Source organism: Pseudomonas sp. ANT_H12B (assembly GCF_008369325.1).
GTDB lineage: Bacteria > Pseudomonadota > Gammaproteobacteria > Pseudomonadales > Pseudomonadaceae > Aquipseudomonas.
This window is the reverse complement of the sequence record NZ_VOBI01000011.1, coordinates 1-54,600: the sequence shown is the minus strand read 5'-3', so window position 1 is coordinate 54,600 and position 54,600 is coordinate 1. Positions and strand designations below refer to the sequence as shown.

The following is a 54,600-nucleotide window of genomic DNA, read 5'->3' as shown; positions in this document are numbered from 1 at the left end:
CACATCACCGATTCCGAGCAGCGCCAGTGGTTCCAGCAACGTCTGGAAAGCGTACGCGGCCGTCCGACGTACTCCGCCGACATCAAGAGCCACCTGCTTGAGCGCGTGACTGCCGGCGAGGGCCTGGAAAAATACCTGGGCACCAAATACCCGGGCACCAAGCGTTTCGGTCTGGAAGGCGGCGAGAGCCTGATTCCGATGCTCGACGAGTTGATCCAGCGTTCCGGTTCCTACGGCACCAAGGAAATCGTCATCGGCATGGCCCACCGTGGTCGTCTGAACGTGCTGGTCAACACCTTCGGCAAGAACCCGCGCGAGCTGTTTGACGAGTTCGAAGGCAAGAAGAAGGTCGAGCTGGGTTCCGGTGACGTTAAATACCACCAGGGCTTCTCGTCCAACGTCATGACCACCGGCGGTGAAGTTCACCTGGCCATGGCGTTCAACCCGTCCCACCTGGAAATCGTTTCTCCAGTGGTCGAAGGTTCGGTGCGTGCCCGTCAGGATCGTCGTAACGACCCTACCGGTGAAAAGGTTCTGCCGATATCCATCCACGGTGACGCGGCATTCGCCGGTCAGGGCGTGGTCATGGAAACCTTCCAGATGTCGCAGACCCGCGGTTTCAAAACCGGCGGCACTGTGCACATCGTGATCAACAACCAGGTTGGTTTCACCATCAGCAACCCGCTGGATGCGCGCTCCACCGAGTACGCGACCGACGTTGCGAAAATGATCCAGGCGCCGATCCTCCATGTGAATGGTGATGATCCGGAAGCCGTATTGTTCGTGACCCAGCTGGCCATCGATTACCGCATGCAGTTCAAGCGTGACGTGGTGATCGACATGTTCTGCTACCGTCGTCGCGGCCACAACGAGGCCGACGAGCCAAGCGGCACCCAGCCTCTGATGTATCAGCAGATCGCCAAGCAGCGCACGACCCGTGAGCTGTACGCCGATCGTCTGACCCAGGGCGGTGTGCTGGATGCCGAGCGTGTTCAGGCCAAGATCGATGAATACCGCAACGCGCTGGACAACGGTCTGCACGTAGTGAAAAGCCTGGTCAAAGAGCCGAACAAAGAGTTGTTCGTGGACTGGCGTCCGTATCTGGGCCACGCCTGGACTGCACGTCACGACACTCGTTTCGATCTGAAAACCTTGCAGGAACTGTCCGCCAAGCTGCTGGAAATTCCGGAAGGCTTCGTGGTTCAGCGCCAGGTCTCGAAAATCTACGAAGACCGTCAGAAAATGCAAGCCGGCGGCCTGCCGATCAACTGGGGTTACGCCGAAACCATGGCGTACGCGACCCTGGCGTTCGAAGGTCACCCGATTCGCATGACTGGCCAGGACATCGGTCGCGGTACGTTCTCGCACCGTCACGCTGTCTTGCACAACCAGAAAGATGCGGGCACCTACATCCCGCTGCAGAACCTTTACGACGGTCAGCCACGTTTTGACCTGTACGACTCGTTCCTGTCGGAAGAAGCCGTACTGGCGTTTGAATATGGTTACTCGACCACCACGCCTGAGGCGTTGGTGATCTGGGAAGCCCAGTTCGGCGACTTCGCCAACGGTGCCCAGGTGGTTATCGACCAGTTCATCACCAGTGGCGAGCACAAGTGGGGCCGTCTGTGCGGTCTGACCATGCTGCTGCCGCACGGTTATGAAGGTCAGGGGCCGGAGCACTCCTCGGCTCGTCTTGAGCGTTACCTGCAGCTGTGCGCCGAGCACAACATTCAGGTGTGCTTGCCGACGACGCCAGCCCAGATCTACCACTTGCTGCGCCGTCAGGTGATTCGCCCGTTGCGCAAACCATTGGTAGTCCTGACTCCGAAGTCGCTGCTGCGTCACAAGCTGGCCATCTCGACCCTGGAAGATCTGGCCGAAGGTTCTTTCCAGACCGTTATCCCGGAAATCGATGCCCAAGACCCGAAAAAGGTCGAGCGCATTGTTCTGTGTAGCGGCAAGGTCTACTACGACCTGCTGGAAAAACGCCGTGCCGAAGGTCGTGACGACATCGCCGTCGTGCGTATCGAGCAGCTGTACCCATTCCCTGAGGACGACTTGAACGAAGTCCTGGCTCCGTACACCAACCTCAAACATATCGTTTGGTGTCAGGAAGAGCCGATGAACCAGGGTGCGTGGTACTGCAGCCAACACCACATGCGTCGCATCGTGGGCAATCACAACAAAGCGCTCTTTCTCGAGTACGCCGGTCGTGATGCTTCCGCTGCACCTGCTTGTGGTTACGCATCGATGCACGCTGAGCAGCAGGAAAAACTGCTGCAAGACGCCTTTACTGTTTAACGCCTTCGCGCACCTGAAACCGAATTTAAGGACCCACAGATAATGGCTATCGAAATCAAAGCCCCCACTTTCCCGGAATCGGTTGCCGATGGCACCGTTGCCACCTGGCACAAAAAGCCGGGCGAGGCCGTCAAGCGCGATGACCTGATCGTCGACATCGAAACTGACAAAGTCGTACTGGAAGTGTTGGCCACCGCTGACGGCGTGCTGGGCGCTATCGTCAAGAACGAAGGCGACACCGTTCTGTCCGACGAAGTTCTGGGCTCGATCGAAGCGGGCAGCGCTGCTGCCGCTCCAGCCGCCGCTGCTGCTCCGGCCGCTGCACAGGCCGCTGCTCCAGCCGCCGAAGGCGAAGACGATCCTGTTGCTGCACCGGCTGCTCGCAAGCTGGCTGAAGAAAACGGTATCAACATCGCTTCCGTTGCCGGCACTGGCAAAGGCGGTCGTGTGACCAAGGAAGACGTGGTAGCGGCTGTTGCTGCCAAGAAATCCGCTCCGGCTGCCGCGCCTGCCAAGACTGCTGCACCTGCTGCTGCCGCTCCAGTGTTCGCTGCCGGTGACCGCGTTGAAAAACGCGTTCCAATGACCCGTCTGCGCGCCAAGGTTGCCGAGCGTCTGGTTGAAGCTCAATCGAACATGGCGATGCTGACCACTTTCAACGAAGTCGACATGACCGAAGTCATGGCACTGCGTTCGAAGTACAAGGACCTGTTCGAGAAGTCCCACAACGGCGTGCGCCTGGGCTTCATGTCGTTCTTCGTCAAGGCTGCTACCGAAGCGCTGAAACGCTACCCGGCGGTCAACGCGTCGATCGACGGTGCCGACATCGTTTACCACGGCTACGCCGACGTCGGTGTTGCTGTTTCCAGCGACCGTGGCCTGGTTGTACCGGTTCTGCGTAACGCCGAACTGATGAGCCTTGCTGAAATCGAAGGCGGCATCGCCACCTTCGGCAAGAAGGCTCGTGACGGCAAACTGTCGATGGACGAGATGACCGGTGGTACGTTCACCATCACCAACGGTGGTACCTTCGGTTCGATGATGTCGACCCCGATCGTCAACCCGCCGCAAGCGGCAATCCTGGGCATGCACAACATTCTGCAGCGTCCTATGGCGATCAACGGTCAGGTCGTTATCCGTCCGATGATGTACCTGGCTCTGTCCTACGATCACCGTCTGATCGATGGCAAAGAAGCTGTGACCTTCCTGGTTACCATCAAGAACCTGCTGGAAGACCCGGCTCGTTTGCTGCTGGATATCTGATAGAAGCAGCTGCGGGTTTCAAGCTACAAGCTGCAGGAAATGGCAGCTTGGCTTGAAGCTTGCGGCTTCAAGCTTGCCGCAAAAAAGAGGATTTTTTGAATGTCGCAGAAATTTGACGTAGTAGTGATCGGTGCGGGCCCTGGCGGCTACGTGGCTGCCATTAAAGCAGCACAACTGGGCCTCACCACTGCCTGCATCGAGAAGTACACCGACAAGGAAGGCAAACTGGCTCTGGGCGGAACTTGCCTGAACGTCGGCTGCATTCCATCCAAGGCGCTGCTGGACAGCTCCTGGAAATACAAGGAAGCCAAAGAGGGCTTCGCGATCCACGGTATCAATCACGCTGGCGTGACCATGGACGTGGCGGCAATGGTTGGCCGTAAAGCCACCATCGTCAAAGGCCTGACCTCTGGTGTTGCAACCCTGTTCAAGGCGAACGGCGTTATTTCCCTGCAAGGCCACGGCAAGCTGCTGGCCGGCAAGAAAGTCGAACTGACCAAGGCAGACGGCACCGTCGAAATCATCGAAGCCGAGAACGTGATCCTGGCTTCGGGCTCGCGTCCGATCGACATTCCACCGGCTCCGGTTGACCAGAACGTGATCGTCGATTCGACCGGCGCTCTGGAATTCCAATCGGTACCCAAGCGTCTGGGCGTGATCGGCGCTGGCGTAATCGGTCTGGAGTTGGGTTCGGTATGGTCCCGCCTGGGTTCCGAAGTCGTTGTTCTGGAAGCGCTGGAGAAATTCCTGCCGGCCGCTGACGACGCGGTTTCCAAGGAAGCCTACAAGACCCTGACCAAACAAGGTCTGGACATCAAGCTGGGCGCTCGCGTCACCGGCTCCAAAGTGAACGGCGACGAAGTCGTTGTGAGCTACACCGATGCCAATGGCGAACAGAGCATCACCTTCGACAAGCTGATCGTTGCCGTTGGTCGCCGTCCAGTGACCACCGAGCTGCTGGCAGCTGACAGCGGTGTGAACATCGACGAACGTGGTTTCGTTTTCGTTGACGACCAGTGCGCGACCAGCGTTCCGGGCGTTTTCGCAATCGGCGACGTGGTTCGCGGCATGATGCTGGCGCACAAGGCGTCCGAAGAAGGCATCATGGTGGTTGAGCGCATCAAGGGCCACAAAGCCCAAATCAACTATGACCTGATCCCGTCTGTTATTTATACTCACCCGGAAATCGCGTGGGTCGGCAAAACCGAGCAGGTCTTGAAGGCTGAAGGCGTTGAAGTTAACGTTGGCACCTTCCCGTTCGCAGCCAGTGGCCGTGCCATGGCAGCCAACGACACCGGCGGTTTCGTGAAAGTCATCGCTGATGCCAAGACTGACCGCGTACTGGGCGTCCACGTGATTGGCCCGAGCGCTGCAGAACTGGTTCAGCAGGGCGCGATCGGTATGGAATTCGGCACCAGTGCCGAAGACCTGGGCATGATGGTTTTCTCCCATCCGACCCTGTCCGAAGCCTTGCACGAAGCTGCTCTGGCAGTGAATGGCGGCGCCATTCACATCGCCAACCGCAAGAAGCGTTAAGAAAAGACAATAAGAAACCACGGCGGAAGGCCCGTCGTGAGCCTTGCGTGCAAGACTCACCGCGGAATGTCCGCCGGACGCAGCCTTGCGTAGTTTCACCGGTTATCCGGAACACCTACGCAAGCAGCAGTCACAGGTGGTGCGGCACTGAACAAGTGCAGCACCGAATGCGCAGTACCTAACGAAGACGGTAATAAGCATGAATCTTCACGAGTATCAGGGTAAGCAGCTGTTCGCTGAATACGGCCTGCCAGTATCCCAGGGTTTCGCCGTAGACACCCCGGAAGCAGCAGCAGAAGCGTGCGACAAAATCGGCGGGACCGAATGGGTTGTCAAAGCCCAGGTTCACGCAGGTGGTCGCGGTAAAGCGGGCGGCGTTAAGCTGGTTCGCAGCAAAGAAGACGCCAAAGCATTCGCTCAACAGTGGTTGGGCAAGCGTCTGGTGACTTACCAGACTGATGCCAATGGTCAGCCAGTCACCAAGATCCTGGTTGAATCGTGCACTGATATCGCTAAAGAGCTGTACCTGGGCGCTGTCGTTGACCGTTCGAGCCGTCGCATCGTGTTCATGGCTTCCACCGAAGGTGGCGTGGACATCGAGAAGATCGCTCACGACACCCCTGAGAAAATCCTCAAGGCCACTATCGATCCACTGGTTGGCGCTCAGCCATTCCAGGGTCGCGAGCTGGCGTTCCAGCTGGGCCTGGAAGGCAAGCAAGTTGCTCAGTTCGCCAAGATCTTCGTAGGTCTGGCCAAGCTGTTCAAGGATCACGACCTGGCTCTGCTGGAAGTGAACCCGCTGGTGATCAAGGCTGACGGCGATCTGCATTGCCTCGACGCCAAGATCAACATCGACGCCAACGCCATGTACCGTCAGCCTAAGCTGAAGACTTTCCACGATCCGTCGCAAGACGATCCGCGCGAAGCGCACGCTGCCAAGTTCGAACTGAACTACGTAGCGCTGGAAGGCAACATCGGTTGCATGGTCAACGGTGCTGGCCTGGCCATGGGTACCATGGACATCGTCAACCTGCATGGCGGCAAACCAGCCAACTTCCTCGACGTGGGCGGCGGTGCTACCAAAGAGCGCGTTACCGAAGCGTTCAAGATCATCCTGTCCGACACTAACGTCGCTGCAGTATTGGTCAACATCTTCGGCGGCATCGTTCGTTGCGACATGATTGCCGAAGGCATCATCGGTGCTGTGAAAGAAGTCGGCGTGAAAATCCCGGTTGTTGTTCGCCTTGAAGGCAACAACGCTGAGCTGGGCGCTAAAGTATTGGCAGAAAGCGGTTTGAACATCATCGCTGCTACCAGCCTGACCGACGCTGCTCAACAAGTTGTCAAAGCTGCGGAGGGCAAATAATGAGCGTCCTGATCAATAAAGACACCAAAGTTATCTGCCAGGGTATTACCGGTTCGCAAGGTAGTTTCCACACCCAGCAAGCCATCGAATACGGCACCAAGATGGTCGGTGGCGTAACTCCTGGTAAAGGCGGCACCGAGCACCTGGGTCTGCCAGTGTTCAACACCGTGAAAGATGCTGTAGCTGCCACCGGCGCCACCGCCAGCGTGATCTACGTTCCGGCTCCTTTCTGCAAGGACTCCATCCTGGAAGCAGCATTCGGCGGCATCAAGCTGATCGTTTGCATCACTGAAGGCATTCCTACCCTGGACATGCTGGATGCCAAGGTCAAGTGCGACGAACTGGGCGTAGTCCTGATCGGTCCTAACTGCCCAGGCGTGATCACTCCAGGCGAATGCAAGATCGGCATCATGCCAGGTCACATTCACTTGCCAGGCAAGGTCGGTATCGTTTCCCGTTCCGGCACCCTGACCTACGAAGCTGTGAAGCAGACTACTGACGCCGGTTTCGGTCAGTCGACTTGCGTCGGCATCGGTGGTGACCCGATCCCGGGTTCGAACTTCATCGACATCCTGAAGCTGTTCCAGGAAGACCCGAAGACCGAAGCGATCGTCATGATCGGTGAGATCGGCGGTTCGGCTGAAGAAGAAGCGGCTGCCTACATCAAGGCACACGTGACCAAGCCGGTTGTTTCCTACATCGCCGGTGTGACTGCCCCTGCGGGCAAGCGCATGGGCCATGCTGGCGCAATCATCTCTGGCGGCAAGGGCACTGCAGACGAGAAGTTTGCTGCCCTGGAAGACGCAGGCGTTAAAACCGTGCGTTCGCTGGCAGACATCGGCAAGGCTTTGTCCGAGCTGACCGGTTGGGCGATCAAGTAAGCCTCGCGCTTAGCTGACGCTTCACCAAACAAAGGCCACCTTCGGGTGGCCTTTGTCGTTTCCGGGTGATCGTTCCCACGCTCTGCGTGGGAATGCCGCCAGGGACGCTCCGCGTTCCGCCTTTGAATGCGACGCAGAGCGTCCCGGGATACATTCCTACGCTGCGCGTGGGAACGATCTGTCCTGAGGTAGGAAATTTAGATATGTAAACGCGACACGGAAATGTCGTGTATCGGATAGTTCGCACCCTAACAGTGCGTTTGTTGGGCAAATTCGTTAGGCTAGCCGCCATTTTTGCGTTTGCGTCCCACAAGGAAGCGTCGCGCTAAACGGGTCGGTCCTACACGCACCGACAGCATTTCCCTCACCCATATGGGAAATCCCTCTCTAAATTCCGATTCAGTAGTGTGGTATTTCCGTAATGAAAGTGTTGAAAGGCCAGGACATCCTGGCGCTTGGTTTTATGACGTTTGCCCTGTTCGTCGGGGCTGGCAACATCATTTTCCCGCCTATCGTCGGTTTGCAGTCCGGGCCTCACGTCTGGATGGCGGCGCTGGGTTTCCTGATCACTGCGGTCGGTCTGCCAGTGATCACCGTGGTTGCCCTGGCCAAGGTCGGTGGTGCAATGGATGCGTTGAGCAGCCCGATCGGTAAAATCGCCGGTGGCATACTCGCCGCTGCGTGCTACCTCGCCGTTGGCCCGTTGTTCGCGACGCCGCGCACCGCGACCGTATCGTTCGAAGTGGGCCTGGCGCCGCTGACCGGCGAGAGCCCGCTGGCGCTGTTCCTCTACAGCTCGGTGTACTTTCTGCTGGTGTTCTTCATATCGCTCTATCCGGGGCGTCTGCTGGATACCGTCGGACGTTTCCTCGCACCGCTGAAGATCATCGCCCTGGCCGTTCTCGGCATCGCAGCGTTCGCATTGCCAGCCGGTGATGTCGGTGTGGCAACCCCTGAATATGTGGCGGCGCCGTTTTCCCAAGGGTTCATCAATGGTTACCTGACCATGGATACCCTGGGCGCGCTGGTGTTCGGCATCGTCATCGTCAACGCGATCCGCTCCCGTGGCGTCGAGTCGCCAGCATTGATCACTCGTTACGCGATCATTGCCGGGTTGATTGCCGGCGTCGGTCTGGCACTGGTGTATGTCAGCCTGTTCCGCCTCGGTTCGGGCAGCCATGAAGTAGCCGCCGGTGCCGCGAACGGCGCGGCAGTCCTGCACGCTTACGTGCAGCACACCTTCGGTTCGCTGGGCAGCGGTTTCCTCGCCGTGTTGATCTCCCTGGCCTGCCTGGTGACGGCGGTTGGTCTGACCTGTGCCTGCGCCGAATACTTTAGCCGTGTGTTGCCGCTGTCCTACAAGACGCTGGTCATTATCCTGGCCGTGTTCTCCCTGTTTGTGTCCAACCTGGGCCTCACCAAGCTGATTGCGTTCTCTATCCCGGTGCTGACCGCGATCTACCCGCCGTGCATCGCCCTGGTTGCCCTGAGCTTCTGCAAGGACTTCTGGCATGAGCAGGGCCGCATCGTCGGCCCGGTAATGTTGGTCTCGTTCATTTTCGGTCTGATCGACGCCCTCAAGGGCGCGGGCCTGGCGGACTGGATGCCGACTCAACTGGCTCACCTGCCGCTGAGCGAGCAAGGCCTGGCGTGGCTGGTGCCGTCGGTCATGACCCTGGTGGTCGCGGTGGTCTGCGATCGTCTGCTAGGCAAGCGCGAAGAAGCCCTGGCTTAAGCTTCTTTGCCCCGCCAAAAGCGGGCTTGAGCGCAAATGGAAATGCCCCGTATCAATCGATACGGGGCATTTTTTATGGGCGTGATGCGGTGTCTTTTTTTGTGAGCTAACGTCGAAGCACTACAGGTTTCACGTTCGCCAACGTCTCACAGGGAATTGCATGTCGTTCATCCACGCCAATCTGATCCACATCCTCGCCGCGGTCTGGTTCGCCATCTGCTGGGGCGGTTACACCCGCTATGCAACATGGAAGGGCCGCGACACCGCATGCCTGGCCAGTGTTCTGCATCTTTATCGCGAAGACTGGATGCGCCGTATGTTGCTACGCGACAACCGTATCGCCGACGCCAGCGTGGTCGGCAACCTGGAACGCAACGCCTCGTTTTTCGCTTCCAGCACACTGATTATCCTGGCCGGCATTCTTACGGTACTGGGTGCTTCGGAAAGGGCCGTGTCGCTACTGGCGGATATCCCGATGGTGCAACAGGCGTCCCAAGGGATGTCGGAGATCAAGTTGCTGTGCCTGGCAATGGTGTTTGTTTATGCGTTCTTTACGTTCAGCTGGTGCATGCGTCAGTACAACTTCGCGGCGATTCTGATTGGCTCGGCGCCGATGGTCGGTGAACGCCACGTTTCCGAGCAAGAGCGTAAAGCGTTTGCAGCCCGTGCGGCCAGAGTCATCTCCATGGCGGCCAACCAGTTCAACTTTGGTCTGCGTTCCTATTATTTCGGCATGACCATGCTGGCCTGGTTCGTCAGCCCGTGGTTGTTCATGTTGATGAGTACCGGTGTAGTGCTGGTGCTGTATCGCCGGGAGTTTCATTCCGACGTTCTCGACGTGATGGTCTATACCCCTACAGAGGCGCCATTGCCCGAAGCGAACAAAGAGGCTGCTTGATGAGTATTCCGTTCTGGTGTGTGTTTATCAGTGCCTTGTTGATTTACGTGGCCAAGATCCCTGTGGCCAAAGCCATGAACGAGCAGGGTGGTTACGACAATCACCTGCCGCGTCAGCAACAGGCACAACTCACCGGTTTCGGCGCGCGAGCAGTGGCGGCTCATCAGAACTGTTTCGAGGCGTTCATATTGTTTGCGGTGGGGGTGTTGATGGCGCACACCACACAAACAGCGGGATGGCTGGTTGACACGTTGGCCATCATCTTTGTGATCACGCGCGTCATTTACTTGTTGTGCTACTGGGGGGACTTGGCCTGGCAGCGCAGTCTGGTGTGGTTTGTGGGTTTAGTCTGTTCGCTGTTGCTGATGATTAGTCCGACTTTCAGGACGATTTTGCTGTAATGCCTCCAAACAAAATCGTCAGACAAAAGAAAACCCGCACTTGGCGGGTTTTCTTTTATCACACTAAAAACACTTAGTTTTTAGGTGCTGCTTCCGGAGCAGTTTCTTCTGTTGCAGCTTTGTTCGATTCAGCCTGATCTTTGGCTGCTTCGGCGTTTTCTTTCGCTGCGTCGTTCACTTTATCCTGAGCTTCGTTCATTTTTTCCTGGGCTTGCTCAGCATGTTGATTAGCATCTTGAGCTTTGTCCTCGGATTTTTTATCGCAGGCAGCGAGACCGAGGGAAGCGGCCAACATCAAGGCAATAGCTAAAGTCTTACGCATGGGGTGTTTCTCCTTATGGAAAATATCTACTGGCCTTTCGAGCACAGCCGATGGCTTTAAGTTCCTCAATTCGCTCAGATATATAAGTTTGGTTTACGGCGGAACTTTTACCCTTTCGCCTGCTGCCTTCACCGGACACTAAGAAGAGTTTTTATCAAATGGCCGAAAACCCTGTTTTTGAGCGTGCGACGCGATTTTTGTCGGCGCTGCGACATTGTCAGGTACTTGGGTTGCGGGTTCTCAGCGCCAGTAGCGAAGGGCTCACAGTGATTTTGCCGTACAGCCCGCAAATCGTCGGCAACCCGCAGTCCGGCGTGATCCACGGCGGTGCCCTGACTTCATTGATGGACACCGCGTGTGGCATGTCCACGCTTTGCGTGCTGCCCGAATTTGAAGTCTGCCCGACCCTCGATCTGCGTATCGACTACATGCACGCCGCCGAGCCCCACAAAGATGTCTACGGCTTCGCCCAGTGCTACCGGGTGACCACCGATGTGATCTTTGCTCGCGGTTTTGCCTATCAGGATGACCCTGAACAACCGATTGCCCATGTGGTCGGCACTTTTATGCGCATGGGCAAGGGCATCAAGGGCACCAAAGGCTTTGGCGGCGTCATCGCCGGAGGTGCGAAATGACCGATACTTTCAAGGAACAACTTCAACAGGCCCATGAACAGGGCGACTACGCCTCGCTGCTGCACCTGATTCCCTACGCCAAACTGATCGGCGTCGAGTGTTCCCGGGTCGGGGATGAGCTGTTGTTTCGCTTGCCGGCCAGCAAGGACAACATTGGTAACCCTTTATTGCCGGCGATTCATGGCGGTGTGATCGCCGGGTTTATGGAGCTGTCCGCAGCGCTGCACTTGCTGATTTTCACTGGCTCGCCGGGCGTTCCGAAAATTATCGACTTCTCCCTCGATTACCTGCGCGCGGGGCAGTTTCGCGATACCTGGGCCCGATGCCAGGTTTGCCGCCAGGGGCGTCGGGTCGCCAACGTCGCGGTTACGGCCTGGCAAAGCACCGAAGCCGAGCCGATTGCCACGGCCCGAGGTCATTTCAAAATAGAAGAGCCCTTGAAATCCTGAACTCAGCCCCCAACTTTGATGACAACCCGCCGCCGCCCCTCAAGGGTCGCGGCCACTGCCATCTGATTGGAGTTTGATGACCATGAGTGTGGAAACTCAAAAGGAAACCCTGGGCTTCCAGACCGAGGTGAAGCAGCTGCTGCACCTCATGATCCATTCGCTGTATTCCAACAAGGAAATTTTCCTTCGCGAATTGATCTCGAACGCCTCTGACGCTGTCGACAAATTACGTTTCGAAGCCCTGTCCAAGCCTGAACTGCTAGAAGGTGGCGCCGAGCTGAAAATCCGTGTGAGCTTCGACAAGGACGCTAAAACCGTCACCCTCGAAGACAACGGTATCGGCATGAGCCGTGAAGAGGCAATCACCCATCTGGGGACCATCGCCAAATCCGGTACTGCCGATTTCATGAAACATCTTTCCGGCGATCAGAAAAAAGACTCGCACCTGATCGGTCAGTTCGGTGTTGGTTTCTACTCGGCGTTCATCGTCGCCGATAAAGTCGACGTGTTCAGCCGTCGCGCCGGTGATGCAGCCAGCGAAGGCGTGCACTGGTCGTCCAAAGGCGAAGGTGACTTCGAAGTTGCCACCGTCGAGAAAGCCGAGCGCGGCACTCGCATTGTCCTGCACCTGAAGTCCGGTGAAGACGAGTTCGCCGATGGCTGGCGTCTGCGCAACATCATCAAGAAGTACTCCGATCACATCGCTTTGCCGATCGAGTTGCCGAAAGAAGTGGCAGCCGTTGAAGGCGAAGAGCAGCCAGCGCTTGAATGGGAAACCGTCAACCGCGCCAGTGCCCTGTGGACTCGCCCTCGCACTGAAGTGAAAGACGAGGAATACCAGGAGTTCTACAAACACGTTGCTCACGACTTCGAGAACCCGCTGAGCTGGAGCCACAACAAGGTCGAAGGCAAGCTCGAATACAGCTCGCTGCTCTACGTACCGGCCCGTGCTCCGTTCGATCTGTACCAGCGTGAAGCGCCGAAAGGCCTGAAGCTGTACGTGCAGCGCGTGTTCGTGATGGATCAGGCCGAGTCGTTCCTGCCGCTGTATCTGCGCTTCATCAAAGGCGTGGTCGATTCCAACGATCTGTCGCTGAACGTGTCGCGGGAAATCCTGCAGAAAGACCCGATCATCGACTCCATGAAGTCGGCGTTGACCAAGCGCGTTCTCGACATGCTGGAAAAACTGGCGAAGAACGAGCCTGAGCAATACAAAGGCTTCTGGAAAAACTTCGGCCAGGTCATGAAAGAAGGCCCGGCAGAAGACTTCGCCAACAAAGAGAAAATCGCTGGCCTGCTGCGTTTCGCATCGACTAGCGGTGATGAAGGCGAGCAAGTTGTGGGTCTGGCTGAATACCTGGCTCGCGCCAAGGAAGGTCAGGACAAGATCTATTACCTGACCGGCGACACCTACGCGCAAGTCAAAAACAGCCCGCACCTGGAAGTCTTCCGCAAGAAAGGCATCGAAGTGCTGCTGCTGACTGACCGCATCGATGAGTGGCTGATGAGCTACCTCAGCGATTTCGACGGCAAGAGCTTTGTCGATGTGGCTCGCGGTGACCTGGACCTGGGCAACCTGGACTCGGAAGAGGACAAGAAAGCCGCGGAAGAAGTCGCCAAGTCCAAAGAAGGTCTGGTTGAGCGTCTGAAAACTGCACTGGGCGACTCCGTTGCTGAAGTGCGGGTTTCCCACCGTTTGACCGATTCCCCGGCGATTCTGGCCATTGGCGAGCAGGACCTGGGCATGCAGATGCGTCAGATCCTGGAAGCCAGCGGTCAGAAGGTTCCGGAATCGAAGCCGATCTTCGAATTCAACCCGGCTCACCCGCTGATCGAGAAACTCGATAACGAGCAGAGTGAGGAACGCTTCGGCGACCTGTCGCACATTCTCTTCGATCAGGCGGCCCTCGCGGCCGGCGACAGCTTGAAAGACCCGGCTGCGTACGTGCGCCGTCTCAACAAGCTGCTGGTTGAACTGTCGGTTTAACTGCGTTGTACAAAAACCCGCTTCGGCGGGTTTTTTCGTTCTGGCGTCTTTTATTGGGAGTTAATCATGAGCCAAATCACTGTTCGTTCCGTCGCTTATCAGATTGATGGCCAGTCTTATGAAAGCCGTCTCGCCTTTGATGCCGACCATCAAGGCCCGCGCCCGGGGTTGTTGATGGCGCCGAACTGGATGGGTGTCAGCGCCGGAGCCGAGGAGATTGCCAAGTCGGTGGCGGCCAAGGGTTATGTGGTGTTGGTCGCTGACCTCTACGGTCAATCGGTTCGCCCGCAGAATGGCGACGAAGCAGGTGCGGCGATGATGCCGCTCAAGCATGACCGCCCGTTGCTGCGCAAACGCATGCAAGCGGCGTTCGAACAGCTGCAAATCCAGGACGAGGCGGCGGTTGATACGACGAAACTGGCAACTTTCGGTTTCTGCTTCGGCGGTTGCTGCGCTCTGGACCTGGCTCGCACCGGCGTGGCTGTAAAAGCCGCAGTGTCGTTCCACGGAACGCTGGATTCGCCGAACCCGGCGGATGCCAGAAACATCAAAGGTCCGGTGTTGGTGTTGCACGGCGCATCCGATCCATTGGTGCCGAAAGAGCAATTGCCGGCGTTTGAAGATGAAATGAACGCGGCGGGCGTGGATTGGCAGTTGTTGAGCTACGGCGGCGCGGTGCATTCGTTCACTGATCCGCATGCCAATGTGCCGGGCATGATGATGTACGACGCGAAAATCGCTGCCCGGGCGTTTGCGTCGATGCATAACTTGCTGGATGAAGTCTTTAAAGGTTAACCGTTGATCGTTCCCACGCAGAGCGTGGGAACGATCATTACAGCGGGGTTGGCTCGCTTCGTCCTTTTGGCAATTCGATCCGCTCACTTTCCCCTGGCACCGTTGGCCAATCCCCGGCCGCCCAGCGCCGACGTGCCTCGTCGATCAACGCCGGATCGCTGGCCACAAAATTCCAGTTGATCCGTCGTGGCCCGTCCAGTGGTGCGCCGCCAAACAGCACGGCATGACAGTCGCTCTGAGCAAACAGCGTCATCTCTTCCCCGACAGGTAGCACCACCAGCGAATGCGGTTCTATCAGCTCGCCATCAAGCTGTACCTCGCCATCCAGCACATACAATGCTCGTTCTTCATGCTCGGTCGGAATCCGCAAAGTCGTCGCTGTTTGCAGGTTCAACTCGACATACAGCGTAGGAGAGAGCACTGGCACCGGTGATTCCAGGCAAAAGCCTGAGCCGGCAATCATGCGGATTTTCACCCCAAGGTTATCGCTGACCGGTAGCGTGGCCGCCGGATGGTGGCTGTAGTGTCCGGGACCGTGCTCATGATCCTTGGGTGACGCCAGCCAGATCTGCAAGCCGTGCATCGTGAACCCGCTTTCCTTCAAGGCTTCAGGTGTACGTTCGACGTGGGCAATCGCGCTGCCCGCGGTCATCCAGCTGACATCACCGGCGCCCACCACTTGATCGGAGCCGAGGCTGTCCTTGTGCTGGATTTGCCCTTCGAACAAGTAGGTGAGGGTGGACAGACCGATGTGCGGATGCTGACGGATGTTCATGCCTTTGCCCGCCGGATAACCGGTTTCGAGCATGTGGTCAAAAAACACAAAAGGCCCGACGCTGCGGCATTTGGCTGACGGCAACGGGCGAAGAATCGGCTGGCCTTCGACATCTTCGGCGCGGGGGCGGATCACGAGCGGAGTGTTCATAGTGCATTCCAGACTGAGCGGGTGATGCGGTCGAGCATAACCCGCTTGCACAGCCCTTGCCGCTATTGGCTGAATGCGCCTTCGGAAAGATGCGTTTCGATGCTGACTTCGGTGGAGGTCATCAGCTTGTGTATCGGGCAGCGATCGGCTACACGGTGCAGTTCATCGCGCTGAGCGTCAGTGAGCACGCCCTTGAGCGTCAGTTTGACGTGCAGCGCATACTTGCCCTTCTGCTCATCGCTGTTGTCGCGTTTGACTTCAACCGTGACACCGGTGAGCGGGATGTCTTTTTTCTTGGCGTACAGCTTCAGGGTCAGGGCTTTGCAGGCGCCAAGGGCTGCGTCGAAGTAATCGTGTGGCTCAGGCGCCGTATCTTCGCCGCCGAGGGATGTGGGTAGATCGGCAAAGAGTTCGTGGTCATCAATCTGGACGCTGTGACGAAAACCTTCGGCGGAAACGGTGTTGACGGTAACTGTCATGGGAACCTCGCAGGAAAGGAGAAGTCGTTCGATCAAAAAAGACCCTGATGTTATAGAGCATTCCTACGGGCGCGCGTTCCACTTTTTTACCCCGGTGAACCCTGGTTCCCACGGCGGGGTCTACGCTATTCCTACCTTCCGGAGATCGCCCGTGCCTTTGTTTCGCTTTAGCGTTGCCTGCCTGTTGGCCTTTTCCTGTGCCGGTGCCAGCGCTCGCCAATACGCCTATAGCGATGCGCACCTGCATTACGTGGATTTTTTCCAGGAATCGGCGGGCATGCCGAAGTTGCTCAAGGCCATGGCGGAAAATCGCATCGAGCATGTGATGATTTCCGGCATCCCGGTGGCGAAGAAATGGCACGAAGACGAACCCAAACGTCCACGTTATTACGCGGGCGATGACGCCGATGCCTATTGGTACAGCGCGACAGACGTCATCGTTGCCGCCGCCGTGAACAAACTGGCTCCCGAACAGCGTCAGTACTTTCACCCGTTCCTGTCCGGCTTCAACCCCAACGACAAAAACTCCGCGGCTCATATCCAGCGCATGCTCGACCTCAATCCAGGCCTGTGGCAGGGCATCGGCGAAGTCTTTACCCGTCATGACGACCTGACTGCGCTGACGTCCGGCGACACACCGCGGGCCAACAACGAGGCCATGACGCGGATCTATCACCTCGCCGCCGAGAACGACTTGCCGGTGATGCTGCATTCCAACATCACCTCCAAGCGTGAGAAAAATCCGCTGTATCTGTCGGAGGTTGAACAGCCGCTGCGCAATCATCCGCATACACGGTTCATCTGGGCCCATGCCGGCACCAGCGCAGAAATTCATCGACACCAGACCCAGCTGGATTTTCTGCTGCCGACCCTGACGCGAATGCTTGAGGCCTACCCCAATCTATTCATCGATCTGTCCTGGAGCATGCTGACGCCCTATCTGCTGGATGAGCACGGCAAGCCTCGGGAGCAATGGTTGAAGTTGGTGGAGCGCTTTCCTGAGCGCTTCATGCTCGGGTCAGACGTGGTGGGACGTTTCAACAAGCTCGGTAAGGAGATGCACAGCTTCGATCCGTTTCTCGATGCGTTGCCAGAGGATGTTGCGAGAAAAGTCGCGCGGGATAACTTTCTCTCGATTCTGCCGCGTTCGTTGTAGGGACGGTTTACACAGGTGTCTATTCGCCAGACGAAAAAAAAGCCCCGCATTGGCGCAATGCTGTTCACTTAAGCGGAGCAGCGTTGCGATCCACTGGATATCGGGTCTTTGACATCTTCACCACCCCAGGGGGTGTGGTCAGTCAGCACCTCCAGCCTGACAACGGCTTTTCGGTGAACTCAAGAGCCGCACTCAAATCCTGCGCTACTGGCATAAAAAAATCCGGAATCCTTATCAGATTCCGGATTTTCCGGCTGTACGAGGATTAGTCAACAATCCTTAAGTGAACAGCATTGCCGCATTGGCGGGGCTTTTCGTGTCGATCCGGATCAGCTGCCTTTGACAGCCTTGCCGTTGACCGTACCGTCGAGGAGCATGATGTTGTACTCCTTGCCGTCGGTTTCAACCTGTTGCAGGCGGACCAGCAGGTAATCCCAATCCTTGGCGAACCACAGCACAGTGATGCGCTTGCTTTGTGTCGGGTCGCGCACGCGCTCGACCTTGATCGCATCGATCTGGCCAGCCTTGGTGTCGACTTTTTCCGAACCCAGCACACGGAAGTCATAGGTATCGACTTCGCCGTCATCGACGACTTGATAGCTCATGCTTTTCTTGCCGGCGGCAACGTCGTGCTGCAGGGCTAACTGATAAGTGGATTTGTCGACCATGCCGCGATTGAGCGGGATCTTGACCGGGTCACCGCGATCAGTGCCGGTGACCATTTTGTTGGTCCAGTCGAAATCCAGGTCAGCCTTCTTGGCTTTACCCAGGCCGCCACGTTCGAAGTGGTAGGACTGCGGCAGCAGCGTGTCCTTGTCCAGCGTCAGGGTGCTTTCTTCCGTCAGGCTGGCGATCATCATCGAGGCCTTGAAACTGAGTTTCCAGACGCCGTTGGCTTCCTTGGTCAGGCTGCGTTCAGCGGTGCCGCTCATGGGCAACTGCTTCCAGTCAGCGGTGTAGCTGGCGGAGAAAGGTTGAAGTTCTGCAGCCTGCGCAAAGGGCAGGGCGAGCAGTGCGCAAGCGAAGAGCAGGGCGCGACGCATAAAATCTCCTAGGTTCGAATCAAGTGGCCGCTGGCCGCGAGCAACATTCCATCCAGTAAAGCACCTTGCTCGCCGAGTGATAAACGACCTTCGGCAAACCAGCGTACAGCCAACGGGTAGATCAGGTGTTCCTGGGTATGGACTCGCTGCGCCAGACGCTGCGGCGAATCGTGCAACTCTACCGGTATTACTGCCTGTACGACCAGTGGTCCGCCATCGAGTTCCTCGGTGACGAAGTGCACGGAGCAGCCGTGCTCGGTGTCGCCGGCTTCCAGCGCGCGCTGATGAGTGTGTAACCCTTTGTATTTGGGTAGCAGCGAGGGATGGATGTTGAGCAGGCGACCCGTGTAGTGGCGCACGAAGTCAGCGCTGAGAATGCGCATGAACCCGGCCAGTACCACGAGTTTGGGATTGAACGCATCGATCAGTTCGATCAGCGCGGCATCGAAGGCCTCGCGGCCTTCGAAAGCCTTGTGATCCAGAGTGCGGGTGTCGATACCCGCGTCCCTGGCGCGTTGCAGGCCGTAGGCGTCGGCGCGGTTGGAAATCACCGCAGCGATGCGGGCCGGGCTGTCGCCGGTCCGCGTGCTGTCGATCAAGGCCTGCAAGTTACTGCCGGTGCCGGACAATAGCACCACCACATCACAGGTCTGGGACATCCGCTCTTGCATCAGTGTGCCTTGAGGTTCTTCAGTTCAACCGAGGCCGCGCCTTCGGCAGCGGTGGAGATCTGACCGATGACCCAAGGCTGCTCGCCCGCTTCACGCAGGACGTTCAGCGCGGTTTCTACGTGCTCTTGAGCAACGCAGATGACCATGCCCACGCCGCAGTTCAGCACGCGGTGCATTTCGTTTTCGTCAACGTTGCCTTTCTCTTGCAGCCAGTCGAACACCGCAGGACGGGTCCAGCTCGCGACGTCAACCACCGCTTGTGCGCCTTTCGGCAGAACGCGCGGGATGTTGTCCAGCAGGCCACCACCGGTGATGTGGGCCATGGCTTTGACCGCGCCGGTTTCCTTGATCAGCTTGAGCAGTGGCTTCACGTAGATGCGGGTCGGGGCCATCAGCAGGTCGGTCAGCGGTTTGCCGTCGAGCTGGATGTTTTCGATGTCGGCACCGGAGACTTCGATGATCTTGCGGATCAGCGAGTAGCCGTTGGAGTGCGGGCCGGAAGACGGCAGGGCGAGCAGGGCATCGCCGGCAGCGACTTTGGAACCGTCGATGATTTCGGATTTTTCCACGACGCCAACACAGAAACCGGCCAGGTCGTAGTCTTCGCCTTCGTACATGCCAGGCATTTCAGCGGTTTCGCCGCCGACCAGGGAGCAGCCGGACAATTCACAGCCAGCGCCAATGCCGGTCACGACCTGGGTCGCGGTTTCGACGTTGAGTTTGCCGGTGGCATAGTAGTCGAGGAAGAACAGTGGCTCGGCGCCGCAGACCACCAGGTCGTTTACGCACATGGCCACCAGGTCGATGCCGATGCTGTCGTGCTTGTTCAGGTTCAGCGCCAGACGCAGCTTGGTGCCGACGCCGTCGGTACCGGAAACCAGCACGGGCTGCTTGTAGCCGGCCGGGATTTCGCAGAGGGCGCCGAAACCGCCCAGGCCGCCCATGACTTCCGGGCGCGCAGTGCGCTTGGCGACGCTCTTGATGCGTTCGACCAATGCTTCACCGGCGTCGATGTCTACACCGGCGTCCTTGTAGCTCAGGGAGGGTTGCTTGCTCATGATCCAGGCCTTTAGGGGGGATTCAGGGGTAACGACCGAGTCCAGTGGGACCGCCGAAACAAACGAAGGCGAGTGCCATCCGCGAATTTCAGGGTGCCCGGCTGTTGCCGGTCTGCGAAGGCGCGCGATTTTATCAGGCTTGAGGGGCAGCGGCCATCCTCACGCCGACGGCAGGGGCATATAGGCTCAAAAAAACCGTTATTGCTCGTGTCAGTGGCATCCTTCATGGCTGTATAAAGTATCGCTATTAACCGTCTATCGTTAGGGCAGTGCGAAAACTTACCTGGATGGTGTGAATGTTTTGCGCAGGGGTGTGGTCACAGCCTTGCTCGAACATGTTCATGCGGTCTGTGCCAGCCGCTCTTGTCGTCAGGAATCTTCCATGCGTTTTTTTTCTAAATTCTTGTTTGTGGGCTGTTTGTCTTGGGTCAGCCTGGCAAGTCATGCCGAAACCGTCAAAAATCTGTACCAGGTGCGTCAGCCTGTCAGTGCGCAATCCCCGGAGGTGCGCGATCAAGCGACCCAGCAAGCGCTGGATACGCTGATATTGCGCCTGACCGGCGATCCCAAGGCTGTGCAAAATCCGGGCTTGGCAGCCGTGCGCAAAGATCCTCAGCAAATCATCAGTCAGTACGGTTTTGACGCAGGGCCACCGGAAGTGCTGAAAGTCGATTTCGACCCGGCCTCCACCGAACAGGCGTTGCGGCGTGCCGGCCTGTCTCTGTGGGGCGCCAATCGGCCATCGATTCTCGGTTGGTGGTTGAACGACTCCACCGACGGTTCGAGCCTTGTGGGCGATGGCCAGGCCAGCGCGGCGCCATTGCGTCGAGCGGCTCAACACCGTGGTTTGCCGTTGCGTCTGCCGCTGGCAGATCTGAATGAGCAGATCGTCGCTACCGCACCGAATCTGGAAGGCGCTGATCCGGCGCCGTTGCGCGGCGCATCGGAGCGTTACAATGCCGACGCCTTGCTGGCGGTGCATGCCCGTGAAGAAGGTGGCCAATGGCAGGCCAAGTGGCGTTTGTGGCTGGGCGATCAGAAAGAGGCTGGTAGCGTGCAGGGTGCCGATCAGGCTGCCCTGGCCGATGCGGTGCTGCTGGCAGTCACCGAGCGCCTGGCGCCACGGTTCGTGGTCAAGCCGGGTGCGTCGGGCGAACAATTGCTCGAAGTGCAGGGCATGAATCTGGAACGCTATGCGGCGCTTGGACGTTTGCTTGAGCCGTTTGGCGCGCGTCTGCAAAGTGTCGATGGCGATCGCATTCTTTACCGGGTCAATGGCAGTGCCGAGCAGTTGCGGTCACAGCTGTCGCTGGCGAAGTTGCAGGAGGTTCCCGCCGGTCAGGCACCAGCACCGACGGCGCCAGTGCAACCGGTGGCCGACGGTTCGGCGCCTGTCATAGCGCCATCCCCGGCCCCGGTGCCGCAGTTGCGATTCCGTTGGTAAGGTTTTCTTTCTTTATATAGAAGCATATGGAGCGGTACATGGCCGATACGCGGCGTTGGTTCTGGTTGGGTGGGGTGGTTCTGCTCTGCGTGTTTGTCTGGTTGTTACATCCGATTCTGACGCCGTTTCTGGTGGCGCTGCTGTTGGCCTATCTGTTCGACCCGCTGGTGGATCGGCTGGAGAAGGCCGGGTTGTCACGGACGTGGGGTGTGGTGGCGGTGTTTACACTGATTACCTTGATCTTCACGACGCTGCTGCTGGTGCTGGTACCGATGCTCGCCAAGCAGCTGTTTCGCTTGTACGAGCTGGCGCCGCAAATGCTCGACTGGTTGCAGAACACCGCACTGCCGTGGGCGCAATCGAAGTTCGGGTTGTCGGATGGCTTCTGGAAATTCGACAAACTCAAGGCGGCGATCAGCGAGCACATGGGCCAGACCACCGACATTGTCGGCGTGGTGCTGAGCCAGGCAACGGCTTCGGGCCTTGCATTGATTGGCTTGTTGGCCAATCTGGTGCTGATCCCGGTGGTGGCCTTCTATCTGTTGCGGGACTGGGACCTAATGATGGCCAAGATCCGCAGCATGTTGCCGCGTGATCGCGAAGAACGTGCTGTCGCCCTGGCCGGTGAATGCCACGAAGTGCTTGGGGCGTTCGTGCGCGGGCAGTTACTGGTGATGGTGGCGTTGGGCGTGATCTACGCTGCTGGCCTGATGCTGTTAGGCCTGGAGTTGGGGTTGTTGATCGGTTTGATTGCAGGCTTGGCGGCGATCGTGCCGTACATGGGGTTTGTCATCGGGATTGGCGCGGCGTTGATTGCCGGACTGTTCCAGTTCGGTGGCGATCTGTATCCGATGATCGGCATTGTCGCGGTGTTTATGGTGGGACAGGCTCTGGAAGGTATGGTGCTGACGCCGTTGCTGGTGGGGGACCGGATTGGTCTGCATCCTGTGGCGGTGATCTTTGCGATTCTGGCCGGTGGCGAACTGTTCGGTTTTACCGGCGTATTACTGGCATTGCCAGTGGCTGCCGTGATCATGGTGCTGGTGCGCCATGTACATGATTTGTATAAGGATTCTGATATGTACAGTGGCATCGACGAGCTTGAACTATAAGGTCCGTTGATGGCGCGTAGCGGGCGACCTGATTTCATGCCAGGTTGGCCCGCATTCCTCGCGCTGATGTCACATGCTCCGTCAAAGAAACTGTCATGAAACCAGTGCGTTAACGCAAACCGTTGATTTTGCTTGTGGTCTGTCGCATTGTGCGACCCGCTTCACGGGTATAAACTTCGCACACTTTACACAGAGGCCACTAACGGTTCCTTTTTGGAGCTGTTCAGTCAGCATGAAACCGATTCAGCTGCCCCTAGGTGTGCGTCTGCGTGATGACGCTACCTTTATCAATTACTACCCAGGCGCCAATGCCGCTGCACTCGGCTATGTCGAGCGGCTATGCGAAGCCGACGCCGGCTGGACCGAAAGCCTTATTTATCTCTGGGGCAAGGACGGGGTAGGGCGTACGCATTTGTTGCAGGCAGCCTGCCTGCGCTTCGAACAACTGGGGGAGCCCGCGGTATATTTGCCGTTGGCTGAACTGCTTGATCGCGGCATCGCCATTCTCGATAACCTCGAACAGTACGAACTGGTCTGCCTGGATGATTTGCAGGCGGTCGCCGGGCGGGCGGATTGGGAAGAGGCGCTGTTCCATCTGTTCAATCGTCTGCGAGACAGCGGTCGGCGCCTGCTGATTGCCGCATCGACCTCCCCACGTGAACTGCCGGTGAAGCTGGCGGACCTCAAATCCCGTCTGACCCTGGCGCTGATCTTTCAGATGCGTCCGCTCTCCGACGAAGACAAATTGCGTGCCTTGCAACTACGCGCATCTCGTCGTGGCCTGCACCTGACTGATGAAGTGGGGCATTTTATTTTGACCCGCGGTACTCGCAGCATGAGTGCACTTTTCGAGCTGCTGGAACGTCTTGATCAGGCCTCACTTCAAGCGCAACGCAAGTTGACGATTCCATTCCTGAAAGAAACGCTGGGCTGGTAAAACCGGTGCCTGGCGCGGGGTTTGGCATATTTCAGGCGCCAGAAAATCCGCTTTCCTGCAGGGTTGCAGGCTGCGCGAGTGTTTAAAATGGGCTTAAGCGCTTAGATGTAAACGAGAAACCGATAAGTCACATAAAGATCGATTGAATTTGCAAATGAGGTTGATAGCGGGCATAGTCTCGCCTTCTTTAAGACTATCAGCCACGGTCGTGCCCATGCTAAATCGCTTTGCACCCCTCGTGCCCCTCGCACTCGTCACCCTGTTGTTCGGTTGCGCTGCTCACTCCCCAGTGTCCCAGCAAGAGCCCCAACAGCAGGTTAAAAACTCTGCTACTGCCCAATCTTCCGTTCTTTATCAGCAAGCGTTGGACCAGGAAGAAGCGGCCACCGAAAAAGAACTGGCAGACTTCGCTGGCGGCAAGTCCTACCAGCTCCCAGTACTAGCCGATAGCATTCTCGAACGTGGCATGTCCCTGATCGGTACCCGTTACCGTTTCGGCGGCACCTCCGAGGCTGGTTTTGATTGCAGCGGCTTCATCGGATATCTGTTTCGCGAAGAGGCCGGTATGAACCTGCCGCGCTCCACTCGCGAAATGATCAACGTGGACGCTCCGCTGGTTTCCCGCAGCAAGCTGGAACCAGGCGACTTGCTGTTTTTCGCCACCAATGGCCGTCGCGGTCGCGTCAGTCACGCTGGTATCTACCTGGGTGACAACCAGTTCATCCATTCCAGCAGCCGCCGCAGTGGTGGTGTCCGAATCGATAGCCTGGGTGACAGCTACTGGAGCAAGACCTTCATCGAAGCCAAGCGCGCACTCGCGATGGCACCGAATGCGGCCACGCCTATCGTCACGGCGCGCAAATAAGCGGACAGTTTGTAAGGTGAACTTAAAGTCTTACTTGAAGTTTGCCGCATAGCCGCTAGAATCCAGATCTATTATTGATGGCAAACCGCCTGCGCTCTGCGTAGGCGGTTTTCTTTTCTGCGTCCCTTGCAGAAAAAGCCGCAGCCAGATCAGGATGTTCTGCCATGTCGACGTCGGCCCGCCTCGCAATCATGTTCTTCGCAGCGCTGCTCAGCGCCTGCGCCAGTCGCACACCGCCTCCCGTGCCGGTGGTTCGCGCTCCGATTATATTCAGCTCCTCCCAAGCATTCTCCCCTGAAGCAGAAGACGTGCTATTTCGCGCGCTCGGCCTGGTGGGCACGCCGTATCGCTGGGGCGGCAACACGCCAGATTCTGGATTCGATTGCAGTGGTCTGATCGGTTATGTTTATCGTGATGTCGCCGGCATCTCCCTGCCGCGCACCACGCGCGAGATGATCAGCATGCAGGCGGCCAGTGTGGGCAAGGAAGGTCTGCAAACCGGTGACCTGATCTTCTTCGCCACCAATGGCGGTTCCCAGGTCAGTCACGCCGGGATCTATGTTGGTGAAGGACGCTTCGTCCACGCGCCGGCGACCGGCGGTACGGTGAAGCTCGACAGCTTGTCCAAAGCCTATTGGCAGAAAGCCTATCTCAGCGCCAAGCGCGTTCTGCAGCCTGAGCATCTGGCACGCAATCCCTAGAGGTTGTCATGACCGCTCGCACACTCAATCTCGACGATTCCCTGTATCAATACCTGCTCGACGTTTCCCTGCGCGAAACGCCGTTGCTCAAGCGTTTGCGCGACGAAACCCAGGCGCTGCCCATGGCACGTTGGCAGGTAGCACCGGAGCAGGGGCAGTTTCTTGCGCTACTGGTGAAACTCATCGGCGCCAAGCGCCTGCTGGAAGTCGGCACCTTCACCGGTTGCAGCGCCTTATGCATGGCGGCGGCATTGCCGGAGGACGGTTCGTTGATTTGCTGTGATATCCCGGGCGACTACAACGTCACCGCCCGCCGTTACTGGCAGGAGGCGGGGCTATCCAAACGGATTGATCTGCGTCTGGCGCCCGCGCTGGAAACCCTCGCTCAGCTGGATCAGCATGAGCCGTTCGATCTGGTTTTCATCGATGCCGACAAGGCCAACTACCCTGCCTATCTGGAGCACGCATTACGTCTGCTGCGCGTCGGCGGTCTGGCGGTGTTCGATAACACGCTGTGGAGTGGGCGGGTGCTTGAGGAGAATCCCGAGAGCGAAGACACCCGAGCCATCCAGGCGCTCAATCGCGCCTTGAAAGATGACTCGCGTGTGGATCCGTCGCTGTTGCCGTTGGGGGATGGGCTCACACTCTGTCGCAAGCGCTATACGCGGTCTTGTCGGTAGCAGTTATTTGGTTGCAGACACTCGCCACACCGTGTTCCCCACGTCATCCGCCACCAACAAATCACCCTGCTGATCAATCACCACGCCCACCGGACGGCCCATGGCTTTTTCATCGTCATTGAGAAAGCCGGTGAGCACATCAACCGGCTGCCCGGTCGGTTTGCCTGCGCTGAACGGTACGAAAATCACTTTGTAGCCACTGTGCGGCTTGCGGTTCCACGAACCGTGCTGGCCGATGAATGCGCCTTCCTTGAACTGCGCTGGAAGTGTGTTGCCTTCAGCAAACGTCAGGCCCAGCGACGCGGTATGCGGGCCCACCGCATAATCCGGAGCAATGGCCTTGGCCACCAGGTCCGGGTCTTGCGGCTCGACGCGAATGTCGACGTGCTGGCCGTAATAGCTGTAAGGCCAGCCGTAGAACCCGCCGTCTTTGACTGACGTGATGTAGTCCGGCACCAGGTCGCTACCGATTTCGTCTCGCTCATTGACGGCTGTCCACAGTGCACCGCTCTGAGGCTCCCAGGCCAGGCCGTTCGGATTGCGAATCCCTGAAGCGAAGATCCGATGGTTGCCGGTGGCGCGATCCACTTCCCAGATCGCCGCGCGGCCTACTTCCTGGTCCATGCCGTTTTCAGCGACGTTGCTATTGGAGCCCACCGTGACGTACAGCTTGCTGCCGTCCTTGCTGGCGATGACGTTTTTGGTCCAGTGGTGATTCAGCGTACCGCCTGGCAAATCAATCACCTTCATCGGCTGCGACTTGATCGCCGTATCACCGTTTTCGTAGTGGAATCGCAACAAGCGGTCGGTGTCGGCGACGTACAAGTCATTACCGACCAGCGTCATGCCGAATGGCGAGTTGAGGTTTTCCAGGAACACCGTGCGGGTTTCGGCGATGCCGTCGTGGTCCTTGTCCCGCAGCAATGTAATGCGGTTCGGACTGGGTACGCCGGCACCGGCACGGCCCATGACTTTGCCCATGACCCAGCCACGAATGCCTTTGCCGTCATCGGGTTTTGGCGGCGCGTTGGTTTCGGCAACCAGCACATCGCCGTTAGGCAGCACGTAGAGCCAGCGCGGGTGGTCGAGACCTTCAGCAAACGCTGCCACTTGAGTCCCCGTCGCGGCGGTGGGTTTCGCGCCAGCGGGCCAACCGATCGCCGGGGCGATGTTCACCGTCGGGATCAGGGTCTTGTTGGGTTCTGGCAGCTTGGGGGAGGGACCGGTGCCGTCGGAGACTTGCAGGCGGGAGGTTTCACCACAGGCGGCAAGCCCTCCGGCGAGCACGATGACGAGAACGAGCTGGGGCTTGCGCATGCTGATCTTCCCTATGAATGCATTGACCTAATCATAGAGAAGTTTAGACACGAGATGGTTCAACCGGTCAGCCGCGGGCTTCCCTGAGCAGCACGGCGATGCCGGGGTGATAGTTGCCGGCTTCGTTGCGTAACTTGCGGTAGGCGTAAGGGAAGTACCAGGCCACGGCGCAGGAATGTTCCTTTTGCAGATCGTCGACCATGTCCTGCAGTTCTTCCGGGGTGGCGCTTTGCTGGGCCTTTTGCGGTGCGACGAACAGGCAACCGAGTTTCAGATCGCTGGCGTAACTGATTTTTTTTGCGTCGCTGGTGATGTCGACCAGGGCCTGAGTCAGTTTCAGGCCATTGACCCGGGGCCAGCGCTGCGTGACTTGAAGGTAGGCGCGCTCTTCGGCAGTTGCGATAAACAGATCGGCGCGGGCGTTGCGTTCACCTTCTTCGTTCTGCTTGCGCGTCGGCGTATGTTGCAGCGTGACCATTTCCGCCATCCAGGCAGCGGCGGAGAGCAGGCCCAGATTGGCTTTTTCGTCGAACCAGTAAGGTGTGTCATTATCGCCGCGCACAGCGTTGTAACGATCGATACAGTCAAACCAGCGTTCCAGCACCGGTCGCAGGAATTCCAGCTTCGGATTGCTGATGATCATGCCTTGCATGTGGCTCACCCTTGTTATTGTGTTGTGAGATTGTGGCTCTTTGATATCACCGCTGAGAGTGTGACACAAGATTGGCGTCAGTAAATTGATCGACGGCAGTTATTCGCTCGCAGCCCGCCCGTCTTCAATTGACGCTCCATCCCCAACCCTCTAACCTTCGCGGCTTGTTTCAGGTGCTCTGTGACCTAGGTCGACAGAGTGAAACAGGGAAGCCGGTGAGTGACCCCTTCAATTGATGAAGGCCCACAATCCCGGCGCTGCCCCCGCAACGGTAAATGAGTGAAGACTGCGCCTTGAGCCACTGTGTCGAATGTCGACATGGGAAGGCGCGCAGTCAGGCATCACGCCGCTCATGAGCCCGGAGACCGGCCTGATCCATCCAGCGGCATCACGGTGGGCGATGCCAGGCTTTTGCCGTCTATTCTTGTGCCTGCCCGCCGTTATCCAGCCTCAACGGAGAGCTCCCCATGACTGATACCCCCGATCGTGACGAACGCCATCTGGCACGCATGCAGCGCAAAAAAGCCGTGATCGACGAACGCATCGCCAACTCCCCGAATGAATGCGGCCTGCTACTGGTGCTGACCGGCAACGGCAAAGGCAAGAGCAGCTCGGCCTTCGGCATGCTCGCCCGGTCTATGGGCCACGGCATGCAGTGTGGTGTGGTGCAATTCATCAAGGGTCGCAACAGCACCGGCGAAGAGTTATTCTTCCGCCGCTTCCCCGAGCAGGTGCGTTTTCATGTGATGGGCGAGGGCTTCACCTGGGAAACCCAGGACCGTCAGCGTGACATCGCCGCCGCCGAAGCCGCCTGGGCCGTGTCCCGGGAACTGCTGAATGATCCGTCCATCGGTCTGGTTGTACTGGATGAATTGAACATCGCCCTCAAGCACGGTTACCTCGACCTCGATCAGGTGCTCAGCGATTTGCAGGCGCGTCCGCCGATGCAGCACGTGGTGGTCACCGGTCGCGGCGCCAAGCCGGAAATGATCGAACTGGCTGACACCGTTACCGAAATGGGCGTCATCAAGCACGCCTTTCAGGCCGGGATCAAAGCGCAAAAAGGCGTCGAGCTGTGAATCAACCACGTCATTGCCCGGCGGTATTGATTGCCGCGCCGGCCTCCGGTCAGGGCAAGACCACCGTGACCGCCGCGCTCGCCCGTTTGCATCGCAATCAAGGGCGCAAGGTTCGGGTGTTCAAATGCGGCCCGGACTTTCTCGACCCGATGATTCTCGAGCGCGCCAGCGGTGCGCCGGTCTATCAACTGGACATGTGGATGGTCGGCGAGCAGGAAAGTCGACGACTGTTGTGGGAAGCCGCTGGCGAAGCCGATTTGATCCTCATCGAAGGTGTCATGGGGCTGTTCGACGGTACGCCGTCCAGTGCTGATCTGGCGCGGCACTTCGGTGTGCCGGTGCTCGGAGTGATCGACGGCACCGCCATGGCCCAGACCTTTGGTGCACTGGCGTTGGGGCTGGCGAAATATCAGCCGGACTTGCCGTTTGCCGGGGTGTTGGCCAACCGGGTTGGCACCTTGCGCCATGCGCAATTGCTCGAAGGCAGCCTCACTGAAGGTTTGCGCTGGTACGGCGCCTTGTCCCGGGAAACCGGGATCGAATTGCCGAGTCGTCATTTGGGTCTGGTCCAGGCCAGTGAGTTGAATGATCTCGATCTGCGTCTCGATGCGGCGGCCGATGCACTGGCCAGCAGCTGCGAGGTCGCATTGCCGCCGGCGGTGGAGTTCGCAGCTCCTGATGTGATCGCTGCCGAACCTTTATTGGCCGGTGTGCGCATCGCTGTGGCCCGTGACGAAGCGTTTGCCTTCACTTATGGCGCGAGCCTGGATTTGCTGCGAGCGATGGGCGCGCAGTTGCTGTTTTTCTCACCGATCCGTGACGCCGGGTTGCCGGAAGCGGACAGCCTTTATTTGCCGGGTGGTTATCCAGAGCTGCACCATGTCGCCCTGTCTCGGAACACCTCGATGCTGACCGCGATCCGCGCTCACCACGCGGCGGGTAAACCGTTGCTGGCCGAGTGTGGTGGCATGCTGTATCTGCTCGATTCGTTGACCGATGTTGAGGGCACCCGCGCTGAATTGGTCGGCTTGCTGGCGGGGGATGCGGTGATGCAAAAGCGTCTGGCGGCGTTGGCACTGCAAGCGGTCGAGCTGCCGGAAGGTTCGTTGCGCGGGCACACCTATCATCACTCGCTGACCAGCACCGGGCTTGAGCCGATTGCTCGTGGCCTGAGCCCGAACGGCGGGCGCGGGGCGGAGGCGGTTTATCGTCAGGGGCGGATGACCGCCTCTTATGTGCACTTTTATTTCCCGTCCAACCCATTGGCGATTGCCGCGCTGTTTGCGCCTGACCTTGAGGCCGCCTTCGCGAGCAGGCCCGCTCCCACAATGAATTACACACACCCTGTGGGAGCGGGCTTGCCCGCGAAGAGGCCATGACTGACCACGCATTCAGCCAAGCCGAACGCGAAGCGGTTTATCGCGCTATCGGCGAACGCCGCGACATGCGCCACTTCAGCGGCGGCACAGTTGAGCCTGAATTACTCCGGCGCCTGCTCGAAGCCGCACACCAGGCACCAAGTGTCGGCCTGATGCAGCCCTGGCGGTTCATCCGCATCAGCGACCGGGCTCTGCGCGGCAAAATCCAGCAGCTGGTGGAAGAAGAACGCATCCGCACCGCCGAAGCCCTCGGCGAGCGTACCGACGAATTCATGAAGCTCAAGGTCGAAGGCATCAACGATTGCGCCGAGGTGCTGGTCGCCGCCCTGATGGATGATCGCGAGCGGCACATCTTCGGTCGTCGCACCTTGCCGGAAATGGACATGGCCTCGTTGTCCTGTGCGATTCAAAACCTGTGGCTGGCGTCCCGCGCCGAAGGACTCGGCATGGGCTGGGTGTCGCTGTTCGAGCCGCAAGCACTGGCAGACTTGCTGGGTTTGCCCGCAGGCGCCAAGCCGTTGGCCGTCCTTTGCCTGGGCCCGGTCAAGACATTCTATCCGGCGCCGATGCTGGTACTCGAAGGCTGGGCGCAGGCGCGTCCGCTGAGCGAATTGCTGTATGAAAATTATTGGGGAGTGAGTCAATGAGTGTGGCGTTGTTGAGTGTCGCCGCAGTTGCGCTGGATGCGCTGCTGGGTGAACCCAAACGCTGGCATCCGCTGGTGGCGTTCGGCCGTTTTGCCGAGCGCATCGAGGAACGTTTCAATGGCGGTGGCCGAGGCTGGCGCAGCCATGGCGTCACCGCCTGGGTGATCGCAGTGTTGCCGCTGACGTTGTTCGCCACCGCATTTTCCTGGGCGCCTTATATCGGCTGGATCGTCGAGATTCTTGCGCTCTATTGCGCGCTCGGTATGCGCAGCCTTGGCGAACATGTCGAGCCTGTGGCCAAAGCCCTGCGCAGTGATGATCTTGAAGAAGCACGCACGCGCGTGGGTTATCTGGTCAGTCGCCAGACCAGCGAACTGGATAAAACCGAAGTCGCCCGTGCCGCCACCGAATCGGTGCTGGAGAACGGCAGCGACGCGGTATTTGCCGCGCTGTTCTGGTTTGCCGTGGCCGGCGCCCCCGGCGTGGTGCTCTACCGGTTGAGCAACACCCTCGACGCCATGTGGGGCTATCGCAACGAACGCTTCGAACGTTTCGGCTGGGCGGCGGCGAAGATCGACGACGTCCTCAACTACATTCCTGCACGCCTGGTGGCGTTGACCTACGCGCTGCTGGGTAAAACCCGACTGGCACTGAAATGCTGGCGCACTCAAGGCCCGACCTGGGACAGCCCGAATGCCGGCCCGGTGATGGCCGCCGGTGCTGGTGCGCTTGGCGTCGAGTTGGGCGGGGCGGCGATCTATCACGGTGAACTTCATCAGCGTCCGCAACTGGGCGAGGGCGTGCCAGCGGATGCCGACTCCATCGATCGCGGCTGGCAATTGGTCCAGCGCGGGGTATGGTTATGGCTGCTGATTCTCTGCGTGGGGGCTGAATTCTATGCTTGAGCACGGTGGTCGGTTACGTAAGGCGGCACTTGAATACGGCATTGCCGAAGCTGATTGGCTTGACCTGTCCAGCGGCCTCGCGCCTTGGCCATTTGCGGTCGCGGAAATCCCGCTACGGGCCTGGGCGCGGTTGCCGGAAACCGATGACGGTCTGGAGCAGGCAGCCTGCGATTACTACGGTGCCGTCCAGGTGCTGCCGGTGGCGGGGTCGCAAATGGCGATCCAGTTGCTGCCGCGTTTGCGCCGTGCCGGCAAGGTCGGCGTGCTGTCGCCGTGTTACGCCGAACATGCCGAAGCGTGGCGCCGCAGTGGCTACATCGTGCGTGAAATGCTGGAGCAGGAAGTCGACTTCTTTCTCGACAGTCTCGACGTGTTGGTGGTGGTCAACCCGAACAATCCAACAGGACTAAGCCTGGAACCGAGTCGGCTGCTCGACTGGCACTCGCGACTGGCCCAGCGCGGTGGCTGGCTGGTGGTGGACGAGGCCTTCATGGACAACACCCCGCAGCTGAGCCTGGCACCGTTTGCCCATCAGGTCGGTTTGATCGTGCTGCGCTCCTTCGGCAAGTTTTTCGGCCTGGCCGGAGTCCGCTTGGGGTTCGTACTGGCCGAGCGTAAATTGCTTAAGTTGCTGGCCGAGCAAGTAGGCCCGTGGGCGGTCAGCGGACCGACCCGGGTGTTGGGCCAGGCCTGTCTGCTGGACACCGAAGGGCATGCCCGGCAACGGGTGCGTACCGAAGAGGCCAGCGAACGTCTGGCGCTGCTGCTTGAGCAGCACGGTTTCAAACCCCAGGGTGGTTGCGCGCTGTTTCAATGGCTGACCACTGACCGTGCTGAAGAGCTGCATGAATTCATGGCTCGGCGCGGCATTCTGCTGCGGTTGTTCGCCCATACCAACAGTTTGCGTTTTGGCTTGCCTGGCGATGAAGCCGACTGGGTACGTCTCGCCGCCGCATTCGAAGCCTTCGCCAGGGAAACCCAATGACGACGTTGATGGTGCAAGGCACCACTTCCGATGCCGGTAAAAGCACGCTGGTGACGGCGCTGTGTCGTTGGGTTGTCCGTCAGGGCGTCAGCGTCGTGCCGTTCAAACCGCAGAACATGGCGCTCAACAGCGCGGTGACGGCGGACGGTGGTGAGATTGGTCGCGCGCAAGCGGTGCAGGCCCAGGCCGCGAATCTTCAGCCGCACACCGACATGAACCCGGTGCTGCTCAAACCCAACAGCGACACCGGTGCTCAGGTGATCATCCATGGTCGTGCGGTCACGACGATGAACGCGGTTGCCTATCACGACTACAAAGCCATTGCGATGCAAGCAGTGTTGGCCTCCCATGCCCGGCTGAGCGCGGCGTATCCGGTGGTGATGGTCGAAGGCGCTGGTTCGCCGGCCGAGATCAATCTGCGCGCCGGCGACATCGCCAACATGGGCTTTGCCGAGGCGGTGGACTGCCCGGTGGTGTTGATCGCCGACATCAATCGTGGCGGCGTTTTCGCGCATTTGGTCGGCACCCTGGAGCTGCTGTCGCCGACCGAGCAGGCGCGGGTCAAAGGCTTCATCATCAACCGTTTTCGCGGTGACATCGCCCTGCTACAACCCGGTCTCGACTGGCTGGAGGAGCGCACCGGTAAACCGGTGATCGGCGTGCTGCCTTACGTGATGGACCTGCATCTTGAAGCCGAGGACGGCATCGATCAGCGCCAGGCTGACAAGGCCGATCAGGTGTTGAAAGTGCTGGTGCCGGTGCTGCCACGCATCAGCAATCACACCGATTTCGATCCGCTGCGCTTGCACCCGCAAGTGGACCTGCAATTCATCGGCCCCGGCCAGGCGATTGCGCCCGCCGACCTGATTATTCTCCCCGGCTCGAAAAGCGTGCGCAGTGATCTTGCGTATCTGCGCGCCAATGGTTGGGACACCGCCATCGCCCGGCACCTGCGCTACGGCGGAAAAGTGCTGGGGATTTGCGGCGGTCTGCAAATGCTCGGTGAACAGGTCCACGACCCGCTGGGCCTCGAAGGCGCGCCGGGTTCCAGTGCCGGTTTAGGCTTGCTGGCGTTCCAGACGCAGCTCGAAGAAGAGAAGCAATTGCGCAATGTGCGCGGTCGTCTGGCTTTGGAGAATGCGCAAGTCAGCGGCTATGAAATTCATGCCGGCGTGACCACCGGGCCGGCGCTGGAAAACGCTGCCGTGCAGCTGGATGACGGTCGTTGCGATGGCGCGCAAAGTGTCGATGGGCAGATTTTCGGCACCTATCTGCATGGCCTGTTTGAATCGCCCGCGGCGTGCAGCGCGCTGTTGCGCTGGGCCGGTTTACAGAATGTGCAGGAAGTGGATTACCACGCGTTGCGTGAGCGCGATATCGAGCGGTTGGCGGATCTGGTGGAGCAGCATCTGGATACCGGGTTGTTGCGTGAGCTCTGCGGATTTTAGGGTGAATGGGCTGGCCTCTTCGCGAGCAGGCTCGCTCCCACAGTTGATCGCATTCCAATGTGGGAGCGGGATTGCTCGCGAAGACGGAAGTCGCCCCACCGCACAATTTAAGGAATGAACCATGCTGCAACTGATCCTCGGCGGCGCCCGCTCCGGCAAAAGTCGCCTGGCCGAAAAACTCGCCTCCGACAGTGGTCTGGCCGTGACCTACATCGCCACCAGCCAACCCCTCGACGGCGAAATGAGCGAACGGGTTGCCCATCACCGCGCCCGTCGTCCGGCCGAATGGGAGTTGGTCGAAGAGCCTCTGGAACTCGCTCGCGTCCTGCGCGAAGCCGCCAGCACCGATCGCTGCCTGCTGGTGGATTGCCTGACCTTGTGGCTGACCAATCTGCTGATGCTCGACAACCCCGAGCGTCTGAACGCCGAGCGTGATGCTTTGCTGGAGTGCCTGGCGTCGTTGCCGGGTGAAATCATTTTTGTCAGCAACGAGACCGGAATGGGTGTCGTGCCGCTGGGCGAATTGACTCGCCGCTATGTCGATGAAGCCGGTTGGCTGCATCAAGCGTTGGCCGAGCGCTGTCAGCGAGTCGTCCTGACCGTCGCCGGCCTGCCCCTGACTTTGAAAGGAACTGCGTTATGACTCAAACCTGGTGGCTGAACCCGTGCAAGCCGATCGATGCAGCAGCCGTCGAACAGGCCGAGGCGCGTCAACAGCAGCTGACCAAACCGGCCGGCTCTCTCGGTCGGCTGGAGTCGGTGGCGGTGCAATTGGCCGGGTTGCAGGGGCGGGTCAAGCCGACTCTGGATCAGCTGTGGATCGCGATTTTTGCCGGTGACCATGGCGTGGTCGCCGAAGGGGTGTCGGCGTTTCCCCAGAAAGTCACCGGGCAGATGTTGCACAACTTCGTCAGCGGGGGGGCGGCGATCAGTGTGTTGGCGCGACAGCTCGGGGCCTCCCTTGAAGTGGTCGACCTCGGCACCATCACGCCAACGCTGAATCTGCCGGGTGTACGCCACTTGAATGTCGGCCCGGGCACGGCGAATTTTGTCGAAGGTCCGGCCATGACTCGGGCCCAGGCTGAACGCGCCTTGCAGGCCGGCCGCGACAGTGTGCAACGCGCCATCGCGGCGGGCGCGCAGTTGTTCATCGGTGGTGAGATGGGCATCGGCAACACCACTGCGGCCAGTGCGTTAGCCTGTGCGTTGCTCGATTGCCCGGTGGTGCACCTGGTCGGACCGGGCACCGGGCTGAACGCGGCGGGTGTCAGTCATAAAGCCCAGGTCATCGAACGTGCGTTGGCGTTGCACAGCGCTCAGCGCGGTGATGCTTTGCAGACGATGTTCAACCTCGGCGGCTTTGAAATCGCCGCGCTGGTCGGCGCCTATCTGGCCTGTGCCCAGGAAGGCGTCGCGGTGTTGGTGGACGGCTTCATTTGCAGCGTCGCAGCGCTGGTGGCGGTGCGCTTGAATCCGGAGTGTCGCCAGTGGCTGTTGTTTGGTCATCGCGGTGCCGAGCCGGGTCATCGTCATGTGCTGGAAACCCTGAATGCCGAGCCGTTGCTGGACCTCGGGCTGCGCCTGGGCGAGGGCAGCGGGGCCGCATTGGCGGTGCCGTTGCTGCGTCTGGCCTGCGACCTTCACGGGCAGATGGCGACCTTCGCCGAAGCTGCGGTGGCGGATCGTCCGGCATGACCTTGCGTCTCGATCTATTGCGCCACGGCGAAACCGAACTCGGTGGTGGCTTGCGCGGCAGCCTCGACGACGCGCTGACCGACACCGGTTGGGCGCAGATGCGTGCGGCCGTGGTCGAGCAGGGGCCTTGGGATCGCTTGGTCAGTTCGCCGTTGCAACGTTGTGCACGGTTCGCTGAAGAACTCGGTGCGCAACTGGGTTTGCCGGTGCAATTGGATAAAGATCTGCAGGAGCTGCACTTTGGCGCCTGGGAAGGGCAGAGCGCTGCGGCGCTGATGCAAATCGATGCCCAGGCGCTGGGACTGTTCTGGGCTGATCCCTATTCATTTACCCCACCGCAAGGCGAGCAGGTGCTGGATTTTTCGACGCGGGTGCTGGCGGCGATTGAGCGTTTGCATAGCGCCTACGCGGGCGAGCGGGTGTTGCTGATCAGTCATGGCGGAGTCATGCGTTTGTTGCTGGCTCAGGCGCGGGGATTGCCCCGTGAGCAGTTGCTCAACGTTGAAGTCGGCCATGGTGCGTTGTTTTCGCTGTCGGTCGAATCCGGCGTCTTGTTAACGGAAGCGAGCTGAGCATGTTGCCGTTCTGGATCGCCCTGCAATTTTTGAGCAGTCTGCCGATTCGTCTGCCGGGCATGCCGGCACCTCAGGAGCTCGGGCGGTCGCTGCTGTTTTATCCGTTGGTCGGCCTGCTGTTCGGTGCGATCTTGTGGGCGCTGAACTGGGTTTTGCTGGGCACACCGTTGTTGCTTCACACGGCATTGCTGTTGACGGTTTGGGTATTGCTCAGTGGTGCGCTGCACCTGGACGGCCTGGCCGACAGCGCCGATGCGTGGCTCGGTGGGTTCGGCGACCGTGAGCGCACCCTGACCATCATGAAAGACCCGCGTAGCGGGCCGATCGCGGTCGTGACGCTGGTGCTGGTGTTGCTGCTCAAATTCGCCGCGATGCTGGCATTGATCGAGCAGCAGGCCGCTACCCTGATCATCGTTCCGTTGATCGGGCGCGCTGCGCTGTTGGGGTTGTTCATGACCACGCCTTATGTGCGTCCCGGTGGTTTGGGCCAGGCACTGGCCGATCATTTGCCGCGGTCGACGGGTAAGCACGTGTTGGCGGTCAGTGCGTTGGCCTGTGTTCTGATCGCTGGTTTCAGCGGTGTCTTGGCAGTGGTGCTGGCGGTGCTGGTTTTTGTCTGGTTGCGGCAGGTGATGCTGCGGCGATTGGGCGGGACGACGGGCGATACGGCGGGGGCGATGCTGGAATTGCTGGAGGTTGCGGTGTTGGTGGGGCTGGCGTTGGCCTGATGCTCATCTAGCGAATATGCTGGCCTCTTCGCGAGCAGGCTCGCTCCCACATTTTTGATCTCCAGTGGATATAGAATTTGTGTACGACGCCGATCCCTTGTGGGAGCGAGCCTGCTCGCGAAGGCGGCCTGCCAGACACCGTCCAGTCTCTGGTTAAAATTCCTCTGAAACTTGATTTAACACACTCGCGGGTATATACACGCACTATGCTCGACTCCCAATGTTTATGCATCAACCTGCGTCGCGCCGCTCGTGGCGTCAGCAGGCACTACGACGGCGCTCTCGACGGCTTCGGGATCAACGTTGCCCAGTATTCTCTGCTGTGCAATCTGCAGCGTCTGGATCAACCGAGTATTTCCACCCTCGCCGAGGCCATGGGCCTGGATCGCAGCACCCTGGGGCGTAATTTGCGGGTGCTGGAAGGTGAAGGCCTGGTGACGCTGGTCGAGGGCGCGGACATGCGCAACCGGATCGTGAAGCTCACCGAGGCCGGTGCTGAACGCCTGAAAGCTGCGTTGCCGGCCTGGGAAGCAGCGCAACAGCGGTTGACTGACCGTCTGGGCGCCGAGAAACGCGAAACATTGCTGAAACTGCTGGACGAACTGGCTTGATGCCAGTTTTTTCGATCTTAAGCGGGTATATACCCGCTACCGGAGAACAAGAATGACATCGATGTGGCGTACGTGCGGTTGGGTTCTGTTGGGGAGTGCGCTGATTCTGGCGTTGTCTCTGGGCGTGCGGCACGGCTTCGGGCTGTTTCTGGCGCCGATGAGCGCCGAGTTCGGCTGGGGGCGTCAAACATTCGCTTTCGCCATCGCCTTGCAAAACCTGATCTGGGGTCTGGCGCAGCCATTCACCGGCGCGCTGGCCGACCGCTTCGGTGCGGCGAAAGTGGTGGCGATCGGTGGTGTTTTGTACGCGTTGGGTCTGGCGTTCATGGGCCTGTCCGACTCGGCCGTGACCTTGTCCCTGAGCGCCGGTTTATTGATCGGCATCGGCCTGTCCGGTACTTCGTTTTCGGTGATCCTCGGCGTGGTCGGGCGCGCGGTGCCGCCGGAGAAACGCAGCATGGGCATGGGCATTGCCAGCGCCGCCGGTTCGTTCGGCCAGTTCGCCATGTTACCTGGCACGCTGGGGTTGATCGGCTGGCTCGGCTGGTCTGCAGCATTGCTGGTGCTGGGCCTGCTGGTGGCGCTGATCGTGCCGCTGGTGAGCATGCTCAAGGACAAACCGCTGCCGGTTCTTGGTCATGAGCAAACGCTTCGCGAAGCGCTGCACGAGGCTTGCTCCCATTCGGGGTTCTGGCTGCTGGCGTTCGGCTTTTTTGTCTGCGGTTTTCAAGTGGTGTTCATCGGCGTGCACCTGCCGGCTTATCTGGTGGACCAACATCTTCCGGCGACCGTCGGCACCACGGTGCTGGCGTTGATCGGGCTGTTCAATATCTTCGGTACTTACACTGCCGGTTGGCTCGGCGGGCGGATGTCCAAGCCACGTTTGCTCACCGGCCTGTATCTGCTGCGAGCGGTGGTGATCGGGCTGTTCCTGTGGGCGCCGGTCACGACGACCACGGCGTACCTGTTCGGCATGACGATGGGCTTCCTGTGGTTGTCGACCGTTCCCTTGACCAACGGCACCGTGGCGACCTTGTTCGGCGTGCGAAATCTGTCCATGCTGGGCGGGATTGTTTTTCTGTTTCACCAGCTCGGATCGTTCCTCGGCGGCTGGTTGGGCGGGGTGGTGTATGACCGAACCGGGAGCTATGACTTGATCTGGCAGGTAGCGATTCTCTTGAGTCTGTTGGCCGCCGCGCTGAACTGGCCGGTGCGTGAGCAGCCGGTGGCGCGTCTGCAAACAAGGTTGAGTGCGATATGAACAGTCTCTGGCCACGCCTCGCCATTTTTGCTGGCGGCGTCTTGCTGCTCGGCCTGGCGTGGTGGGGCTGGCATCAGGGCGGGCTGGCATTGATGCAGTTGGGCATGGGTGCTTGCTAGGAGGATGTGAGGGCGAGTAACTTCGTTTTTGACGACTTCTCAAGGATGCACCGACATGTTGATGCGTTGGCTTGCAATTCCCGCGTTACTGGCAGCGTTCAGCGGATGGGCTCAAGCGGCAGAGTGCCCGGCGCTTTTGCAAGGCTCGTTGCCCAAACTCCGTGCGAATGAATCCATCGACCTGTGCCAGCGCTTCGCCGGCAAGCCGCTGGTGGTGGTCAATACCGCGAGCTTCTGTGGCTTCGCCCCGCAGTTCAAAAGCCTTGAGGCGTTGAATCAGCGCTACAAGGATCAGGGGCTGGAGGTGATCGGCGTTCCGTCCAACGACTTCAAGCAGGAGTCCAAGGACGGCGCTGAGACCGCCAAGGTCTGCTATGTGAATTACGGCGTGACCTTCACCATGACCGACCCGCAGAAAGTCCGCGGTGACGACGCGACTCATTTGTTCAAAGTCCTCGCCAAGCAGAGCACCGCGCCGAAGTGGAACTTCTACAAGTATGTGGTCGATCGCAAGGGCAAGGTGATCGCCAATTTCTCCAGCCTGACCAAGCCTGACGATCCCGAGTTTATTGCAGCGGTGGAGAAAGCCCTGGCTTCGCAACCTTGATCAATGCCCGCTGAGCTGTAGGGCCAGCGGGCATTTTGTCGGGTTTTGAGTTTAGGCGGCTGGCCCGTCACTCAACCCCTTGATCACCAGATCCACATTGCCCTCCAGCTCGGTCACCGGGTCCGCGGCATCGATGCTCAACACCACCAGCCGGCTACCGGCCTCGGCAATCACCGCTTTTACCGCGTCCGACGGCTGTCGATGATGCAACACCACCGCCACGTCATTGTCCTTGAGCGTTGCGCCCAATTGTTTGAGCGCTTCGGGAGTCCACTCGGCATCCGGTCGCGCATCGAGACCGATCAGTTCCAGGTTGAGGCCGCCGATCAGGTAGCCAAAGTGATCACTGAGGCTCATCACGCTGAGGTTGTCGGCACTGGCCAGCCGCGCTTCGCTGTCCGCACTGAGCTTGAGCAAACGCTGTTTCAGCGTCGCCAGGTTGGCCTCGATCTTGGGCTTGGCCGCTGGCGCCAGGCGCACCAGGTCCGCGGCCATCACGTCCGCCATCCGCCCCATGTTGTTACTGGAAAACCACGGCTGGCTGTTCAACCCGTCGACCTTGTTGCCAGGCTGCACGGCAATGCCGGGCAGGGCCCCGTCCACCGGGCGCGCGGCATCGACTTCGACGATACGGATGTTGCTGCGCCGGGAGATCGGGTACAGCGGGTCATCCGCCCATAACGAGCGCAGGCCGATCACCGCATCGGCATCGGTCGCCAGTTTGGCCAGCGCCGGAGCGCCACGGCCAGTGAAGTAGGCGGTCTGACGGCTGCCGGGCAGGTTGGCTGGCGCCGCGCGCTCAAGGCTGATGTCGGTGCCCTTGAGCAAGACTTCGCCCAACCCGTATGTGATCGGCAAGGACGCCAGCACCCGCAGTGGTTTGGCGCTGTCAGCCGCAAAGGTGGTATTGACCAGCCCACACAGAGCAACGGCGAGGGTCAGTTGACGCAGAGAAAAAGACATTTATCCAAGGTTCCCTTTCAGGCTGGGGACGACGCCACGAGCGATGGCGGCCAGGGCGAAGGCGATACCGGCCACCAGAATGATCGCGGCGCCGGATGGGATAGGCAGGTCAAAGACAATCGGCGCAAGGATCCCGCATAGGGTGCTGACCGTGGCGATCAACACCGAACACCAGAAGAAGCCCTTCAGCGACTGACTCAACAAACGCGCCGCCGCCGCCGGAATCACCAGCAGCGCACCGACCAGAATCGCGCCGATGACCTTCACCGCGGCCACGGTGATCAGCGTCACCAGAATCACAAACAGATAATCCAGGGTCTTCACCGCGACACCGCGCACCGCCGCCAATTGCGGGTTGAAGCTGGCGAGCATGATGCGGTTGTACAACGGTAACGCCAGTGCCATGACCAGCGACCCGACGATGGCCAACACCAGCAGGTCATTGCCGTTGACCGTCAGCACCGAACCGAACAGGACGTTTTCGAGGATGTGCACGTTGATCTTGCCGGCCAGAATCAGCAGCAGGCTGGCGCCCAATGCCAGGGACACCGACAGAAACACACCGATCAACGTATCCGGCGCAAGACCCGTACGGTTACGCAGGTAGTTGAGCAGGATGCCGAACAGCAGGCAGTAACCGAACAGGCTGCCGTAAGGCCCCGTGTACGGTTCGCCGAGCAGGATGCCGATGGCCACGCCCGTCAGCGCCGCATGACCCACCGCTTCGGAGAAAAACGCGAAACGCTTGACCACCACCAACGTGCCCAAACCGCCCAGCACCGGCCCGATCAACAACCCGGCGAGCAGCGCGTTGACCACAAATCCATAGGCCAGCGCCTCGGGCAGATAACCCGACGATGCCCAGCCCTGGACCATCAAACGAAAGGCTTCGTAACTCATCAGACAGCGCTCCGTGGGTGGGTAGAGAACAGGGTCAGGAGGCGCTCCGGGGTCAGTCCCTGTTTCGGTGTGGCATCGAACAGCACCCGGCGATTGAGCCCGGTGACGCGGTCCGCCAGACGCCCGACTGCTTCCAGATCATGCTCGATCCACAGCACGGTGATCCCGCTCTGGCGCCAGTCGCCGAGCAGCCGCTCGAACACTTGAATGCCCGCTTCATCGAGGGCTGACATCGGTTCGTCGAGCACCAGCAATTGCGGCGCAGGAATCAGCCCCTGAGCCAGCAGCACCCGCTGGCGTTCACCTCCGGACAAGGCGCCCATGCGCCGCTTGCGTTTGTCCTGCATGCCGACCCGTTCCAGCGCCTCGCCGATCGCGGCCGCGTAATGTTTGCTCAAACCGAGGAACGCTGGACGGCGCTGACACATCGCGGCCATGAAATCGTCGACGGTCATGGGCAGGCCGCGGTCGAATTCCAGCGCCTGAGGCACATAACCGATGGTCCCGGGTGTGCCCGGCCATTGCAGGCTCAGGCGCCCCTGATGGGGCATCTGGCCGAGCAGGGTCTTGATCAGCGAACTCTTGCCGCCACCGTTCGGGCCGACCAACGCATGCACGCTGCCGGGCTGGACTTGAAAGGTCACGTTGTCGAGGATCGTCGTGCGGCCGAGGGTCAGGCTGACGTCGGCGAAATCCAAGGTCGGACCGGCACTTTTTAACGTCAGGGATTCTTGAGCAGTCATTTGCCAGACTCCTGAATCGCCCGGACCACGGTATTGAGGTTGCCGGTCATTTCCTTTTCGTACTTGTCGGCGGTGTATTCGCCATAGGAAATGTGCGACAGCGGGTACAGCTTCACCCCGGATTCGCGCTGGATGGTCTCGACGTAGGTGGACGGGAAATCCATCTCCGAGAAGATCACTTTCACGTCCAGTTCACGCAGTTGATCGATGGTCTTTTTCAGCTGGCTCGGGCTCGGTTCGATGCCGTGGGCCGGCTCGACCACGGCGGTCACTTCCAGGCCGAATTCGCGCAACAGGTAGTCATAAGCCGCATGCACCGTGGCGACTCGCAGTTCGGCATTGGGTGCCTGGGTCAGTTTCGCCAGGGCGTCGGCGCGCATCTGCCGCAGGCGTTTACCGTAAGCGCGGGCGTTCTGGGTGTAGGTCTTGGCGTTGGCCGGGTCAAGCTTGCCCAGTTCCCGGGCGATGTTGTTGACCTGAGCGATCGAGGCGCTGATCGACAGGAAGGTGTGTGGATTGACGACCTTGCCGGCGCCACGGGCAGCGGTGCCGGTGGCGGCCAGCAGCGGCACGTTTTCGTTGGCTTCGATCACCGGCACGTTCGGGGTTTCGCTGGCGGCAATCATGCGGTCGGCGAAGTCGTCATGACCTACGCCGTTGAGCACGACGACGTCGAGTCCGCTGATGCGTTTGATGTCTTCGGCCCGGGGCTCGTAGGCATGTGGATTGAAACCGGCCGGAATCAACGGCACCACTTCGGCCTTGTCGCCGACGATGTTGGCCACGTAGCTGTAATAAGGGTGCAGGGTGATGCCGATGCGAAGGCGCTTGGCGTCGTCGGCACTGGCCAGTGGTGTCAGCAAAGTAGCCAGCAGGCCGACCAGCAGCAGTCGCAAGAATGGACGGCGTTGAGATGAAATAGGCATGGGAAAGCGGTCTTCTCTCGGGTGAAGGCGAGGGTTCAGTGCCGGTGCTGGCGGGTCACGCCGGCATCGAATTGCGCGACGATCTGCTGCCAGCCGGCGCTTTCGAGCGCGGCGTCAGTGAGGTCTGTCGGGGCTGTAAGGGCTTTGCCACGGTTGAGCCAGACGTCCGGTGCATCGTCGTCAGCGGTCAAGCGCATCAGAAACGAACCCGCCACGGTTGGCGTCTGGCTCTGACCGAAGTAGGCTTTGGCCTCAAGCAACTGCCAGGCATGGCCGCCGCGACTGACGGAACTGGCGTCCTGGGCGAACGGTGCAAAGCCTTCGTCGGCGAGGGCTGCAGGGGCGGGTAGCGCCTGCTGTTCCTGACGCAGCAGATGAATCTCGTCGAGCGTTACCCGCAGGTCGGCGTAGATGCCTTGCTCGGATGCGCTGAGATCGCGGCGCGCATCCAGCTGGTGGCTGTTCACGCTGCTCACTTCCTGGGGCTCGCCACGCCAGGCAACCACGGAGCCTGCAACCGCCAGGATCATCAGGCACAACAGCAGCACATAGAGGGTTTCATGACCGGCACCGGCCGGGCGGACAACTTGCGTGGTTGGGCTGGTCATGGGGCCTGGATGTCCGCTTGGTCGATCTCGACGACGTGGCCGGGGCCGGCGTCGAATAGCACGTAAAATTCCGCGCCGGGTTTCTTGAAGGTCAGAGTCGAATCGGCACCGAGCTTGCCCGGCACCAGAATGGTTTCGTCGTAGCCGATCACGTCGAGGGTCACCCCCGGCGCGCCGCTGCCGTCGGAGAACCCGCCGGTACACTGGATTTGTTCGGCGTCGATGGACTTGCATTCGCACATCGGGTTGTGGGCCAGGGCGCTGGCGCTGAAACTGGCGCAGAGCATCAGCAGCACGACGCTCAGAGGGCGAAAAGTCATGGTTTGCCTCCTTGTTTGTTCAGCCACTCGACGGTGGCGGGGGATGCCCGGTTCAGCGGGATGGATGCCTGATGCATGGCGCCGTCCCAGCCTTCCATGGTGATCCACAGTTCGGCGTCGGCTTTGGTTTTTTCCGGGATCGGCAGCATGGCGCCCATGCGGTACGGCGTGCCGAAGAAAATCACACCGGCGGCGCGCAGGCTGCGCGGTTTACCGATGCGCAGGTAAGTCGCCTTGACCTGATCGCGGCAGCTGTCGCACAGCGCGGCGTTGAAGTTTTTCATGTGGCCGGCCGGGCCATCGAGCCTCGGTGCTTCGTTACGCAACTCGGCCAGACGCAGGCTCCAGGGCCCGACCTGGACTTCGCCGATTTCCCGCTCACCCAAACCGGTATCACCGCGAAACAGCGCAGCGTCCGCGAAGTACTTGGGCATGAAACCCAGCGGCACCAGCAACAGCAGCACGTTGATATGGAAGCGCCATTTGTGCCAGAAACGGCTCAGTTTCGAACCCGGCTTTTGCGCAGCGAACAGGCTCATTGGCTGACCTCCGTGGTTTCACGGCGGGTGGCCGGAACAGTCTCATTGCGTAGGCGTTTATGGCGGCGCTTGAGGGCATTGGCCGTAGCCAGGGCGGTGCGCTTGGTCCAGATCAACAGGCCGCTGAGCACCATCATGCTCAGGATCAGGCCGAAGAAGAACCAGATCAGCTTGATCCAGATACCGCCGAAGTCACCGGTGTGCAGCGGACGCATGGACTCGGTCACCAGCTCCAGGCCGGAACGGTCCGACAGCAGGCGGGTGGCGGCGATGTCACCGTTATAGGGGTTGATGTCGGCGGTCTGGAACATCAGCGGATACCAACTGCGACCGCCCACCGTGAGGTAGCTGTAGGCATTGGCGGGCATGCTGACAAAACTGTCGTCCAGGCCGGGAATGCGTTCCTTGGCCTCCTGAATCGCGGCCTCGAGGCTGATCATCGGTGCTGGCGAGCCATCGGCGCTCACTGGCACGCTTTCGCGTGGGACCACCAGCGCCACCGGCGCAGTGGAAATCGATACCTGGTTATCGAACATGAATGCCTGAATCAGGAACCAGGTGCTGGTGATGGAAATCACTGCGATGAACCAGATCGACCAGATGCCGCTGAGCCGGTGAAAGTCGCCCCAGAAAATCCGTGCGCCATGACGAATGCGCAGGGTCGGTCGGAAGAAGCCTTTCCAGAACCGCTTGTAGACCACCAGCCCGGTCACCAGGGACGCCAGCAACGGCAGACTGAGGAACGACACCAGGTACCAGCCCCAGCTGTAACCGTTGGTGAACGGCACCAGCCACCAGCCATGCAGTGCGCGGGTAAACGCCTTGAAATTGAATTGCGGGGCAGTGCCCTGAATCACGCCGCTGTACGGGTTGACGTAAACCGTTACCGAGCGACCGTCCGGGTAACTGACGTCCACGTCGAGGGCGAAGTGCGATTCATCAGGACGACTGATGCCCTCGACCAGGGTGTTCGGCTCGGCTTTTTTGATCGCAGCGACGATCTGGTCATAGTTGAGCAGCGGCGCATCGTCCGAGGGTTGGCTGGCGCGCATTTGCGGATTGGCCACCCAGACGATTTCCTGGCTGACCACCGCCAAGGTGCCGGTCACGCAGACGATCAGCACGAAAAACCAGATCGGCAAGGCCAGCCAGCTGTGGACCAGAAACCAGAGTTTTGAACGGGATTTATTCGACATGATTAAAGGTCTTGTTTCGATGAGAAGGCCTCTGCTGCGGGCTTCGCAGCGATGAGGTCCATGAAAGGCCCGGCCGTGGCTTTTGCCTACGCGGCGGACTGCATCTATATAAGACGGATGAGCATCCGAAATCCCGAAGGGGGATATGAAAGAAAATGTTTCGCGTTCCGCGAGCGCATACCCTGTGGGAGCGAGCCTGCTCGCGAAGGCGTCATTTCAGTCGCCATCAGCGTTGACTGACACACCGCTTTCGCGAGCAGGCTCGCTCCCACAGGGGTTCTGCATTCTCATTTGATTGCGGGGGGATGCCGATCCAACACGAAACATGGTTCACGGGATCACTGTCAGGCCATTGATGGGCTCGGGCGACTCCCTAAGATGGAGCGCAGACGCCTGTCACCCGCGAGCCTGAGCGAGTACTTCCATGACTCCAGCAAGAACCCTCTACGACAAACACATCGATTCCCACACGGTGTGTCGCCTCGATGACCAGGGCCATGTCCTGCTGTACATCGATCGCCAGGTCATCAACGAATACACCAGCCCTCAGGCCTTCAGCGGTCTGCGCGAGGCAAAACGCGGTGTCTGGCGTGCCGAAACCGCGTTGGCGGTGGTCGATCACGTCAACCCGACGGCGCCTGTACGGATCGCTGCCATGCCGGACTCCGGTGGTGCGCGGCAGGTGTCGTACCTGGCGGAAAACTGCCGGGATTTCGGCATCGAGCTGCTCGACATCCTCGACAAGCGCCAGGGCATCGAACACGTGATCGCCCCGGAGCAGGGCTTCATCCTGCCGGGCATGGTGATTGCCGCCGGCGACAGCCACACCACCACGTACGGTGCTCTCGGTGCGTTCGGTTTCGGCATTGGTACATCGGAAATCGAACACCTGCTGGCGTCCCAGACGTTGGTCTACAAGCGCTTGAAAAGTATGCGCGTGACAGTGGACGGAGCATTGGCGCCGGGGCTGACGTCCAAGGATGTGATCATGGCGTTGATCGGCCAGATCGGCGCGTCGGGGGCCACTGGCTACGCCATTGAGTTTTGCGGTTCGACCATTGATGCCCTGAGCGTCGAAGCGCGCATGACCATCTGCAACATGGCGGTAGAGGCCGGCGCGCGCGGCGCGTTCATGGCGCCGGACGAAAAAGTCTTCACCTACCTCAAGGACAAGCCCCGTGCGCCAAAAGGCCCGTCGTGGGAGCGCGCCGTCGAAAAATGGCGTGCCCTGCATAGCGATACTGGCGCGCAATTCGATCGTGAAGTAAACCTCGACGCCAGTGCCCTGGAGCCGATGGTCACCTGGGGCACCAGCCCGGATCAGGCGTCCCCGATCGGCGCTCGCGTGCCTGACCCACAAGACGTCAGCAATCTTATTCTGCGTCAGGACATGCGCCGCGCCTTGAATTACATGGGGCTGGAAGTCGGGATGCCGCTAAGCGACATCGTCATCAGCCACGCCTTCATCGGTTCCTGCACCAACGCTCGCATCGAAGACCTGCGCGATGCCGCCAGCGTGGTGCGCGGCAGACGTGTCGCCGAGCATGTGCGAGCGATGATCGTGCCCGGTTCCACCGACGTCCGTAATCAGGCCGAAGCCGAAGGCCTGGCGGCGATCTTTATTGATGCCGGGTTCGAGTGGCGCCAGTCCGGCTGCTCGATGTGCCTGGCCATGAACGACGACGTGCTGGCGCCGGGCGACCGTTGCGCTTCCAGCACCAACCGCAATTTCGAAGGCCGTCAGGGCGCGGGTGCCCGCACCCACTTGATGAGCCCTGCCATGGTCGCGGCCGCCGCGATCACCGGTCATTTGACCGACATCCGCCACTTTGGAGACCGCGCATGAGCCTGCAACCCTTCACCCAGGTCAGCGGCAAGGCCGCCCCGATGCTCGCGGCCAATATCGATACCGACGTGATCATGCCCAAGCAGTTTCTCAAGGGTATCGACCGCGCGGGGCTGGATCGTGGCTTGTTTTTCGATCTGCGGTTTTTACCGGATGGTTCACTCAACCCCGGGTTCGTCCTGAACCAACCGGCGTGGCAAGGGGCGAGCTTCATGGTGGTCGGGCCGAATTTTGGTTGCGGATCGAGTCGCGAACATGCGGTCTGGGGCTTGAAACAGATGGGGATTCGGGCGTTGATCGGCAGCAGTTTTGCCGGGATTTTTTATGACAATTGCCAGCGCAACGGGGTGCTGCTGATTACCCTCGAAGAACCGGTGTTGCAGCGACTGGGGCAAGTTGTCAGTCAGTCGGACAGCGCGCAGATCAGCGTTGATCTCGAAACGCAGGAGATTCGTCTTCAGGATGGTCAGGTCATCCCGTTCGAGATCGATACCTTGCGCAAGACTTCATTAATGCTAGGCCTCGATGCGATTGGCAGCACCTTGCAGCGCAGCGAACAGATCAAAGCCTTCGAGCGCGAGCACCTGACAGCCAACCCCTGGCTGAGCTAAACGCAGAACCAATGTGCGAGCGAGCCTGCTCGCGAAGGCACCATAACATTCAACATCAATGTTGACTGTGCGGACGCTTTCGCGAGCAGGCTCGCTCCCACAGGTTGCATTGCATAGGCTTCTACTAAACCGACAATTCCTTGAAGTGCTCCTGCAAAAACTCCACACACGCGCGCAACTTCCCGGAATACGCCAACCGCGTCGGGTAGACCGCCCAGACGTTTGCGCTCTGGGTGTACTCAGGCAGCAACTGCACCAACCGTCCCTGTTCCAGCAGCGGTTTCACATCCCACAGTGAACGCAGCAACACCCCGCGCCCATCCAGTCCCCACTGCAAGACAATCTCCCCGCTATTGGACGACAACGGCCCGCTGACCCGCACGCTGTCCTGAACCCCGTCGCGCTCCAGGTTCCAGACGCCGAACGCGTTGTCCCGCTCCTTGAGCACCAGGCAGTCGTGCTGCTCCAGATCGCTCAACAATTCAGGCGTACCGCGACCTTGCAGATAGGCCGGCGCCGCGCAGAGTATCCGCCGATTCGTCACCAGTCGCCGACTGATGTGCTGGCCGGGAATGTCATCGCCGACACGGATCTCCAGATCGAAGCCTTCGCTGACGATGTCCACCACCCGATCGAACAGGTCCAGGCGAATCTCCAGGTCCGGATAACGCTCGGCCAACAACGACAAGGCCGGGGCCACATGGATACGGCCGAAACCGAAGCTGGTGCATAAATGCAGACGCCCGCGAGGGCTGTCGTGGGCGTCGGAGAGTTCATCGTGCAGTTGCTGGAAATCATCGAGAATTCGCAGGGCCCAGCGTTGTACCCGCTCGCCGTCTTCGGTCAGGACGATGCGGCGACTGGTGCGGTGCAGCAGGCGAGTGCCGAGGGTGGCTTCGAGAATCTGGATGCGCTTGCTGACGTAGGCGGGCGACAGGCCCAGTTCATCGGCCGCCGCGGCGAAACCGCTTTTGCGGATCACGGTAAGGAGTACACGCAGGTCTTCGGGTAGGGGCACGGTGTCTTTCTTGGTGGTCATGACAGAACGAGCACTGGCGGCATGAGCCGCCAGCATAGCAGTCAGGTACAGCGATTAGCGCAGGAAACCCAGCACTTCGGCGAGCAGCAGTTCGGGGGCTTCTTCGGCGATGTAATGGCCGGCGGGCAGCGCCTTGCCACGAACGTCGGTGGCGACGTGTTGCCATTCCTTGAGCGGCTCGAAGCAACGCCCGACGGTGCCTTCGGCGCCCCACAAAACCAGTAATGGCAGGTTCAGATGACGGCCGGCTGCGATGTCGGTGCGGTCATGATCCAGATCCGTGCTGGCGCTGGCGCGATAGTCCTCGCAGATCCCGCGTGCTGTGCCCGGCAGTTTCAGACAGCGCAGGTATTCGCCGAAGGCTTCAGCCGTGAACGGTTTGAGCCCGGCGCTGCGACTGCCCATCACGCTGCGCAGATAGGACTCGGGGTCGGTTTCGATCAGGGTCTCTGGCAACGGCGCCGGGCGGATCAGGAAAAACCAGTGCCAGTAAGCGCGGGCAAAGGCTTCGTTGGTTTGCGCATACATCGACAGGGTGGGCGCGATGTCGAGCAGCACCATACGCTGCACGGCATCAGGATGATCGAGGGCCAGGCGATGGGCAACGCGGGCGCCACGGTCATGGGCCAGCACCGAGAACCGGTCAAAACCCAGGGCCTTCATCAACTCCACACCGTCCCGGGCCATCTCGCGTTTGGAATAGTTCGTGTGATGATCGTTGGCCGGCGGTTTACCGCTGTCGCCGTAACCGCGCAGGTCGGCGGCGATTACGGTGAAATGTTCGGCCAGTTGTTCGGCGACCTTGTGCCAGATGACGTGGGTCTGCGGGTGACCGTGCAGCAACAACAGGCCCGGCCCGCTGCCGCCGATGCGGTAGGCAATCTCTACACCGTTGACGTGACGCTGGTCTTTGAGGAATCCGGCGAACATGGGGGTGACTCCTTGCAATAGATGCCGCCATCCTGAAATCCCCGGGTGCTTACGGCAAGGTGCAAAGCGTGGTGCGCTTGTTCATGAAGTGTGTAGGGCCGTGATCGTTCCCACGCTCTGCGTGGGAATGCAGCCCGGGACGCTCCGCGTCCCAAAGGGGACGCAGAGCGTCCATTGAGGCATTCCCCCACGGAGCGTGGGAACGATCATTGGGTCAACCCTGCTTGAACATCTCCTTCGCCCGCTGTTCGATCTGTTCCTGAGTCAGATCCTCTTTGCGCGTGGCCAGAAACCACAGATGCCCATAGGGATCTTTCAACGTCCCGGAGCGGTCGCCATAAAACTGATCCTTGACCTCGGACACTACCGTGCCACCCGCCGCAATCGCCTGTTTATAAGACGCGTCCACATCGTTCACATACAGATGCAGGCCTACGGATGGCGACGTCTGCGGATTGCTCAGTGGCCCCTGATCGCACGGCGTACCGAGCATGATCGGGCAGTCGCCGATGCGCAATTCAGCGTGGCCGATGCCGCCATCGGGCATGGCCAGGCGCATGACTTCGGTAGCGCCAAAGGCTTTCTTGTAGAACTCGATCGCTTCGGCAGCTTTTTGAATGCCCAGATAAGGGGTGATGCTGTGATAACCCTCTGGAATGGGTTTGACGCTCATGATGGATTCTCCCTGTTCTTGTCGTAAGTAAGAGGTTCCTTCGCCGTTTTCCGACCGGATAACTATAGGTCAGCCCCTTTGCGGCAACCGAGTGCCCGACGAGCAGCAGCGCCACTGTTCCGCCATCAATCGCGCGGCAACAGCGTGTTCGTGATCATCACCGTGAGGTTTTGCAGGGTTCTAATGTTTGGTTGACCTTGAGGACGCCATCGCGTGGATTGCCCGCGATAGCCGCACCGTTATTTCAGCTCGGCCCTGGATTCAAGAAGCTGCGCCCCGGGCCCCTGTTCCCCCAGCACATCGCCAAAGTTGCGCAACGGGCACGCCTCCATCGACAGACACCCACAGCCAATGCAGCCATTGAGTTTGTCCCGCAGCAACGTCAGCTGATTGATTCGCTCATCCAGATCCCGGCTCCATTGTGCCGACAATACCTTCCAGTCTGCCGCCGTCGGCGCACGATTATCCGGCAGGGATTTCAACGCCTCACCAATCTCCGCCAACGGAATCCCCAACCGCTGGGCGACCTTGATCAACGCCACCCGCCGCAACACTTCCCGTGGATAACGCCGCTGATTGCCCTGATTGCGATTGCTTTTGATCAATCCCTTGGATTCATAGAAGTGCAGCGCCGTGACCGCCACCCCGCTGCGCGCCGCCACTTGGCCGACGGTGAGTTCCTTGTGCAGATTTTCCGAGGTAATCATTTAAAAAAAGCCTCTTGACCTCTAGTTAACTTGAGGTTTTACCCTGCAGGCCTTCGGATCGCAAGATCCGTCTTACACGTGAGTGGGGACTATTCATGCAAGCGCCAGAGAAAAATCGCAGCTTCACCCAACTGATCGAATTCGAGATCGAGCCCCATCAACAGCCTGCACTGGTGTCGGCATTATCAAAGCAGACCGAACGGCTGGCCCAAGGCTACAGCGGGTTTCTGAGCGCGAGCATCCAGGCCAGCGATGATGGCCGGCGGGTGCTCAATTATCTGCAGTGGCAATCCCGCGAGGCCGGGGAAGCCGCGTTTCAAAGCTTTGAAAGCGGCGAGCAGGATTTCTGGCAGCTAATCCGCGCCCATCAGGCGAAAACCGTGACCTTCGGCTCGTTCCAGGTGCTGCACAGTCTGGAACGCAGCCATGACGACGCGCTGCACTGCAATCTGGTGCATTAAGGACAAGCGCCTAAATCGACAACTGCATCAAGCGCTCCCCCTGAACGTTTTCCGTGGGCCGACGCTTGTTCACTGCCAGTTCGCCGATCTTGATCAGTCGCGTGCGGGTCACGTTGCGGCTCAATCCCAGCAGGGCGGCGGTATGTACCTGGTTGTAATGGCTGAAGCGATAAGCCGCTAGCAGCAAAGCGTCTTCGACTTTCTCGTGCAGCGCGCCGGCCTGTTCCTCGAAGAGCTTCTGAAAGGCCCGATCGAGCAGGGCTTGCGCTGAATCGTCGACGTCGTTGTGGTGATCGTCCTGACGCTCTATACGCATGTTCGACAGGCGCAGGTCGTCGCGCTCGATCACGCCGTTACGGCAGATCAGCAGGGTGTGGTGAATGACGTTTTCCAGTTCGCGGATGTTGCCCGGCCAACTGTAACTGCGCAGTTTCGTTTCGGCCTCTTTGCTGATGGTAATGGTGCCGTAGCCGAGACGCTGGCTGTAGGTTTCGACGAAATGCCGGGTCAGCGGCAGGATATCGCCCGAGCGATCGCGCAATGGGCTCAGTTCCAGGCTGACCACGTCGAGGCGGTAGTACAGATCCTCGCGGAAATGTCTGGCGTTAATGGCTTTTTCCAGTTGCACATTGGTCGCGGCCAGCACGCGCACGTCGATGGGAATGCTCTTGCGCGAACCCAGTCGCACCACTTCGCGCTCCTGCAACACCCGCAACAACTTGACCTGAATCGCCATCGGCAAATCGCCGATTTCATCGAGGAACAACGTGCCGCCGTCGGCCTCTTCAAACCAGCCGGCCTTGGCGCTCAGCGCCCCGGTGAAGGCACCTTTTTCATGGCCGAACAGCTCGGCCTCCACCAGGGATTCGGAGAACGCACCGCAGTTCACCGCCACGAACGGTCGATTGCGCCGGGCGCTGAGGTTGTGGATATGCCGCGCCACCAGCTCCTTGCCGGTGCCGGTTTCGCCGATGATCAGCACGCTGGCTTCACTCGGCGCGACTTGTTGAATATGTGCAAGCAAGGCCTGGGATTTCGGGTCTTCGAGCACTTGCGCGGTGGCGCGGATGGAAGTGGCCAGAGCGGGCGAGGGCGGTAAGGTCAGCAGCTGCATGGGCAGGCTCCATGAGAAGGCTATGAATAAAAAGTCGGAATCGGCAGGGACTGGTTCAACGCCCAGTCACCCAGTTCATGGAGTTTGTAATCCAACGAGTCGTGCAGGGTTTGCGTGCGCAGGTTGCGCCAGTGTCGGTCCAGTCGCAGCGAGGCGTGGGTCGAACGCGCGCCGGTGACCTCGAACAACCGGCTACACAGTTCCAGGCCATTGCGGGTGGCGGCGATCTTGGCCGTGGCAATGGCTATGGCGAGATGTCCGCGTTCTTCGGCGCTGAGGTTCGGGCCTTTGGCCCAGGCCTTGTCGAGTAAAGCGGCGGCACGATCCACCAGCAGTCGAACACTTTCCAGAGCGACCCAGAATTCGCCGTAGTGGCCGAGTACATAAGGATCCTGCCGCACATCCTCGGCACTGGATTTGTGCCACGGGCGCGTTTCGGTGAGGGTGTATTGACGCGCTTCTTCGAAGGCGCCTTCGGCGATGCCGAGGAACATGTGCGTGAACGTGAGCTGGGCGATCAGTGGGCGCAGGCAAGCGAATGGCGTACTCAGCGGGCCTGGATCGAGCAGCAGTTCCGACTCTTCGACCCGCACCCGTTCGAAGGTGGCACTGCCGCTGTCGGTCTGGCGCTGGCCCATGTTGTTCCAGTCGTTGTGCAGCGTGATGCCGCTGCGACCGCTGGGAATCGCGGCGATCAACAGCTTGCCGCCAGCGCTTTCATCCACCGCCGAGGCGATCAGCATCTCGGAATCGCTGGCGCCGGAGCAGAAGCTTTTCTTACCGGAAAACTCACGCCAGCCACCGAGATTTTTCACCACCGTGCGGGTGTCCAGCGGGTTGAGGGCGTTGCCCCAGAACCAATTCTTGCGCGCCGTCTGTTCGTACCATGGCTGCCACTGCTCGGGCCGGGCGAACAAGCGCACGGTGGCGAGCATCAAGTGATGGAAACCCAAGACATGGGCAATCGAGCTGTCGACTTTGGCGAACTCGCGCACGATGCTCAGGGTGTCACTCCAGTTGGCGCCGAGGCCGCCATACTGGGTGGGAATGCTTAACGCGAGCAGACCGCTGTGGCGCAGCGCATCACGTTCGACCTTGGGCGTGCCACCGCGCTCGTCTCGCTCGACGGCGGTCAGGGCAAACTCGGCGGCCAATCGGCGGGCGGTCTGCAAGGGAGATATCAGGGCACTTTGCGGCTTGGCTGTCACGCGAGGTTCCTTCTTTCTGGCGTCTGATCGTTCCCACGCAGAGTGAACTGACCCCACAAAGTTGGACGTTTACCCATCTATGCCTGAGCGGCCTGAGTTCTGTATTCAACAGGACTCAGGCCGTTTAGCTTCAGTCTGATACGCGAGTGATTGTAATACTGGATGTAC

The 54,600-nt window shown here is 59.7% G+C and carries 59 protein-coding genes and 1 riboswitch (1 of these 60 only partly in view); of the genes, 36 read left to right on the top strand and 23 right to left on the bottom strand.

From position 1 onward, the window contains the following. The 8 genes from FQ185_RS17965 to FQ185_RS17930 form a co-directional block, all read left to right on the top strand. Positions 1–2,301: the 3' portion of a 2-oxoglutarate dehydrogenase E1 component gene (locus tag FQ185_RS17965; protein WP_149418579.1), read on the top strand. Its footprint begins 531 nt before the window's first position; the window shows 2,301 of its 2,832 coding nt (coding positions 532–2,832); its start codon lies off the left edge, out of view; its stop codon occupies positions 2,299–2,301. Between the two features lie 42 nt (positions 2,302–2,343). Next, entirely contained in the window at positions 2,344–3,564 is a 1,221-nt protein-coding gene (gene odhB, locus FQ185_RS17960) for a 2-oxoglutarate dehydrogenase complex dihydrolipoyllysine-residue succinyltransferase (RefSeq protein WP_149418578.1), read from the top strand. 99 nt (positions 3,565–3,663) lie between these two features. Next, positions 3,664–5,100, top strand: coding sequence for a dihydrolipoyl dehydrogenase (lpdA, locus tag FQ185_RS17955; RefSeq protein ID WP_149418577.1), 1,437 nt, complete (start codon positions 3,664–3,666; stop codon positions 5,098–5,100). A 199-nt stretch (positions 5,101–5,299) separates the two neighbouring features. Next, positions 5,300–6,466: an ADP-forming succinate--CoA ligase subunit beta gene (sucC, locus tag FQ185_RS17950; RefSeq protein WP_008148602.1), complete on the top strand. Its 1,167-nt coding sequence runs from the start codon at positions 5,300–5,302 to the stop codon at positions 6,464–6,466. After that, positions 6,466–7,347 (top strand): succinate--CoA ligase subunit alpha, encoded by an 882-nt coding sequence (gene sucD / locus FQ185_RS17945; protein WP_008148605.1) that lies wholly within the window; start codon positions 6,466–6,468, stop codon positions 7,345–7,347. The genes sucC and sucD overlap by 1 nt, the downstream gene beginning before the upstream one ends. Before the next feature lie 421 nt (positions 7,348–7,768). Beyond that, positions 7,769–9,082 (top strand): branched-chain amino acid transport system II carrier protein, encoded by a 1,314-nt coding sequence (brnQ, locus tag FQ185_RS17940; protein ID WP_149418576.1) that lies wholly within the window; start codon positions 7,769–7,771, stop codon positions 9,080–9,082. A gap of 160 nt (positions 9,083–9,242) precedes the next feature. Further along, entirely contained in the window at positions 9,243–9,980 is a 738-nt protein-coding gene (locus FQ185_RS17935) for a DUF599 domain-containing protein (protein ID WP_149418575.1), read from the top strand. Next, positions 9,980–10,381 carry an MAPEG family protein gene (locus tag FQ185_RS17930; protein WP_149418574.1) on the top strand — a complete coding sequence of 134 codons (402 nt, stop codon included), beginning with the start codon at positions 9,980–9,982 and terminating at the stop codon, positions 10,379–10,381. The genes FQ185_RS17935 and FQ185_RS17930 overlap by 1 nt, the downstream gene beginning before the upstream one ends. Before the next feature lie 73 nt (positions 10,382–10,454). Here the strand turns inward: FQ185_RS17930 and FQ185_RS17925 are convergent, their stop codons facing one another. Beyond that, positions 10,455–10,703, bottom strand: a complete 249-nt coding sequence (locus FQ185_RS17925) for a hypothetical protein (RefSeq protein WP_149418573.1) — start codon at positions 10,701–10,703, stop codon at positions 10,455–10,457. A gap of 158 nt (positions 10,704–10,861) precedes the next feature. Here FQ185_RS17925 and FQ185_RS17920 point away from each other — a divergent pair, with 158 nt between their 5' ends. From FQ185_RS17920 to FQ185_RS17905, 4 genes are all read left to right on the top strand, one after another. Next, a complete protein-coding gene (locus tag FQ185_RS17920) occupies positions 10,862–11,338 on the top strand; it encodes a PaaI family thioesterase (RefSeq protein ID WP_149418572.1) in 477 nt (158 codons plus the stop codon). Further along, on the top strand, positions 11,335–11,787 hold the full coding sequence (locus FQ185_RS17915) for a PaaI family thioesterase (RefSeq protein ID WP_149418571.1): 453 nt from the start codon (positions 11,335–11,337) through the stop codon (positions 11,785–11,787). The genes FQ185_RS17920 and FQ185_RS17915 overlap by 4 nt, the downstream gene beginning before the upstream one ends. A gap of 82 nt (positions 11,788–11,869) precedes the next feature. Next, positions 11,870–13,774 carry a molecular chaperone HtpG gene (gene htpG / locus FQ185_RS17910; RefSeq protein WP_149418570.1) on the top strand — a complete coding sequence of 635 codons (1,905 nt, stop codon included), beginning with the start codon at positions 11,870–11,872 and terminating at the stop codon, positions 13,772–13,774. A gap of 66 nt (positions 13,775–13,840) precedes the next feature. Further along, a complete protein-coding gene (locus FQ185_RS17905) occupies positions 13,841–14,569 on the top strand; it encodes a dienelactone hydrolase family protein (RefSeq protein WP_149418569.1) in 729 nt (242 codons plus the stop codon). Between the two features lie 37 nt (positions 14,570–14,606). Here the strand turns inward: FQ185_RS17905 and FQ185_RS17900 are convergent, their stop codons facing one another. Together FQ185_RS17900 and FQ185_RS17895 are read right to left on the bottom strand one after the other, a co-directional pair. Further along, complete coding sequence (locus tag FQ185_RS17900; protein WP_149418568.1) at positions 14,607–15,494, bottom strand: pirin family protein; 888 nt, start codon at positions 15,492–15,494, stop codon at positions 14,607–14,609. Between the two features lie 62 nt (positions 15,495–15,556). Next, a complete protein-coding gene (locus tag FQ185_RS17895) occupies positions 15,557–15,973 on the bottom strand; it encodes an OsmC family protein (protein ID WP_149418567.1) in 417 nt (138 codons plus the stop codon). A gap of 151 nt (positions 15,974–16,124) precedes the next feature. Between FQ185_RS17895 and FQ185_RS17890 the strand changes: the two genes are divergently transcribed. Then, the gene (locus FQ185_RS17890) at positions 16,125–17,129 is read left to right on the top strand and encodes an amidohydrolase family protein (protein WP_149418566.1); all 1,005 of its coding nucleotides are present in this window, start codon (positions 16,125–16,127) and stop codon (positions 17,127–17,129) included. Positions 17,130–17,458: 329 nt separating this feature from the next. On the opposite strand, the gene FQ185_RS17885 is transcribed toward FQ185_RS17890, so the two are convergent. The 3 genes from FQ185_RS17885 to purM are packed head-to-tail and all read right to left on the bottom strand — an operon-like array spanning position 17,459 to position 19,901. Then, positions 17,459–18,172: a DUF3108 domain-containing protein gene (locus FQ185_RS17885; RefSeq protein WP_149418565.1), complete on the bottom strand. Its 714-nt coding sequence runs from the start codon at positions 18,170–18,172 to the stop codon at positions 17,459–17,461. An 8-nt stretch (positions 18,173–18,180) separates the two neighbouring features. Further along, complete coding sequence (purN, locus tag FQ185_RS17880; RefSeq protein WP_149418564.1) at positions 18,181–18,831, bottom strand: phosphoribosylglycinamide formyltransferase; 651 nt, start codon at positions 18,829–18,831, stop codon at positions 18,181–18,183. A gap of 11 nt (positions 18,832–18,842) precedes the next feature. Further along, a complete protein-coding gene (gene purM / locus FQ185_RS17875) occupies positions 18,843–19,901 on the bottom strand; it encodes a phosphoribosylformylglycinamidine cyclo-ligase (protein ID WP_076030216.1) in 1,059 nt (352 codons plus the stop codon). Between the two features lie 382 nt (positions 19,902–20,283). Between purM and FQ185_RS17870 the strand changes: the two genes are divergently transcribed. From FQ185_RS17870 to FQ185_RS17845, 6 genes are all read left to right on the top strand, one after another. Then, positions 20,284–21,345, top strand: coding sequence for a DUF2066 domain-containing protein (locus FQ185_RS17870; protein ID WP_149418563.1), 1,062 nt, complete (start codon positions 20,284–20,286; stop codon positions 21,343–21,345). Positions 21,346–21,383: 38 nt separating this feature from the next. Further along, entirely contained in the window at positions 21,384–22,457 is a 1,074-nt protein-coding gene (locus tag FQ185_RS17865; RefSeq protein WP_149418562.1) for an AI-2E family transporter, read from the top strand. Between the two features lie 232 nt (positions 22,458–22,689). Further along, positions 22,690–23,394 carry a DnaA regulatory inactivator Hda gene (gene hda, locus FQ185_RS17860; RefSeq protein ID WP_008148645.1) on the top strand — a complete coding sequence of 235 codons (705 nt, stop codon included), beginning with the start codon at positions 22,690–22,692 and terminating at the stop codon, positions 23,392–23,394. Between the two features lie 214 nt (positions 23,395–23,608). Next, positions 23,609–24,259: a C40 family peptidase gene (locus tag FQ185_RS17855; protein WP_149418561.1), complete on the top strand. Its 651-nt coding sequence runs from the start codon at positions 23,609–23,611 to the stop codon at positions 24,257–24,259. A gap of 164 nt (positions 24,260–24,423) precedes the next feature. Continuing rightward, positions 24,424–24,960 (top strand): C40 family peptidase, encoded by a 537-nt coding sequence (locus FQ185_RS17850; RefSeq protein ID WP_149418560.1) that lies wholly within the window; start codon positions 24,424–24,426, stop codon positions 24,958–24,960. An 8-nt stretch (positions 24,961–24,968) separates the two neighbouring features. Further along, positions 24,969–25,640: an O-methyltransferase gene (locus FQ185_RS17845; protein WP_149418559.1), complete on the top strand. Its 672-nt coding sequence runs from the start codon at positions 24,969–24,971 to the stop codon at positions 25,638–25,640. Between the two features lie 3 nt (positions 25,641–25,643). On the opposite strand, the gene FQ185_RS17840 is transcribed toward FQ185_RS17845, so the two are convergent. Continuing rightward, positions 25,644–26,957, bottom strand: a complete 1,314-nt coding sequence (locus FQ185_RS17840; protein ID WP_149418558.1) for a sorbosone dehydrogenase family protein — start codon at positions 26,955–26,957, stop codon at positions 25,644–25,646. A gap of 67 nt (positions 26,958–27,024) precedes the next feature. Next, positions 27,025–27,609 carry a hypothetical protein gene (locus FQ185_RS17835; protein WP_149418557.1) on the bottom strand — a complete coding sequence of 195 codons (585 nt, stop codon included), beginning with the start codon at positions 27,607–27,609 and terminating at the stop codon, positions 27,025–27,027. Positions 27,610–27,763: 154 nt separating this feature from the next. Next, a riboswitch (cobalamin riboswitch) is annotated at positions 27,764–27,998 on the top strand. Positions 27,999–28,076: 78 nt separating this feature from the next. Between FQ185_RS17835 and cobO the strand changes: the two genes are divergently transcribed. The 14 genes from cobO (at position 28,077) to FQ185_RS17770 (ending at position 39,648) form a co-directional block, all read left to right on the top strand. Then, a complete protein-coding gene (cobO, locus tag FQ185_RS17830) occupies positions 28,077–28,688 on the top strand; it encodes a cob(I)yrinic acid a,c-diamide adenosyltransferase (RefSeq protein ID WP_140670593.1) in 612 nt (203 codons plus the stop codon). Beyond that, entirely contained in the window at positions 28,685–30,067 is a 1,383-nt protein-coding gene (locus tag FQ185_RS17825; RefSeq protein ID WP_149418556.1) for a cobyrinate a,c-diamide synthase, read from the top strand. Before cobO ends, FQ185_RS17825 begins: the two co-directional genes overlap by 4 nt. Beyond that, complete coding sequence (gene bluB, locus FQ185_RS17820) at positions 30,064–30,714, top strand: 5,6-dimethylbenzimidazole synthase (protein WP_149418555.1); 651 nt, start codon at positions 30,064–30,066, stop codon at positions 30,712–30,714. The genes FQ185_RS17825 and bluB overlap by 4 nt, the downstream gene beginning before the upstream one ends. Then, a complete protein-coding gene (cbiB, locus tag FQ185_RS17815; protein ID WP_149418554.1) occupies positions 30,711–31,619 on the top strand; it encodes an adenosylcobinamide-phosphate synthase CbiB in 909 nt (302 codons plus the stop codon). The genes bluB and cbiB overlap by 4 nt, the downstream gene beginning before the upstream one ends. Further along, positions 31,612–32,604: a threonine-phosphate decarboxylase CobD gene (gene cobD / locus FQ185_RS17810; RefSeq protein WP_149418553.1), complete on the top strand. Its 993-nt coding sequence runs from the start codon at positions 31,612–31,614 to the stop codon at positions 32,602–32,604. The genes cbiB and cobD overlap by 8 nt, the downstream gene beginning before the upstream one ends. Further along, the gene (locus FQ185_RS17805; RefSeq protein WP_149418552.1) at positions 32,601–34,052 is read left to right on the top strand and encodes a cobyric acid synthase; all 1,452 of its coding nucleotides are present in this window, start codon (positions 32,601–32,603) and stop codon (positions 34,050–34,052) included. Before cobD ends, FQ185_RS17805 begins: the two co-directional genes overlap by 4 nt. 121 nt (positions 34,053–34,173) lie before the next feature. Beyond that, positions 34,174–34,695: a bifunctional adenosylcobinamide kinase/adenosylcobinamide-phosphate guanylyltransferase gene (cobU, locus tag FQ185_RS17800; protein WP_149418551.1), complete on the top strand. Its 522-nt coding sequence runs from the start codon at positions 34,174–34,176 to the stop codon at positions 34,693–34,695. After that, entirely contained in the window at positions 34,692–35,747 is a 1,056-nt protein-coding gene (gene cobT / locus FQ185_RS17795; RefSeq protein WP_149418550.1) for a nicotinate-nucleotide--dimethylbenzimidazole phosphoribosyltransferase, read from the top strand. The genes cobU and cobT overlap by 4 nt, the downstream gene beginning before the upstream one ends. Further along, positions 35,744–36,319 (top strand): alpha-ribazole phosphatase family protein, encoded by a 576-nt coding sequence (gene cobC / locus FQ185_RS17790; RefSeq protein WP_149418549.1) that lies wholly within the window; start codon positions 35,744–35,746, stop codon positions 36,317–36,319. The genes cobT and cobC overlap by 4 nt, the downstream gene beginning before the upstream one ends. Before the next feature lie 2 nt (positions 36,320–36,321). Next, positions 36,322–37,050, top strand: coding sequence for an adenosylcobinamide-GDP ribazoletransferase (locus tag FQ185_RS17785; protein WP_149418548.1), 729 nt, complete (start codon positions 36,322–36,324; stop codon positions 37,048–37,050). Positions 37,051–37,256: 206 nt separating this feature from the next. Continuing rightward, entirely contained in the window at positions 37,257–37,661 is a 405-nt protein-coding gene (locus tag FQ185_RS17780) for a MarR family winged helix-turn-helix transcriptional regulator (RefSeq protein ID WP_149418547.1), read from the top strand. 52 nt (positions 37,662–37,713) lie between these two features. Next, on the top strand, positions 37,714–38,922 hold the full coding sequence (locus FQ185_RS17775) for an MFS transporter (RefSeq protein WP_149418546.1): 1,209 nt from the start codon (positions 37,714–37,716) through the stop codon (positions 38,920–38,922). Further along, positions 38,919–39,041, top strand: coding sequence for a hypothetical protein (locus FQ185_RS30660; protein ID WP_256730432.1), 123 nt, complete (start codon positions 38,919–38,921; stop codon positions 39,039–39,041). Before FQ185_RS17775 ends, FQ185_RS30660 begins: the two co-directional genes overlap by 4 nt. A 55-nt stretch (positions 39,042–39,096) precedes the next feature. Then, positions 39,097–39,648: a glutathione peroxidase gene (locus tag FQ185_RS17770; protein WP_149418545.1), complete on the top strand. Its 552-nt coding sequence runs from the start codon at positions 39,097–39,099 to the stop codon at positions 39,646–39,648. A gap of 51 nt (positions 39,649–39,699) precedes the next feature. On the opposite strand, the gene FQ185_RS17765 is transcribed toward FQ185_RS17770, so the two are convergent. From FQ185_RS17765 to FQ185_RS17730, 8 genes are read right to left on the bottom strand one after another with little or no spacing between them, the layout of a single operon-like run. Continuing rightward, positions 39,700–40,611 (bottom strand): metal ABC transporter solute-binding protein, Zn/Mn family, encoded by a 912-nt coding sequence (locus tag FQ185_RS17765; RefSeq protein ID WP_149418544.1) that lies wholly within the window; start codon positions 40,609–40,611, stop codon positions 39,700–39,702. Continuing rightward, positions 40,612–41,511 carry a metal ABC transporter permease gene (locus FQ185_RS17760; RefSeq protein ID WP_003226663.1) on the bottom strand — a complete coding sequence of 300 codons (900 nt, stop codon included), beginning with the start codon at positions 41,509–41,511 and terminating at the stop codon, positions 40,612–40,614. Beyond that, entirely contained in the window at positions 41,511–42,254 is a 744-nt protein-coding gene (locus FQ185_RS17755; RefSeq protein WP_149418543.1) for a metal ABC transporter ATP-binding protein, read from the bottom strand. Before FQ185_RS17755 ends, FQ185_RS17760 begins: the two co-directional genes overlap by 1 nt. Further along, positions 42,251–43,180 carry a metal ABC transporter substrate-binding protein gene (locus FQ185_RS17750; RefSeq protein WP_149418542.1) on the bottom strand — a complete coding sequence of 310 codons (930 nt, stop codon included), beginning with the start codon at positions 43,178–43,180 and terminating at the stop codon, positions 42,251–42,253. Before FQ185_RS17750 ends, FQ185_RS17755 begins: the two co-directional genes overlap by 4 nt. Before the next feature lie 35 nt (positions 43,181–43,215). After that, on the bottom strand, positions 43,216–43,788 hold the full coding sequence (locus FQ185_RS17745) for a DUF6162 family protein (RefSeq protein ID WP_149418541.1): 573 nt from the start codon (positions 43,786–43,788) through the stop codon (positions 43,216–43,218). After that, entirely contained in the window at positions 43,785–44,108 is a 324-nt protein-coding gene (locus FQ185_RS17740; protein WP_149418540.1) for a hypothetical protein, read from the bottom strand. Before FQ185_RS17740 ends, FQ185_RS17745 begins: the two co-directional genes overlap by 4 nt. Next, on the bottom strand, positions 44,105–44,647 hold the full coding sequence (locus tag FQ185_RS17735) for a thiamine pyrophosphate-binding protein (RefSeq protein ID WP_149418539.1): 543 nt from the start codon (positions 44,645–44,647) through the stop codon (positions 44,105–44,107). The genes FQ185_RS17740 and FQ185_RS17735 overlap by 4 nt, the downstream gene beginning before the upstream one ends. Next, complete coding sequence (locus FQ185_RS17730; RefSeq protein WP_149418538.1) at positions 44,644–45,843, bottom strand: PepSY domain-containing protein; 1,200 nt, start codon at positions 45,841–45,843, stop codon at positions 44,644–44,646. Before FQ185_RS17730 ends, FQ185_RS17735 begins: the two co-directional genes overlap by 4 nt. Positions 45,844–46,267: 424 nt before the next feature. On the opposite strand from FQ185_RS17730, the gene leuC reads away from it, so the two are divergent. Together leuC and leuD are read left to right on the top strand one after the other, a co-directional pair. Then, positions 46,268–47,689 (top strand): 3-isopropylmalate dehydratase large subunit, encoded by a 1,422-nt coding sequence (gene leuC, locus FQ185_RS17720; RefSeq protein ID WP_149418537.1) that lies wholly within the window; start codon positions 46,268–46,270, stop codon positions 47,687–47,689. Beyond that, a complete protein-coding gene (gene leuD, locus FQ185_RS17715) occupies positions 47,686–48,300 on the top strand; it encodes a 3-isopropylmalate dehydratase small subunit (protein ID WP_149418536.1) in 615 nt (204 codons plus the stop codon). Before leuC ends, leuD begins: the two co-directional genes overlap by 4 nt. 124 nt (positions 48,301–48,424) lie before the next feature. Here the strand turns inward: leuD and FQ185_RS17710 are convergent, their stop codons facing one another. The 4 genes from FQ185_RS17710 to soxR all read right to left on the bottom strand — a co-directional run bounded on the left by FQ185_RS17710 (position 48,425) and on the right by soxR (position 51,649). Further along, positions 48,425–49,375 (bottom strand): LysR substrate-binding domain-containing protein, encoded by a 951-nt coding sequence (locus FQ185_RS17710; protein WP_149418535.1) that lies wholly within the window; start codon positions 49,373–49,375, stop codon positions 48,425–48,427. A gap of 18 nt (positions 49,376–49,393) precedes the next feature. After that, a complete protein-coding gene (locus FQ185_RS17705) occupies positions 49,394–50,269 on the bottom strand; it encodes an alpha/beta fold hydrolase (protein ID WP_149418534.1) in 876 nt (291 codons plus the stop codon). Positions 50,270–50,483: 214 nt separating this feature from the next. Next, positions 50,484–50,942, bottom strand: a complete 459-nt coding sequence (locus FQ185_RS17700; RefSeq protein WP_149418533.1) for a VOC family protein — start codon at positions 50,940–50,942, stop codon at positions 50,484–50,486. A gap of 239 nt (positions 50,943–51,181) precedes the next feature. Further along, positions 51,182–51,649, bottom strand: a complete 468-nt coding sequence (gene soxR / locus FQ185_RS17695) for a redox-sensitive transcriptional activator SoxR (RefSeq protein ID WP_149418532.1) — start codon at positions 51,647–51,649, stop codon at positions 51,182–51,184. Between the two features lie 95 nt (positions 51,650–51,744). Here soxR and FQ185_RS17690 point away from each other — a divergent pair, with 95 nt between their 5' ends. Beyond that, positions 51,745–52,110 carry an antibiotic biosynthesis monooxygenase gene (locus tag FQ185_RS17690; protein WP_149418531.1) on the top strand — a complete coding sequence of 122 codons (366 nt, stop codon included), beginning with the start codon at positions 51,745–51,747 and terminating at the stop codon, positions 52,108–52,110. Positions 52,111–52,120: 10 nt separating this feature from the next. On the opposite strand, the gene FQ185_RS17685 is transcribed toward FQ185_RS17690, so the two are convergent. The 3 genes from FQ185_RS17685 to FQ185_RS17675 all read right to left on the bottom strand — a co-directional run. Beyond that, positions 52,121–53,224, bottom strand: coding sequence for a sigma-54-dependent Fis family transcriptional regulator (locus FQ185_RS17685; RefSeq protein WP_149418530.1), 1,104 nt, complete (start codon positions 53,222–53,224; stop codon positions 52,121–52,123). 20 nt (positions 53,225–53,244) lie between these two features. Then, the gene (locus tag FQ185_RS17680; RefSeq protein WP_149418529.1) at positions 53,245–54,432 is read right to left on the bottom strand and encodes an acyl-CoA dehydrogenase family protein; all 1,188 of its coding nucleotides are present in this window, start codon (positions 54,430–54,432) and stop codon (positions 53,245–53,247) included. A gap of 77 nt (positions 54,433–54,509) precedes the next feature. Further along, positions 54,510–54,600, bottom strand: a 91-nt coding sequence (locus FQ185_RS17675) for an IS3 family transposase (protein WP_141234481.1), incomplete at its 5' end; no start/stop codon positions are given.

What these genes read in the sequence shown, in the direction of transcription:
- odhB (WP_149418578.1), top strand. Translation starts at nt 2,344, where the DNA reads ATGGCTATCGAAATCAAAGCCCCCACTTTCCCGGAATCGGTTGCCGAT.
- lpdA (WP_149418577.1), top strand. Translation starts at nt 3,664, where the DNA reads ATGTCGCAGAAATTTGACGTAGTAGTGATCGGTGCGGGCCCTGGCGGC.
- sucC (WP_008148602.1), top strand. Translation starts at nt 5,300, where the DNA reads ATGAATCTTCACGAGTATCAGGGTAAGCAGCTGTTCGCTGAATACGGC.
- sucD (WP_008148605.1), top strand. Translation starts at nt 6,466, where the DNA reads ATGAGCGTCCTGATCAATAAAGACACCAAAGTTATCTGCCAGGGTATT.
- brnQ (WP_149418576.1), top strand. Translation starts at nt 7,769, where the DNA reads ATGAAAGTGTTGAAAGGCCAGGACATCCTGGCGCTTGGTTTTATGACG.
- FQ185_RS17935 (WP_149418575.1), top strand. Translation starts at nt 9,243, where the DNA reads ATGTCGTTCATCCACGCCAATCTGATCCACATCCTCGCCGCGGTCTGG.
- FQ185_RS17930 (WP_149418574.1), top strand. Translation starts at nt 9,980, where the DNA reads ATGAGTATTCCGTTCTGGTGTGTGTTTATCAGTGCCTTGTTGATTTAC.
- FQ185_RS17925 (WP_149418573.1), bottom strand. Translation starts at nt 10,703, where the DNA reads ATGCGTAAGACTTTAGCTATTGCCTTGATGTTGGCCGCTTCCCTCGGT.
- FQ185_RS17920 (WP_149418572.1), top strand. Translation starts at nt 10,862, where the DNA reads ATGGCCGAAAACCCTGTTTTTGAGCGTGCGACGCGATTTTTGTCGGCG.
- FQ185_RS17915 (WP_149418571.1), top strand. Translation starts at nt 11,335, where the DNA reads ATGACCGATACTTTCAAGGAACAACTTCAACAGGCCCATGAACAGGGC.
- htpG (WP_149418570.1), top strand. Translation starts at nt 11,870, where the DNA reads ATGAGTGTGGAAACTCAAAAGGAAACCCTGGGCTTCCAGACCGAGGTG.
- FQ185_RS17905 (WP_149418569.1), top strand. Translation starts at nt 13,841, where the DNA reads ATGAGCCAAATCACTGTTCGTTCCGTCGCTTATCAGATTGATGGCCAG.
- FQ185_RS17900 (WP_149418568.1), bottom strand. Translation starts at nt 15,494, where the DNA reads ATGAACACTCCGCTCGTGATCCGCCCCCGCGCCGAAGATGTCGAAGGC.
- FQ185_RS17895 (WP_149418567.1), bottom strand. Translation starts at nt 15,973, where the DNA reads ATGACAGTTACCGTCAACACCGTTTCCGCCGAAGGTTTTCGTCACAGC.
- FQ185_RS17885 (WP_149418565.1), bottom strand. Translation starts at nt 18,172, where the DNA reads ATGCGTCGCGCCCTGCTCTTCGCTTGCGCACTGCTCGCCCTGCCCTTT.
- purN (WP_149418564.1), bottom strand. Translation starts at nt 18,831, where the DNA reads ATGTCCCAGACCTGTGATGTGGTGGTGCTATTGTCCGGCACCGGCAGT.
- purM (WP_076030216.1), bottom strand. Translation starts at nt 19,901, where the DNA reads ATGAGCAAGCAACCCTCCCTGAGCTACAAGGACGCCGGTGTAGACATC.
- FQ185_RS17870 (WP_149418563.1), top strand. Translation starts at nt 20,284, where the DNA reads ATGCGTTTTTTTTCTAAATTCTTGTTTGTGGGCTGTTTGTCTTGGGTC.
- FQ185_RS17865 (WP_149418562.1), top strand. Translation starts at nt 21,384, where the DNA reads ATGGCCGATACGCGGCGTTGGTTCTGGTTGGGTGGGGTGGTTCTGCTC.
- hda (WP_008148645.1), top strand. Translation starts at nt 22,690, where the DNA reads ATGAAACCGATTCAGCTGCCCCTAGGTGTGCGTCTGCGTGATGACGCT.
- FQ185_RS17855 (WP_149418561.1), top strand. Translation starts at nt 23,609, where the DNA reads ATGCTAAATCGCTTTGCACCCCTCGTGCCCCTCGCACTCGTCACCCTG.
- FQ185_RS17850 (WP_149418560.1), top strand. Translation starts at nt 24,424, where the DNA reads ATGTCGACGTCGGCCCGCCTCGCAATCATGTTCTTCGCAGCGCTGCTC.
- FQ185_RS17845 (WP_149418559.1), top strand. Translation starts at nt 24,969, where the DNA reads ATGACCGCTCGCACACTCAATCTCGACGATTCCCTGTATCAATACCTG.
- FQ185_RS17840 (WP_149418558.1), bottom strand. Translation starts at nt 26,957, where the DNA reads ATGCGCAAGCCCCAGCTCGTTCTCGTCATCGTGCTCGCCGGAGGGCTT.
- FQ185_RS17835 (WP_149418557.1), bottom strand. Translation starts at nt 27,609, where the DNA reads ATGCAAGGCATGATCATCAGCAATCCGAAGCTGGAATTCCTGCGACCG.
- cobO (WP_140670593.1), top strand. Translation starts at nt 28,077, where the DNA reads ATGACTGATACCCCCGATCGTGACGAACGCCATCTGGCACGCATGCAG.
- bluB (WP_149418555.1), top strand. Translation starts at nt 30,064, where the DNA reads ATGACTGACCACGCATTCAGCCAAGCCGAACGCGAAGCGGTTTATCGC.
- cbiB (WP_149418554.1), top strand. Translation starts at nt 30,711, where the DNA reads ATGAGTGTGGCGTTGTTGAGTGTCGCCGCAGTTGCGCTGGATGCGCTG.
- cobD (WP_149418553.1), top strand. Translation starts at nt 31,612, where the DNA reads ATGCTTGAGCACGGTGGTCGGTTACGTAAGGCGGCACTTGAATACGGC.
- FQ185_RS17805 (WP_149418552.1), top strand. Translation starts at nt 32,601, where the DNA reads ATGACGACGTTGATGGTGCAAGGCACCACTTCCGATGCCGGTAAAAGC.
- cobU (WP_149418551.1), top strand. Translation starts at nt 34,174, where the DNA reads ATGCTGCAACTGATCCTCGGCGGCGCCCGCTCCGGCAAAAGTCGCCTG.
- cobT (WP_149418550.1), top strand. Translation starts at nt 34,692, where the DNA reads ATGACTCAAACCTGGTGGCTGAACCCGTGCAAGCCGATCGATGCAGCA.
- cobC (WP_149418549.1), top strand. Translation starts at nt 35,744, where the DNA reads ATGACCTTGCGTCTCGATCTATTGCGCCACGGCGAAACCGAACTCGGT.
- FQ185_RS17785 (WP_149418548.1), top strand. Translation starts at nt 36,322, where the DNA reads ATGTTGCCGTTCTGGATCGCCCTGCAATTTTTGAGCAGTCTGCCGATT.
- FQ185_RS17780 (WP_149418547.1), top strand. Translation starts at nt 37,257, where the DNA reads ATGCTCGACTCCCAATGTTTATGCATCAACCTGCGTCGCGCCGCTCGT.
- FQ185_RS17775 (WP_149418546.1), top strand. Translation starts at nt 37,714, where the DNA reads ATGACATCGATGTGGCGTACGTGCGGTTGGGTTCTGTTGGGGAGTGCG.
- FQ185_RS30660 (WP_256730432.1), top strand. Translation starts at nt 38,919, where the DNA reads ATGAACAGTCTCTGGCCACGCCTCGCCATTTTTGCTGGCGGCGTCTTG.
- FQ185_RS17770 (WP_149418545.1), top strand. Translation starts at nt 39,097, where the DNA reads ATGTTGATGCGTTGGCTTGCAATTCCCGCGTTACTGGCAGCGTTCAGC.
- FQ185_RS17765 (WP_149418544.1), bottom strand. Translation starts at nt 40,611, where the DNA reads ATGTCTTTTTCTCTGCGTCAACTGACCCTCGCCGTTGCTCTGTGTGGG.
- FQ185_RS17760 (WP_003226663.1), bottom strand. Translation starts at nt 41,511, where the DNA reads ATGAGTTACGAAGCCTTTCGTTTGATGGTCCAGGGCTGGGCATCGTCG.
- FQ185_RS17755 (WP_149418543.1), bottom strand. Translation starts at nt 42,254, where the DNA reads ATGACTGCTCAAGAATCCCTGACGTTAAAAAGTGCCGGTCCGACCTTG.
- FQ185_RS17750 (WP_149418542.1), bottom strand. Translation starts at nt 43,180, where the DNA reads ATGCCTATTTCATCTCAACGCCGTCCATTCTTGCGACTGCTGCTGGTC.
- FQ185_RS17745 (WP_149418541.1), bottom strand. Translation starts at nt 43,788, where the DNA reads ATGACCAGCCCAACCACGCAAGTTGTCCGCCCGGCCGGTGCCGGTCAT.
- FQ185_RS17740 (WP_149418540.1), bottom strand. Translation starts at nt 44,108, where the DNA reads ATGACTTTTCGCCCTCTGAGCGTCGTGCTGCTGATGCTCTGCGCCAGT.
- FQ185_RS17735 (WP_149418539.1), bottom strand. Translation starts at nt 44,647, where the DNA reads ATGAGCCTGTTCGCTGCGCAAAAGCCGGGTTCGAAACTGAGCCGTTTC.
- FQ185_RS17730 (WP_149418538.1), bottom strand. Translation starts at nt 45,843, where the DNA reads ATGTCGAATAAATCCCGTTCAAAACTCTGGTTTCTGGTCCACAGCTGG.
- leuC (WP_149418537.1), top strand. Translation starts at nt 46,268, where the DNA reads ATGACTCCAGCAAGAACCCTCTACGACAAACACATCGATTCCCACACG.
- leuD (WP_149418536.1), top strand. Translation starts at nt 47,686, where the DNA reads ATGAGCCTGCAACCCTTCACCCAGGTCAGCGGCAAGGCCGCCCCGATG.
- FQ185_RS17710 (WP_149418535.1), bottom strand. Translation starts at nt 49,375, where the DNA reads ATGCTGGCGGCTCATGCCGCCAGTGCTCGTTCTGTCATGACCACCAAG.
- FQ185_RS17705 (WP_149418534.1), bottom strand. Translation starts at nt 50,269, where the DNA reads ATGTTCGCCGGATTCCTCAAAGACCAGCGTCACGTCAACGGTGTAGAG.
- FQ185_RS17700 (WP_149418533.1), bottom strand. Translation starts at nt 50,942, where the DNA reads ATGAGCGTCAAACCCATTCCAGAGGGTTATCACAGCATCACCCCTTAT.
- soxR (WP_149418532.1), bottom strand. Translation starts at nt 51,649, where the DNA reads ATGATTACCTCGGAAAATCTGCACAAGGAACTCACCGTCGGCCAAGTG.
- FQ185_RS17690 (WP_149418531.1), top strand. Translation starts at nt 51,745, where the DNA reads ATGCAAGCGCCAGAGAAAAATCGCAGCTTCACCCAACTGATCGAATTC.
- FQ185_RS17685 (WP_149418530.1), bottom strand. Translation starts at nt 53,224, where the DNA reads ATGCAGCTGCTGACCTTACCGCCCTCGCCCGCTCTGGCCACTTCCATC.